Source organism: Streptomyces sp. NPDC017940, from assembly GCF_044328435.1.
Lineage (GTDB): Bacteria > Actinomycetota > Actinomycetes > Streptomycetales > Streptomycetaceae > Streptomyces.
Map to the genome: position 1 here is coordinate 582,627 of NZ_JBIRHJ010000005.1, position 56,406 is coordinate 639,032.

49 protein-coding genes and 1 pseudogene (2 of these 50 running past the window's edge) are annotated in these 56,406 nt (G+C 72.8%); 23 read left to right on the top strand and 27 right to left on the bottom strand.

Translation table 11 applies throughout. From position 1 onward, the window contains the following. From ACH4DX_RS20675 to ACH4DX_RS20685, 3 genes are all read right to left on the bottom strand, one after another. Nucleotides 1-438, bottom strand: the 5' portion of a protein-coding gene (locus ACH4DX_RS20675) for an NUDIX domain-containing protein (protein WP_398122987.1). The gene continues 30 nt to the left of window position 1, outside the view; the window shows 438 of its 468 coding nt (coding positions 1-438); the start codon lies at nt 436-438; its stop codon lies beyond the left edge, outside the window. Between the two features lie 205 nt (nt 439-643). Beyond that, nucleotides 644-3,652, bottom strand: a complete 3,009-nt coding sequence (locus ACH4DX_RS20680; RefSeq protein ID WP_398156169.1) for a family 16 glycoside hydrolase — start codon at nt 3,650-3,652, stop codon at nt 644-646. Between the two features lie 245 nt (nt 3,653-3,897). After that, on the bottom strand, nt 3,898-5,151 hold the full coding sequence (locus ACH4DX_RS20685) for an aromatic ring-hydroxylating dioxygenase subunit alpha (RefSeq protein WP_398156170.1): 1,254 nt from the start codon (nt 5,149-5,151) through the stop codon (nt 3,898-3,900). 505 nt (nt 5,152-5,656) lie between these two features. On the opposite strand from ACH4DX_RS20685, the gene ACH4DX_RS20690 reads away from it, so the two are divergent. The 6 genes from ACH4DX_RS20690 to ACH4DX_RS20715 all read left to right on the top strand — a co-directional run bounded on the left by ACH4DX_RS20690 (nt 5,657) and on the right by ACH4DX_RS20715 (nt 13,248). Then, on the top strand, nt 5,657-7,168 hold the full coding sequence (locus ACH4DX_RS20690; RefSeq protein ID WP_398156171.1) for a glycoside hydrolase family 3 protein: 1,512 nt from the start codon (nt 5,657-5,659) through the stop codon (nt 7,166-7,168). Between the two features lie 700 nt (nt 7,169-7,868). Then, nucleotides 7,869-8,891 carry a phytanoyl-CoA dioxygenase family protein gene (locus ACH4DX_RS20695; RefSeq protein WP_398122991.1) on the top strand — a complete coding sequence of 341 codons (1,023 nt, stop codon included), beginning with the start codon at nt 7,869-7,871 and terminating at the stop codon, nt 8,889-8,891. A gap of 20 nt (nt 8,892-8,911) precedes the next feature. Continuing rightward, on the top strand, nt 8,912-10,222 hold the full coding sequence (locus ACH4DX_RS20700; RefSeq protein ID WP_398156172.1) for a DUF6271 family protein: 1,311 nt from the start codon (nt 8,912-8,914) through the stop codon (nt 10,220-10,222). An 18-nt stretch (nt 10,223-10,240) separates the two neighbouring features. Continuing rightward, the gene (locus ACH4DX_RS20705; protein ID WP_398156173.1) at nt 10,241-11,482 is read left to right on the top strand and encodes a type III PLP-dependent enzyme; all 1,242 of its coding nucleotides are present in this window, start codon (nt 10,241-10,243) and stop codon (nt 11,480-11,482) included. Further along, nucleotides 11,483-12,013, top strand: coding sequence for a GNAT family N-acetyltransferase (locus tag ACH4DX_RS20710; protein WP_398156174.1), 531 nt, complete (start codon nt 11,483-11,485; stop codon nt 12,011-12,013). A 14-nt stretch (nt 12,014-12,027) separates the two neighbouring features. Next, on the top strand, nt 12,028-13,248 hold the full coding sequence (locus tag ACH4DX_RS20715) for an MFS transporter (protein WP_398156175.1): 1,221 nt from the start codon (nt 12,028-12,030) through the stop codon (nt 13,246-13,248). Nucleotides 13,249-13,281: 33 nt separating this feature from the next. Here ACH4DX_RS20715 and ACH4DX_RS20720 read toward each other — a convergent pair whose 3' ends face one another. Next, complete coding sequence (locus ACH4DX_RS20720) at nt 13,282-14,703, bottom strand: S41 family peptidase (protein WP_398156176.1); 1,422 nt, start codon at nt 14,701-14,703, stop codon at nt 13,282-13,284. 259 nt (nt 14,704-14,962) lie between these two features. Between ACH4DX_RS20720 and ACH4DX_RS20725 the strand changes: the two genes are divergently transcribed. Continuing rightward, on the top strand, nt 14,963-16,876 hold the full coding sequence (locus tag ACH4DX_RS20725) for a sigma-70 family RNA polymerase sigma factor (protein ID WP_398156177.1): 1,914 nt from the start codon (nt 14,963-14,965) through the stop codon (nt 16,874-16,876). Between the two features lie 287 nt (nt 16,877-17,163). Here ACH4DX_RS20725 and ACH4DX_RS20730 read toward each other — a convergent pair whose 3' ends face one another. Next, the gene (locus tag ACH4DX_RS20730; RefSeq protein ID WP_398156178.1) at nt 17,164-17,733 is read right to left on the bottom strand and encodes a DinB family protein; all 570 of its coding nucleotides are present in this window, start codon (nt 17,731-17,733) and stop codon (nt 17,164-17,166) included. 266 nt (nt 17,734-17,999) lie between these two features. Here ACH4DX_RS20730 and ACH4DX_RS20735 point away from each other — a divergent pair, with 266 nt between their 5' ends. The 3 genes from ACH4DX_RS20735 (at nt 18,000) to ACH4DX_RS20745 (ending at nt 19,390) form a co-directional block, all read left to right on the top strand. Next, the gene (locus tag ACH4DX_RS20735; protein WP_398122999.1) at nt 18,000-18,413 is read left to right on the top strand and encodes an ATP-binding protein; all 414 of its coding nucleotides are present in this window, start codon (nt 18,000-18,002) and stop codon (nt 18,411-18,413) included. A 253-nt stretch (nt 18,414-18,666) separates the two neighbouring features. After that, nucleotides 18,667-19,023, top strand: a complete 357-nt coding sequence (locus ACH4DX_RS20740; protein WP_398123000.1) for an STAS domain-containing protein — start codon at nt 18,667-18,669, stop codon at nt 19,021-19,023. Then, nucleotides 19,016-19,390 (top strand): ANTAR domain-containing protein, encoded by a 375-nt coding sequence (locus ACH4DX_RS20745; RefSeq protein ID WP_398123001.1) that lies wholly within the window; start codon nt 19,016-19,018, stop codon nt 19,388-19,390. Before ACH4DX_RS20740 ends, ACH4DX_RS20745 begins: the two co-directional genes overlap by 8 nt. Nucleotides 19,391-19,610: 220 nt before the next feature. Here ACH4DX_RS20745 and ACH4DX_RS20750 read toward each other — a convergent pair whose 3' ends face one another. The 6 genes from ACH4DX_RS20750 to ACH4DX_RS20775 form a co-directional block, all read right to left on the bottom strand. After that, a complete protein-coding gene (locus ACH4DX_RS20750; RefSeq protein WP_398156179.1) occupies nt 19,611-21,026 on the bottom strand; it encodes a PP2C family protein-serine/threonine phosphatase in 1,416 nt (471 codons plus the stop codon). Then, on the bottom strand, nt 21,023-22,045 hold the full coding sequence (locus ACH4DX_RS20755) for a SpoIIE family protein phosphatase (RefSeq protein WP_398156180.1): 1,023 nt from the start codon (nt 22,043-22,045) through the stop codon (nt 21,023-21,025). Before ACH4DX_RS20755 ends, ACH4DX_RS20750 begins: the two co-directional genes overlap by 4 nt. After that, nucleotides 22,042-22,524, bottom strand: coding sequence for an anti-sigma regulatory factor (locus ACH4DX_RS20760; RefSeq protein WP_398123004.1), 483 nt, complete (start codon nt 22,522-22,524; stop codon nt 22,042-22,044). Before ACH4DX_RS20760 ends, ACH4DX_RS20755 begins: the two co-directional genes overlap by 4 nt. Further along, nucleotides 22,521-22,919: an STAS domain-containing protein gene (locus ACH4DX_RS20765; protein WP_398123005.1), complete on the bottom strand. Its 399-nt coding sequence runs from the start codon at nt 22,917-22,919 to the stop codon at nt 22,521-22,523. The genes ACH4DX_RS20760 and ACH4DX_RS20765 overlap by 4 nt, the downstream gene beginning before the upstream one ends. Then, the gene (locus ACH4DX_RS20770; protein WP_398123024.1) at nt 22,916-23,746 is read right to left on the bottom strand and encodes an STAS domain-containing protein; all 831 of its coding nucleotides are present in this window, start codon (nt 23,744-23,746) and stop codon (nt 22,916-22,918) included. Before ACH4DX_RS20770 ends, ACH4DX_RS20765 begins: the two co-directional genes overlap by 4 nt. Before the next feature lie 378 nt (nt 23,747-24,124). Beyond that, a complete protein-coding gene (locus ACH4DX_RS20775) occupies nt 24,125-24,646 on the bottom strand; it encodes a MarR family winged helix-turn-helix transcriptional regulator (protein ID WP_398123006.1) in 522 nt (173 codons plus the stop codon). A gap of 92 nt (nt 24,647-24,738) precedes the next feature. Here ACH4DX_RS20775 and ACH4DX_RS20780 point away from each other — a divergent pair, with 92 nt between their 5' ends. After that, nucleotides 24,739-25,914: a PP2C family protein-serine/threonine phosphatase gene (locus tag ACH4DX_RS20780; RefSeq protein ID WP_398156181.1), complete on the top strand. Its 1,176-nt coding sequence runs from the start codon at nt 24,739-24,741 to the stop codon at nt 25,912-25,914. A gap of 240 nt (nt 25,915-26,154) precedes the next feature. Here ACH4DX_RS20780 and ACH4DX_RS20785 read toward each other — a convergent pair whose 3' ends face one another. From ACH4DX_RS20785 to ACH4DX_RS20810, 6 genes are all read right to left on the bottom strand, one after another. After that, entirely contained in the window at nt 26,155-27,015 is an 861-nt protein-coding gene (locus tag ACH4DX_RS20785; protein ID WP_398123025.1) for an RNA polymerase sigma factor SigF, read from the bottom strand. Between the two features lie 115 nt (nt 27,016-27,130). Beyond that, nucleotides 27,131-28,609, bottom strand: coding sequence for a serine-threonine protein kinase (locus ACH4DX_RS20790; protein ID WP_398156182.1), 1,479 nt, complete (start codon nt 28,607-28,609; stop codon nt 27,131-27,133). Between the two features lie 149 nt (nt 28,610-28,758). After that, the gene (locus tag ACH4DX_RS20795; RefSeq protein ID WP_398156183.1) at nt 28,759-30,207 is read right to left on the bottom strand and encodes a B12-binding domain-containing protein; all 1,449 of its coding nucleotides are present in this window, start codon (nt 30,205-30,207) and stop codon (nt 28,759-28,761) included. A 70-nt stretch (nt 30,208-30,277) separates the two neighbouring features. After that, complete coding sequence (locus ACH4DX_RS20800; protein ID WP_398156184.1) at nt 30,278-30,766, bottom strand: ATP-binding protein; 489 nt, start codon at nt 30,764-30,766, stop codon at nt 30,278-30,280. Further along, nucleotides 30,763-31,113, bottom strand: coding sequence for an STAS domain-containing protein (locus tag ACH4DX_RS20805; RefSeq protein WP_398156185.1), 351 nt, complete (start codon nt 31,111-31,113; stop codon nt 30,763-30,765). Before ACH4DX_RS20805 ends, ACH4DX_RS20800 begins: the two co-directional genes overlap by 4 nt. A 102-nt stretch (nt 31,114-31,215) precedes the next feature. After that, complete coding sequence (locus ACH4DX_RS20810; protein ID WP_398156186.1) at nt 31,216-32,916, bottom strand: PP2C family protein-serine/threonine phosphatase; 1,701 nt, start codon at nt 32,914-32,916, stop codon at nt 31,216-31,218. A 374-nt stretch (nt 32,917-33,290) separates the two neighbouring features. Between ACH4DX_RS20810 and ACH4DX_RS20815 the strand changes: the two genes are divergently transcribed. The 4 genes from ACH4DX_RS20815 to ACH4DX_RS20830 all read left to right on the top strand — a co-directional run bounded on the left by ACH4DX_RS20815 (nt 33,291) and on the right by ACH4DX_RS20830 (nt 36,717). Beyond that, nucleotides 33,291-34,049: a calcium-binding protein gene (locus ACH4DX_RS20815; RefSeq protein WP_398156187.1), complete on the top strand. Its 759-nt coding sequence runs from the start codon at nt 33,291-33,293 to the stop codon at nt 34,047-34,049. A 495-nt stretch (nt 34,050-34,544) separates the two neighbouring features. Next, nucleotides 34,545-35,291 carry a chitinase gene (locus ACH4DX_RS20820; protein ID WP_398123313.1) on the top strand — a complete coding sequence of 249 codons (747 nt, stop codon included), beginning with the start codon at nt 34,545-34,547 and terminating at the stop codon, nt 35,289-35,291. 458 nt (nt 35,292-35,749) lie between these two features. Further along, complete coding sequence (locus ACH4DX_RS20825; protein WP_398156188.1) at nt 35,750-36,265, top strand: luciferase family protein; 516 nt, start codon at nt 35,750-35,752, stop codon at nt 36,263-36,265. A gap of 224 nt (nt 36,266-36,489) precedes the next feature. Further along, on the top strand, nt 36,490-36,717 hold the full coding sequence (locus tag ACH4DX_RS20830) for a hypothetical protein (RefSeq protein WP_398123311.1): 228 nt from the start codon (nt 36,490-36,492) through the stop codon (nt 36,715-36,717). A 46-nt stretch (nt 36,718-36,763) separates the two neighbouring features. On the opposite strand, the gene ACH4DX_RS20835 is transcribed toward ACH4DX_RS20830, so the two are convergent. From ACH4DX_RS20835 to ACH4DX_RS20860, 6 genes are all read right to left on the bottom strand, one after another. After that, nucleotides 36,764-37,669 (bottom strand): glycoside hydrolase family 16 protein, encoded by a 906-nt coding sequence (locus tag ACH4DX_RS20835; RefSeq protein WP_398156189.1) that lies wholly within the window; start codon nt 37,667-37,669, stop codon nt 36,764-36,766. 341 nt (nt 37,670-38,010) lie between these two features. Continuing rightward, nucleotides 38,011-38,895, bottom strand: coding sequence for a carbohydrate-binding protein (locus tag ACH4DX_RS20840; RefSeq protein ID WP_398123309.1), 885 nt, complete (start codon nt 38,893-38,895; stop codon nt 38,011-38,013). Between the two features lie 40 nt (nt 38,896-38,935). Next, nucleotides 38,936-39,910, bottom strand: a complete 975-nt coding sequence (locus ACH4DX_RS20845; RefSeq protein ID WP_398123308.1) for an AraC family transcriptional regulator — start codon at nt 39,908-39,910, stop codon at nt 38,936-38,938. Between the two features lie 481 nt (nt 39,911-40,391). After that, nucleotides 40,392-40,844, bottom strand: a complete 453-nt coding sequence (locus ACH4DX_RS20850) for an NUDIX domain-containing protein (RefSeq protein WP_398156190.1) — start codon at nt 40,842-40,844, stop codon at nt 40,392-40,394. Nucleotides 40,845-41,494: 650 nt separating this feature from the next. Continuing rightward, entirely contained in the window at nt 41,495-42,178 is a 684-nt protein-coding gene (locus tag ACH4DX_RS20855; protein WP_398123306.1) for a transcriptional regulator, read from the bottom strand. A 424-nt stretch (nt 42,179-42,602) separates the two neighbouring features. Further along, nucleotides 42,603-43,163, bottom strand: coding sequence for a TetR/AcrR family transcriptional regulator (locus tag ACH4DX_RS20860; protein WP_398156237.1), 561 nt, complete (start codon nt 43,161-43,163; stop codon nt 42,603-42,605). Between the two features lie 193 nt (nt 43,164-43,356). Between ACH4DX_RS20860 and ACH4DX_RS20865 the strand changes: the two genes are divergently transcribed. Then, entirely contained in the window at nt 43,357-44,259 is a 903-nt protein-coding gene (locus ACH4DX_RS20865) for an NAD(P)-dependent oxidoreductase (RefSeq protein WP_398156191.1), read from the top strand. 69 nt (nt 44,260-44,328) lie between these two features. Here ACH4DX_RS20865 and ACH4DX_RS20870 read toward each other — a convergent pair whose 3' ends face one another. Continuing rightward, a complete protein-coding gene (locus tag ACH4DX_RS20870) occupies nt 44,329-45,816 on the bottom strand; it encodes an MFS transporter (RefSeq protein WP_398156192.1) in 1,488 nt (495 codons plus the stop codon). 114 nt (nt 45,817-45,930) lie between these two features. Here ACH4DX_RS20870 and ACH4DX_RS20875 point away from each other — a divergent pair, with 114 nt between their 5' ends. Further along, on the top strand, nt 45,931-46,368 hold the full coding sequence (locus ACH4DX_RS20875) for a MarR family winged helix-turn-helix transcriptional regulator (protein ID WP_398156193.1): 438 nt from the start codon (nt 45,931-45,933) through the stop codon (nt 46,366-46,368). Between the two features lie 288 nt (nt 46,369-46,656). Continuing rightward, nucleotides 46,657-48,201: a bifunctional phosphatase PAP2/diacylglycerol kinase family protein gene (locus ACH4DX_RS20880; protein WP_398156194.1), complete on the top strand. Its 1,545-nt coding sequence runs from the start codon at nt 46,657-46,659 to the stop codon at nt 48,199-48,201. Here ACH4DX_RS20880 and ACH4DX_RS20885 read toward each other — a convergent pair. Further along, the gene (locus ACH4DX_RS20885; protein ID WP_398156195.1) at nt 48,182-49,906 is read right to left on the bottom strand and encodes an aminotransferase class I/II-fold pyridoxal phosphate-dependent enzyme; all 1,725 of its coding nucleotides are present in this window, start codon (nt 49,904-49,906) and stop codon (nt 48,182-48,184) included. The genes ACH4DX_RS20880 and ACH4DX_RS20885 overlap by 20 nt on opposite strands. Nucleotides 49,907-49,934: 28 nt before the next feature. On the opposite strand from ACH4DX_RS20885, the gene ACH4DX_RS20890 reads away from it, so the two are divergent. The 3 genes from ACH4DX_RS20890 (at nt 49,935) to ACH4DX_RS20900 (ending at nt 52,478) form a co-directional block, all read left to right on the top strand. Beyond that, nucleotides 49,935-50,534, top strand: coding sequence for a LysE family translocator (locus tag ACH4DX_RS20890; RefSeq protein ID WP_398123300.1), 600 nt, complete (start codon nt 49,935-49,937; stop codon nt 50,532-50,534). A gap of 127 nt (nt 50,535-50,661) precedes the next feature. After that, nucleotides 50,662-51,360, top strand: coding sequence for a B3/4 domain-containing protein (locus ACH4DX_RS20895; RefSeq protein ID WP_398123299.1), 699 nt, complete (start codon nt 50,662-50,664; stop codon nt 51,358-51,360). A 407-nt stretch (nt 51,361-51,767) separates the two neighbouring features. Then, the gene (locus tag ACH4DX_RS20900) at nt 51,768-52,478 is read left to right on the top strand and encodes a LysE family transporter (protein WP_398156238.1); all 711 of its coding nucleotides are present in this window, start codon (nt 51,768-51,770) and stop codon (nt 52,476-52,478) included. Nucleotides 52,479-52,563: 85 nt separating this feature from the next. Here ACH4DX_RS20900 and ACH4DX_RS20905 read toward each other — a convergent pair whose 3' ends face one another. After that, entirely contained in the window at nt 52,564-53,622 is a 1,059-nt protein-coding gene (locus ACH4DX_RS20905) for a cation diffusion facilitator family transporter (RefSeq protein WP_398156196.1), read from the bottom strand. 422 nt (nt 53,623-54,044) lie between these two features. On the opposite strand from ACH4DX_RS20905, the gene ACH4DX_RS20910 reads away from it, so the two are divergent. Together ACH4DX_RS20910 and ACH4DX_RS20915 are read left to right on the top strand one after the other, a co-directional pair. Continuing rightward, entirely contained in the window at nt 54,045-54,911 is an 867-nt protein-coding gene (locus ACH4DX_RS20910) for a GntR family transcriptional regulator (protein ID WP_398156197.1), read from the top strand. A gap of 11 nt (nt 54,912-54,922) precedes the next feature. Beyond that, a pseudogene (locus ACH4DX_RS20915) lies at nt 54,923-55,173 on the top strand (N-acetyltransferase); the annotation flags it as partial. A gap of 45 nt (nt 55,174-55,218) precedes the next feature. Here the strand turns inward: ACH4DX_RS20915 and ACH4DX_RS20920 are convergent. Beyond that, nucleotides 55,219-56,406 carry the 3' portion of a helix-turn-helix domain-containing protein gene (locus tag ACH4DX_RS20920; protein ID WP_398156239.1) on the bottom strand. 162 nt of this gene lie beyond the right edge of the window, so the window shows 1,188 of its 1,350 coding nt (coding positions 163-1,350); its start codon lies beyond the right edge, outside the window; the stop codon is at nt 55,219-55,221.

Sequence of the window (56,406 nt, forward strand, 5' to 3'; positions counted from 1 at the left end):
CAGGAAGACCCGCTGGCCCGCGACGAGCTTGTCGGCAGCCCGGTCGAGGGGCAGCCAGGCCACCCGGTCGAGTTCGGGAAACTCCTGGAAGCGGCCGGAGCCGCGCGGCCACTCCAACCGGAAGGTGCCGGGCACCACGGTCGCCGGGTCGAGGTCGGCCTCGACGGCCCACACGGCCACCGTCTTGCCGCCCGCCTGCCGTACGTCGCCCAACGGCAGATAGGGGCCCGCGGGGGCCGCCCTGCCGAGTTCCTCCTCGAACTCCCGCACCGCGGCGGCCAGCGGTTCCTCCTCCCCGCCGTGCTCACCCTTGGGGATCGACCAGGCCGCGTGGTCGCGGCGGGCCCAGAACGGTCCGCCCATGTGGCCGATGAGCACCTCGACGGCCGGGCCCGGGTTGCGGAACAGGAGCAGTCCGGCGCTGCGGCGGCCGGTCATGACAGCGAGGGGCGTGAGGGCTGCATGCCGTCGGACCCTACGCGCCCGGCGGCGCGGGAGGACGGGACGCGCCCGCTGCGGCGCGTCCCGCCCGGCCTCCCGACGGCCGTCGAGTGACGGTCGACGGACGTCGAGGAGGTTGACGGACGTCGAGAAGGTCGACGGCGTCGAGTGCGAGTCGGGGTCGAGTGCGGGTGGTCGAGGTCTACAGGGGCTGGATCGAGATGTTGCGGTACCGGACCGCGTTGCGGTGGTCCTGCAACCGGATGGCCCCGGCCGCCGGGCTCTCCGCGTCTCCCCCTCCCGTCGGCCCGTCGATCGCCACGTCGTCGTGGACCTTCACGCCGTTCCACACCACCGTGACGCGCGCGTCCTGTGTCTTCGTGCCACCGTCGTCGAAGCGGGCGGCGCGGAAGGTGATGTCGTACGTCTGCCAGGTCTCGGGCGGCTTGGCCGCGTTCTTGTCGGGTGCCCTCTTCGTGTAGACCGCGCCGGCCTCGTTGTCGGCGGGTGTGCTGTCGCCGTACGAGTCCAGGATCTGGATCTCGTACCGCTCCTGGAGGTAGACCCCGCTGTTCGCGCGGTCCTGCCCGGTCACGTCCGGCGGGAGCTTCGGCAGCCGGAACTCGACGTGCAGCTTGAAGTCCTGGTAGGCCTCCTTGGTGCGGATGTCGCCGCAGCAGACTTCCATGGCGCGGTCGCCGACCAGCGGCCACTGGGGAGTGCGTCCGTCGGTGTGCTGCCACGGTGAGCGGTCGGTGCCGTCGAAGAGGGTGGTTGTGTCGCCCCGCGGGTGGACGGCGAGCAGGTCGAGGTTGACGTGTCCGGTGTCGCCGTCGCCATGGCGGTAGGTGATGGTGTTGGCGCCGGCGCGCAGTTCGATCCGTTCGGCGCGGGTGGACCACCTGTCCCAGGTGCCGGTGCTCGGGAGTCTCGTCTGCCGCACCTCGCGGCCGTTGACGTGGACGGTCAGCGTCTTGGTCCCCGCGGCCGGATGGGGGCCGTTGGCGTAGCGCAGGCCGACGTCGTAGGTGCCACCCTTCTTGACCGTGACGTCGAAGGTGGTGGCGGCGCCCTTGGTGCCGTACCCGTCGACGAAGCCGCGCCCCGAGTAGGCGGAGTGGTTGTCGTTGGTGCCGGCGCCGCCTTCGAGCCGGGACTCCTCCGCCTCGTACAACGTCTGCTGTGCGGGGCCGGCGCCGGGGATGCGGTTCAGGGTGTACCACGCCTCGGTGCTCCACAGTTCCTTGCCGCCCTCGGCGGTGAAGGGGCGGGGCGAGCGCAGATGGACGACGCGTCCGGGCTTGAGGCCCGGGATGTCCAGGGTGACCTTCCTTCGGTCCGCGGCGAGCGTCGCCGCGCGTACCGGCAGTGTCTCCTCGTCCACCTTGGGGCCGCCGTAGGCAGCGGTCGGCACATAGCGCCACTGGGTGACGCGGTAGCGCGCGGCGAGCTTGTCGGCCGTCGCCCGGGAGACCGGCTTGGTGTACTCCAGCTCGAAGCCGGTCCTCGTGGCGCGCATGGTCTTGATGTCGAAGGCGTCGTCGGCCGCCGGTGTGAGCTTCTGGAGGCCGTGCTTCAGCTTGCCGGGCTGCCCCCAGTTGCCGCCGGCACCGAGGCCGCCTGCGTACAGGGCACCGTCGGGGCCCGTGCTGAGCCGGTTGACCCCGGCTTCGAGGCCCTGGGTGAAGCGGAAGACCGCGCCCTGGTACTCACCGCCGACCTTCTCCAGGGACGCTCGCTGGACTCCGCCGTACGTCACGTCACCGATGAGCATCTGCCCGGCGAAGGTGCCTTCCTTCAGGAGCAGCGGGGTGCTCGGTGAGTTGCCGATCTCGTTCTGCGGCAGCCACAGCACGGGCTGGGTGACGGGCCTGTCGTCGAACGGCCCGTCGGGGTTGGTGTGGTGGTTGAAGAAGCGGCCCTGTTTGACGTGCAGGAGTTTGGACGACGGCAGCCAGCCGCCCTGGTTGTCGGTGGCGAAGAGATCGCCGCCCGGTCCCCAGCCGATGCCGTTGGGGGTGCGCAGGCCGCCCGCCACGTAGGTGACGTCGCCGGTCTCGCGGTCGACCTTGACGGTGGTGCCGCGGTTCTTCGCGGGCTGCGGGTCGGTGGTGGCGCCGCCGTAGTCGATGGCGACGGACAGGTTCAGGTAGAAGTAGCCGTCGCGGTAGAGCAGGCCGAAGGCGAATTCGTGGAAGTTCTTGCCGAACGGCCAGGTCGCGACGGTCTCGTAGGCGTCGGTGACGTCGTCGCCGTCGGTGTCCTTCAGGCGGGTCAGCTCGTGCTTCTGCGAGACGTACAGCGAACCGTCGACGTACTTCAGGCCCATCGGTTCCTTCAGGCCGTCGGCGACCTTCTCGGTGGTCACCTTGTCGGGTCCCGTACCCCCGGTGACGTGGTCCAGGAGGTGGACCTCGCCCTCGGTGTTGTCGGTGCCGCCCCAGGTGGACACGGCGAGGCGGCCGTCGGGCAGCCAGTCCATCGCGGTGACCTGCGGTTCGAAGCCCTTCGGCCTGAGGTCGGTGAGCCGGTAGTCGGGGTGCACGCCGTTCAGCGGCAGGCCGTCGCCCGGTGACTCCGTGGAGTTGGCGCACTCCTTGCGGCCCGGGGCCGTGACCCGTACGACACCGGCGTCGGTGCTCAGGACCGAGTTCGGCACGACGGTGAAGTCGCTCGCGCCCGGCGGCCGCCAGGAGAGCGTGACCTGCTGCTCACCGCCCGCCTCGAAGTGCTCGATCAGCAGGGCGTGATGGCCCGCGGTCAGCTCGGCCGTGCCGTCCTTGGGTGTCGGGCCGTGCAGGCCGTCGTGCTCGATGACCCGCTGGTTGCCGATGACCAGTCGGGAGCCGTCGTCACTGGTGAGGCGGAAGGCGTAGGTGCCGTCCTCGGGAACCTGGATGTTGCCGATGGTCTGCGAGACGAAGTTGTCGGCGTGGCCCCCGAAGTCCCCGGGTTCCTTCCAGTCGACGTTCTGCTTCAGCTGGTCGGTGTTCGGCGTCTGCCCGGCCTTCAGTTCGCACAGCGTCTTGAGCGGCTGCTGCACGTCGTAGACGCGCTGCGTCACGCCGGGCTCCTGGGGCGGGAGTTCGACGAAGGGGCTCGGCTCCTCATCGGCGCCGGCCGGGGCCGCCCAGGCTGTCCCGGCGAGGAAGGAGGCGACCACCAGGAAGCTCAGACGGGCGCGGAGTCTTCGGTACGGCCGTGCGCTCATTGCTGCTCCCGGCGAGTACGGAGGCGATGATGGCGGAAGTACTGGCGTGGCGCGTGCGGTGGCTCGGGGCGGGACGCTAGCCAGCTTTCGCCGCGGCGGGAACCCCTTGCGCGACAAGGAACACGACTTTTTCTCGCGTCAGGACAAAGCGTGTACGCGAGCCGGGGTCGGCGGGGGCGCTGCCCACACCCGGGATGTGCCGCCACGTCCCCTCCCGCGCGAGGTCCTCGTTGCCGCGCCGCGGATCAGGGCGCCGCCGGGGCGTCCCCCGCGAGGCGCTCCGCCAGATACCGCTGGAACTGCCACAGCGGGCGCTCCAGATGGGAGAAGCGGCCGCCCGACGGGGCGGGGTCGGTGGCGAGGCCGCGCTGGACACCGCGGATGGCCACCAGGTCCTCCGCCTGGATCACCTTGAACTGCTCCTTGGAGGCCGCTACATACCCGTCGAAGCCGGGGTTCCGCTTGGCTTCGGCCGGGACCAGGACCGTGACGAGCGCGTCGTGCGTGTCCGGCCCCGTGGGCACCCAGCGCACGAAGGTCACGCTGTCGGGCAGCAGCGCGAGGACCATGTTCGGGAACACGCCCGCGACGGTCATCCCCGAGAGCTGGCGCATGCCGAGCCCAGGGATGGGCGTGCCCACCAGGCCCGCGCCCACCAGGTCCGTGCCCGCCAGGTCCGTGCCGTCCGGGTCCGTGCCGTCGGAATCCGTGCCGTCCGGGTCCTGTGGGAGCTCCATGCCGGACGCGAAGGGCGTGTACATGCTGAACCCGCGCCCCTCGCACTCGTCCACGACGGTGTCCTTGCCGGGCAGGATCCGATCGAGGGTGTTCGCGTGCGAGCCCATGTGGTGGTAGTTCTCCGAGCCGTTCTCGAACGCCACCTTCCAGTTCGCGGGGACGCCGTCCCAGCGCTCGGTGTACGCGACGACCAGGTCCGCGATGCGGTAGGGCGCGAGGGTGGCGTCCAGGTCGGCGAGCTGGGGGCCGAGCGGCGGCGCGTCCGGGTCGGCGCTCACCATGATCAGGCCCTGCCACACCTCCAGGCGGTACCGGGGCAGTCTGCACGCGGTGCGGTCGAACTCGACCTGGTTCATCAGGGGGGCGCCTGCGAGGCGGCCCGCGAACTCGCCGTTCAGGCGGTAGGTCCAGGTGTGGTACGGACAGGTCAGCCGCTTGAGCGAACCCTGGTCGGGGGTCGTCTCCGGCGGCAGGACGTCCATGAAGCGGTGCCTGCACACCCGGGACAGGGCGTGCAGGTCGCCGTTCTCGTCGCGCGTGATGACCAGCGGGGCGCCGAGGACGTCCGTGCGCAGATAGTCGCCGGGCCCCGCGACCTGGTCGACGTGGCCGACGCATACCCAGTCGCTGCCGAAGATGCGCTCCCCTTCAAGGCGGTGGAAGTCCGCACTGGTGTAGGCGCGGGCAGGGAGCGTCTCGCCGAGCTCCAGGGGCAGCGCGGCGAGCCGGGCCAGTTCGCCGAGCAGGGAGGGGAGCCCCATGGGTCCCACGGGTGCCCCAGGTCCCGCAGGCCCAGCAGGCCCAGCAGGCTCCGCAGATTTCCCAGGTCCCCCAGGTCCCCCAGGCCCGGCAGGCCCGGCAGGCCCCGCAGGTGAGGAGGGTCGCCGGGTGGGCCGGGAGGAGAGTCCGTCGTGCAGCATGGTGCCACCGCCTTCAGTCCGGGATCTCCTTCCATGCTCCGGCGCGGGCCGCCGACGAGGATCGACAGACTGGACGACATTCGGGTACACCCTTCGGCTTAGTCGGCGATCCGAATGGATGACGGCGCGCTCCCCCACCACGCCCAAGACTGGAGAGGGATCCCCGCAGGGCTCCCCCGCCCAGACCATCGAACACCCCTCGCGTGCAGCACATTTGTCCGCACATCCCCCTACAACGACTCCTTGACACCGTTGATTGGTATAGGCCAATATCCGGCTCGTTCCCCCGCTTCCACCGCGGCCGGCCGGGCCGCCGTTCCCGCACCCCGCTCTACGGAGGTCCCTCATGGCAAGCGACAGCGACCCGCGTCTGACCCGGCTGGCCAACTCCGTGCTCCAGCCGGGGTTCGTGGGCACCACCGCGCCGGACTGGGTGCGCCGCCGGATCGCCGACGGGCTCGCCTCCGTCGTGCTCTTCGGGCGCAACATCGAGAGCGCCGAGCAGGTCGCCGCGCTCACCGCCTCCCTGCGCGCCGAGAACCCCGACCTGATCGTCGCCATCGACGAGGAGGCCGGTGACGTCACCCGCATCGGCGCCCGCACCGGCGCCTCCTGGCCCGGCAACCTCGCCCTCGGCGCCATCGACGACACCGACCTCACCGAACAGGTCGCCCGCGACATCGGCCACCAGCTGCGCGCGATCGGCGTTTCGCTGGACTTCGCGCCCAGCGCCGACGTGAACTCCAACGCGATGAACCCGGTCATCGGCGTCCGCTCCTTCGGCGCGCTCACCGACGTCGTCGCCCGCCACACCGCCGCCTGGATCCGCGGTCTGCAATCGGCCGGGGTGGCCGCCTGCGCCAAGCACTTCCCGGGCCACGGCGACACCGACGTCGACTCCCACCACGGCCTGCCGCGGTTCACGGCCGACGCCGAGGAGATCGTCCGTACGGCCCTTCCGCCGTTCACGTCCGCAATGGACGCGGGTGTACGCGCCGTCATGACCGCGCACATGCTCGTGCCCGCGTACGACGAGGAGCTGCCCGCCACCCTCAGCGGCCCGGTCGTCAACGGCCTGCTGCGCGACCGGCTCGGCTTCACCGGCCTCGTCGTCACCGACGGCATCGAGATGAGCGCCGTGAGCGGCCCCTACGGCATCGGCGGCGCCACCGTGCGGGCGGTCGCCGCCGGAGTGGACGCCGTGTGCGTCGGCGGTGAGAGCGCCGAGGAGTCCACGACCGTCGACCTCGCCGACGCCCTCGTGCGCGCGGTGCTCGAAGGGACGCTGCCCGAGGAGCGGCTCGCCGAGGCCGCGGCCCGGGTGAGCGAGTTCGCCACCTGGTCGAGCGGCCTGGCACGGGCGGCCGAGCCGGAGGCGAAGCCGTCCGACATCGGCCTGGTCGCGGCCCGCCGCGCCGTCCGCGTCCACCGCGGCGGCACCGGCGCCGCGCTGCCGCTCGCGGCCGACCCGCACGTCGTCGAGCTCTCCCCGACCATGAGCCTCGCCGTGGACGGCGCCACCCCGTGGGGCGTCGGCGAGCCACTGCGCGCCCTGCGCCCGGGCACGACCTCCGTGCGCCTGTCCGAGGCCGAGCTGAGAGACCAGGACGACCTCCTCGACCGGCTCGCGCTGGCACCGGCGACCGGCAGGGACCTGGTCGTCGTCGTCCGTGACGCGGCCCGGCACCCCTGGATGTCCGAGGCGCTCGCCGGACTGGTGCGGCGCCGTCCCGACGCCTTCGTGGTGGAGATGGGCGTGCCCGCGGGCGAGCAGATCGGCGCGGTGCACCTGACGACGTACGGGGCCACGAGGGTGTCGGGCATCGCGGTCGCCGAGGTCCTCGTCGGCACCGTCTGAAGGGTCGCACCGGTGCGGCGCGGGCGAGCGGCCCGCCCCGCACCCCCCGGAACCGGCCGACGACACACCGTACCCACGGGCGCGCAGAGCCCAACGCGCCCCCATCGGGCGGGGGTTGACTTCAGCCCAGGTCTAGGCCATCTTGAGGGAAAACCGCACCTGGTCTAGTCCATTACGGGAGAGCGGCGCCGGCGTCAGGAACCGGCGTGGGCCCCCGGCAGGACGTCGACCGGTCGGCACCGTGCGTCCTCCGGAGCCCTTCGCAGGAGGCGGCGCCGAGCACCAGGTCGAGCACTAGGAGGTAGCACCACCGGCTCTGTCGACACCGAGATCCACGGCGTCCCGCGCCGACGCCGCCCCGGGCCCGTGCCACCGGCACGACCGTAGCCCCGTGGCCCGCGTCGGCCACGCCCCCGCACCCACGCAGACCCCGGATCCACCGGGGCATGTCGACATCCCGCACGCCCCCCGTGACCGGACGGCCCCGTCCCGTCGCGGCGAGCGGCACCCGGCCCTTGACCGGCCCGGCGGGCAGAGCGGCCCCCGGACCGCGACGACGGCAGCGCTCCCGCCGTACTCGTCGCCGCCTCCCCGTGAGGCCTCCCCCCATGCGCCGAACCGTGCAGCCGCGGTCTCCCCCGCCCTCTCGCCGCATCCACACGTACCCCTTCACCGCGACACCAGCCATGGAGGACCCCGCATGTCCACCCACGAGTTCCTGCACCGCGCCGCCTCCGACCGGCCCTATTTCAGCTCGGACGGCGAGTCGTACCTCGCGCAGTTCCCGCTCAGGGAGATCGTGAAGTCCCGCCCGCTGCGCGTCCTGAGCGAGGAGCAGTTCACCTTCTGGCAGACCTACGGCTATGTGGTGGTGGAGGAAGCGATACCCGCCCCGGCCGCCCGGAGCCTGCTCGACTTCACCTGGGACTTCCAGGGACTCGACCGGTCCCGGCCCGACACCTGGTACGAGGAGCGGGAGTTCCGCACGGACCTGGAGCGCGACCTCTACATCTACGGCTTCGTGGAGGCGTACCACCACCAGCTGATGTGGGACAGCCGGCAGACGCAGCGGGTGTACGACGCCTTCGTCGACGTGTGGGACTGCGAAGAGCTGTGGGTGACCCTCGACCGGCTCAACCTCAACCCGCCGAACGTCAAGAACCGTGACCGTGCGCTGATCGCCCCCACCGAAGAGGGCTTCGACATCGAGCTGCACTGGGACGTCGACTCCACCCGCGAGGTGCTTCCGCAGCGCGTACAGGGCATCATCGCGCTCCACGACACCCGCGCGGAGCTGGGCGGATTCCAGTGCTCGCCGGAGCTGTTCCGCCAGTTCGACCGCTGGAGGCTGGACCAGCCCGCGGGCCGCGACCCGGTGCGCCCGGGCACCGACCGGGCCGAGTTCCCCGTGGTGCGCCCCGAGCTGAGGGCGGGCGACCTCCTCATCTGGAACGGCATGCTGGCCCACGGCGTCGCCCCGAACACCTCCGACGACGGTGTCCGCGCCGTGCAGTACCTCTCCATGATGCCGGCGCTCGAGGAGCACCACGCGCTGCGCAAGTCCCGGATCGAGTCCTGGCGCAGCCTGTCCACGCCCGACTGGAACGCGACGCTCGTCGGCGACGCCACGCGGCACGAGTCCGAGCGCTACGGCAGAGCCGAACTCAGCGGGCTCGGCGAGAAACTCCTCGGCCTCAGCTCCTGGCACCCGGACAACGCCTAGTGGGGAAGCGAAGACACGCCATGCGCAAGATCTGCCTGACCCTGCCCACCAACAGGGCCTGCGCCCCGATGGTCACGGCCCTGCTCCAAGAAGCCCAGTACGCGGTACGCGCCTTCGCCGTCGAGGTACACGTGCTGATCCTGGACTCCTCGGCGCCCGGGGCCTTCGCCGAGCACGCCCGCGCGGCCGGGGCGGCGCACGGCGCGCCGCACCTCGTCGTCCACCACCTCGACGAGGACGCCCAGCGCGCCTTCCTGCGGGAGGCGATCCGCGGGTCCGGCCTCCTGAAGCCGGACCTGCTGCTCGATCTGATGCTGCCCGACGCCGTGTCGTACGGGGCCTGCACCAACCGTGCCTTCCTCGTCGCCGCCGCCCTCGGCTGCGAGTCGGTCCACCGCAGGGACTCCGACAGCACCTACCAGGTCCTGGACGGGCAGCCCGTGTACCCCGTCCACCACGAGCTGACGTCCCTCGGCAAGCGCGCGGCCGAGGCGGCCGACGGTGTCGCCGCGAGCACGCTGGAGGCACACCACGCGGACAAGCCGGTGGTCCTCGTCGGCTCGTCGTTCATCGGCGAACTGTCGGTGGACATCGGTGAGATGTACGCCATCGACCGCGAGGTCTTCCGCGACGTCGTCGGCCTGTGGGCGCCCTTCGACTGGACGGACGAACAGAAGCGGGAACTGGTCGACGAGTCCTTCCGCGGCGCCGGGCACGAACCGTTCACCGCGGACGAGGCGCTCCTCACCCTCGTCGACCCCATGCGCGTCGACATGTGCAACGTCAGCTTCCACCAGGTCCACGAGCGGGTGCCGCTGCCCCCGGCCACCGACACCATCGGCAGCGACTACTTCCTGCTGCACCTGGTGTACGACGCCACGCTGCCCGGCGTGCTGCACAACCGCAACATCGTGAACTTCTACACGGGCGAGCGCAGGACCGACGCCGGGTTCGTCGCCTACCAGAACCGGTTCGTGAAGTTCTTCCTCTCCATGCTGTACCTGAACTTCGTCTACCGCGGGATGACGGCCGCGGGCCCCGGCCTGCTCGACGACGACCACCAGGTGCGCGTGGAGCGCGTGGCCGCACTCGTGCGCGAGAGCACCCTCCTGGACACGGCGGAGAACACCGAGCGCCTTCGCGTCCTCGACCGCTCCTACCGGAGACTCGGCGGCAAGTACGCCGCCTTCGCCGACTCCCTCGCGCCCCGGCGACGCCGCCTGCTCGACGAGGCACGCCAGGACATGGAGGACTTCGCCCTGCTCATCGAAGCCTGGGCGGCCCTCGTCGAGGCCGCGCGCGCCACGCCCCTCAGCCGACTGCACGCGTAGCGGAACGGGTCAGCCACCATGTACGACACGACCACGCCCCAGTTGCGTGCGGCCCTCGCGGCCGCCACGGAGGACCTGCTCGTCTACGACCTTCCCGGCATCGCGGACCGCCACGACTCCCTGGTGCGCGAACTGCCCGGGGCCGCCGTCCGGTTCGCGATGAAGGCCTGCCCCGTCGACGAGGTCCTCACCTGTCTGGCTGGGCGGGGCGCCGGGTTCGACGCGGCGAGCCCGCACGAGATCGCCCAGGCCCTCGCGACCGGCACTCCGGCCGACAGGATCCACTACGGCAACACCATCAAGTCCGACCGGCAGATCACCGAGGCCCATCTCCTCGGCATCAGGGACTTCGCGACCGACAGCGTGGAGGACGTCCGGGCGATCGCGGAGTTCGCCCCCGGCTCCCGTGTGTTCTGCCGGCTCTCCACCGACGGCGACGGCGCGCTGTGGGGCCTCAGCCACAAGTTCGGCTGCTCCCCCGCCGACGCGCTGCGCGTCATGGAGGAGGCACGCGCGGCGGGTCTGACCCCGTCGGGTCTTTCGGTGCACGTCGGCTCGCAGCAGATGACGGCCGAGGCCTGGTCGGACGCGTGCGACCGGATGGCCGACGTGCTCGATGCCCTGCGGCGGCGCGGCATCGCCCTGGACCACATCAACCTGGGCGGCGGGCTACCCGCCCTCGGCTACCGCGACCGGCTCGGCACGCCCCTCGAACCACCCCTGGACAAGATCTTCGCCGTGATCAGGGAGGGCATGCAGCGGTTGCGCGCCGTCGCCGGGAGGCCGCTGGACTTCGTCATCGAGCCCGGCCGCTATCTGGTGGCCGACCACGGCGCGGTGCGCGCGCACGTGTCCCGCCTCACCGCCCGCGGGCAGCTCGACGGCGAGCGCCAGTACTGGCTGTACCTGAGCTGCGGCAAGTTCAACGGCCTGTACGAGATGGACGCCCTCCAGTACACGCTGGTGTTCCCCGGCCACCGGGGCGGCGACTTCGTCCCGGCCGTCGTCGCGGGACCGACCTGCGACAGCGACGACGCGTACAGCCACGAGGGCAGCCCGGTCCAGGTCCCGAGGACGGTGGCGTCCGGCGACCCCGTGTGGATCCTGTCGTGCGGTGCCTACGCCACGAGTTACACCACCCAGGGCTTCAACGGCTTCGGCCCGCTGCCCTACACCTGGATACGCGAGGACCCCGGCGTCCACGAAGACCGTGCGGACAGTGCCGCCCCGCCCGCAACCGTCCCGGGAGGATCGCGCTAGATGGTCCACGACGTACGCATCCGGCACATCGCCGAGGGCGACTGGGGCGGCATCACGGAGTTGGAGGCAGCGGTGTACACCGACCTCGGTCTCTCCGAGGGCCGCGCGGCACTGGAGTCGCGGGCCCGTGCCTCACCGAGCACCTGCTTCGTGCTCGACCGCGCAGGGGAGCCCGCGGGCTATCTGCTCGCCCTGCCCTATCCGCCGTTCCAGTCGCCGGATCTGGCGCGGGCCGAGGAGACGGCAGCGGCGGGCGCCGCCCCCGTCCCCTCGGCGAACCTGCATCTGCACGACCTCGTCGTCGCCGAGGACCACCGCGGCCACGGGCTCGCCCGGCGGCTCCTGCGCCACCTCGCCTCGACCGCACGGGCGCAGACGTACGAACAGATCTCCCTGGTCGCCGTCGCCGGGAGCGAGACCTTCTGGACGGCACAGGGATACCGGGCCCATCGGGAGATACCGCTCCCGGGGAGTTACGGCACCGACGCGGTGTACATGTCCGCGGCCGTGCCGGAAGGACGACGAGGCTGAAGAGACTGATGAAGATGTTGCTCGTTCGCGATGAGTTCCGCCGCGCACAACTGGCCATCGCGGCGCTGTTCTGCGTCCTGGGTTTCCAGTACGCGACGTGGGCGGCGCGGCTGCCCGCGCTCAAGTCCAAGCTCGACCTCTCCGAGGCCGAGCTCGGGCTGCTCCTGATGGCCTGCGGCGTGGGCGCGGCGGCCTCCTTCCCGCTGGTCGCAGCGCTCAGCAGACGCTGGGGATCACAGCGCCTCGCGCTCCTTTCGGCGCTGTTCCTCGGGGTGCTCCTGCTCGCCCTGGCCGCCGCGCCGAACTATCCGGTGGCGCTCGCCGTCATGTGCGCCGACGGCCTGGGCGTCGGGTGTCTGAACGTGGCCATGAACGCGCAGGGCGCCGCCCTCGAGTCCCGGCACAGGCGCACCGCCATGTCGCAGCTGCACGCCACGTTCAGCGCCGGATCGCTGGGGGCGGCGCTGCTCGCCTCCGGGATGAGCGCGCTCAGCCATTCGGTGGCGCTGCACTTCGGCGTCGCCGCCGTGCTCGTCATCCTGCTGACGCTGTACGCGCAGCCCTCGTTGCTCCCCGAGGAGCAGCCCGCCGGGCCGCCCCCGGGCGAGACCGCCGACGGCGCCGCGGGCGGAGCCGAGGGCGGGGCGGCGGCGAAGAAGCGGCGCACCTGGACCGTCCCCTCCCGGGTCACCTTGTGGATGGGCGGCGCGATGGTCTTCGGCACCGTCGCGGAGGGCGCCATGAACGACTGGTCGGCGCTGTACATGAAGGAGGTCGCCGACGCGTCAGCGCGCCTCGCGCCCCTGGGGATCGCCGTCGTGTCGGTCATGATGGTCCTCGCCCGGCTCTTCGCCGACGGCTGGCGCACCCGCTGGGGCGACGCCCGCGTCGTGCGCGTGGGCAGCGTCCTGGCCGCGGTGGGCCTCGCGTTCGCGCTCCTCGCGGGGGGTGTCGTGCCCGCCCTGATCGGCTTCGCCTGCATGGGCCTCGGCATCGCCGCCGTGACTCCGTGCGTGTACGTGGCGGCGGCACGGCAGGGCCCGGACGCCCTCGCGCTCGTCGCGGCCATGGGCACGACGGGCCTCCTCGCCGGTCCCCCGGTGATCGGTTTCATCGCCGCCGGGAGCAGCCTGGTCTGGGGCATGGCGGCGGTGGCGGTCTCGGCGTCCCTGGTGTCCGTGTGCGCGTCCCGGATCCGCTGGACGGCGACCGCGGTGACGGAGGCCAAGGTCTGAGACGACGCGCACGGCGGGCCCGGCCCGCGCGGGTTACCGCTCGCCGTCCGCGAGGGCCCATCGATCGCGTCCCAGGACCCGCAGGGCCCGGTCGAAGGTCGAGTCCCTGTGGTGCTCGAACTCCTCGTCGGTGAAGACGGGTTCGCTCAGGTGCGGGGGGATTCCCGGGCCGTCGAAGGTGGTTCCCGACCGGGTCAGGAACTCCTCGTTCGGCAGCCAGGCCGCCATGCCGTTGGGCAGTCTGCGCACCAGGACGTCGGAGAAGACGCCCTGGGTGTGCTGTCCGACACGCACGGTGGTGCCGGGCCTGTCGATCAGCGACTGGGTGAACGTCTCCCCCGCGCTCACCGTCGAGCCGCCGGTGAGAACGGCGACGGGGCCGGTATAGCGGGGCCCGTGGGCGGGGGTGACGCGTGCGGGCTGGGGGCGGGTGTGTCCGGTGGGGTCGGCGGGGTCGTTGCGGGCCCGCTTGGAGTACGCGACGTAGCCGGTGTCGGTGAGGCGCCCCGCGAGGCGCAGCCCGAGGGCGTCGGAGCCGCCGCCGTTGATCCGCAGGTCGATGACCAGTCCGTGCAGGCGCCGGGTGCGCTCCTCGGTGAAGACGGTGGCCAGGGCCCGGTCGAGCTCGGCGAGGTGCGCGCTGAAGGGGGCGGCCGGGCCCGCGTACCCGCTGAATCCGGAGACCCGCAGGTACCCCTGGCCGCCGGGCAGGTCGGCGTAGGTGATCCGTCCCTCGGCGAAGTCCGTCACGTTCTCAGCGCCCTTCAGGTCGCGTCGGAGTACCAGCTCCTTCACCCGGGCGTCGAGTTCCGGCGAGGGCACCGCGGTCCCCGTCCGGGGCCGGGCGAAGCGCCGGTCGCCGTCCTGCACCATGACGTGCGCGTCCTCGAGCGGCGCGACCATCTCTGAGAACAGCGCGAACAGTTCCTCGCGGGTGGTGTCGGCGTGCACCTTCGGCCGGTACCGGTCGCGCACGGCGTGCCAGTCGACGCCCCGGGCGGCGAAGAACGGGTAGTTCTCCTCGAACGACTGCCAGAAGACGTCGAAGGAGGCCACGGGGCCCCGCGGCGCCGGACGGGTGCAGGCGGCGGGGAGCCTGTCGATCCGTCGCAGCTCCTGGTGGCCGACGGAGCTGTCCGTGCGCAGCGTCGCCCGGTCGCGCCCGTGCGCCCTCCGTACCGTTAGCACGGAGCCGTCCAGGGTGTACCGGCCGGGGCCCGTCCGCCGCGCCGTCTCGCCCTTCACGCAGCTCACCGACGTGGTCTGGTACTCCTGAAGCGTTCCGTGCCGAACCGCCCAGACCGTGCCGTATCCGTCCGTACGCCACAAGCCGTGAATTCCCGACTCCGCCGCACGCGTTACCGGTGCTGCCTGCGCGGGAGCCGCCGCTGTCGCTGCGACGGCGGCCCCCGCCGTGAGCGTCAGAGCCGTCACCACGGCCGTCGCCGTTCTCATGTGCTGCCTTTCGTCGCCGGTGTCCGTACCTGGTCGCAGGCCGGACCAGGTCGGTGCCCCGACCCGCGTCCACGATGGCGCACGCCGTGCCGCGCGCCCATCCGGCTGCCCCGAGCCCCACGGTGGGGACAGCCCCCGAGGGCCCGGAAAACGTGACCCGGCTCTCAATGCCCTCGTCGAGGTTTCTGTTATCCCGCCGCGGCGCGCAGGATCTCCCAAACAGCGGGGGTCACACGGACACCAGGACAGGAGAAGCGTTGTGGAGCACGATCGGCGCAAGCGCGAGCAGGTCGACGGCGCCGAGCTGGCCGCTCTGGTCGCCGCCGCGCGGACGGGCGACGCACAGGCGCGGCACGACCTCGCGGCCTCCTTCCTGCCGCTCGTGTACAACATCGTCGGCCGTGCCCTCGGGGGGCACGCGGACGTCGACGACACCGTGCAGGAAGTGATGGTGCGGATGCTCCGCGGGCTCCCGGGCCTGCGGGACCCCGCGTCGTTCCGGTCCTGGCTCGTGGCCATCGCGATGAACGAGACCCGCCGCCTCCAGCAGCCGACGCCGGTGGACAGCGGCCTCCAGGACGCGTACGACGTTCCGGATCCCGGCAGCGACTTCACCGACGTCACCATCCTGCGGCTCGGCCTGTCCGGCGAGCGCAAGGAGGTCGCGCAGGCGACCCGCTGGATGGACGACGACTACCGGGAACTGCTCGCCCTGTGGTGGCTGGAGGCGGCCGGGGAACTCTCGCGGGCCGAGGTCGCCGCGGCCCTCGGCCTCACCGCCGAGCACACGGCCGTACGTATCCAGCGCATGAAGGCGCAACTGGTGTCCGCCCGCACCGTGGTGCGCGCCCTCGCGGTGACACCGCGCTGCCCCGGCCTCACGGAGCTGACCGCGTCCTGGGACGGCGGGCCCTCCGCGCTGTGGCGCAAGCGGCTGGCGCGCCACACCCGCGCGTGCGCCGCGTGTACGGGGCACGGCGCACGCCTCACTCCCGCCGAGGGACTGTTGGCGGGCCTCGCACTCGTACCGCCGCTGGCCGCGGGCAGCTTCCTCGTGGCCGACCCGGCCGTGACCGTCCCGACAGCCCACGCGCAACCCGTCCAGCACGCCGAGCCCGTCCAGCACGACGAGCCCGCCGAGCCCGCCGAGCCCGCCGAGCACACGGTCCACCTTCAGCACACGGACCGCTTGCAGCACACAGACCGCATCCAGCACGCCGAACACCCGCAGTACCGCCATCCGACCGACGACACCGAGGCGATCCCCCACACCATGAACCCACAGGATCCGATGGACCCGCAGGCCGCCCAGCAGCACTGGACGTCCGACGACGTCACGGCCATCTCCCCGCCCGGCACCGGCTCCCGCGGTTCGCGCGCCGAGCTGCGGCAGGGACGGCGCACGTCGCGGCGCCGCAAGCAGGCGGTCGCGGCCGGCGCAGGCATAGCGGCGATAGCCACCCTCACCGCCGTCATGCAGCTCGGCACGGACGGCTCCGAGTCCCCCGACAAGAGCACGGCCGCCGCCCTGAGGACGGACGAGCCCGCCCCGGCCGACTCGGAGCCGTCGCGCACGCCGGAGACGAAGCGGTCCCCCTCCGCGTCCCCGTCGAAGACGAAGGCGAAGCCCAAGACGAAGACGGAGGCGAAGTCGGCCGAGCCGAAGAAGTCCGCCGAGGCGGAGCGGAAGCCGCGGGGCACGACGAAGACCGGGCCCAAGAAGCCGAAGCCGCCCTCCGCGCCCCCGAAGACGCGCCGCCCGAGCGCCACGCCGGCGCCACCGGCACCCTCCGGCTCGACCGCGCAGCAGGTCCTGCGGCTCGTCAACGACGAACGCCGCGAGGCCGGGTGCCGTCCGCTCACCTACAACAGCAAACTCGCCACGGCAGCCCAGCGGCACTCCGCGGACATGAGGGCGCGCGGCTACTTCGACCACACCTCCCCCGACGGCACCGACCCGGGCAAGCGCATCACGGCCGCCGGGTACCGGTGGAGCACGTACGGCGAGAACATCGCCCGCGGCCAGCAGGGCGCCGCCTCCGTCATGACCTCCTGGATGAACAGCGAGGGCCATCGCGCGAACATCCTCAACTGCTCGTTCAAGGAGCTGGGCGTGGGCATCGAGCGGGGCTCCGGCGGCCCGTGGTGGACCCAGAACTTCGGCGCCCGCTGACCGCCGCGGAAAGGGGCGCCGAAGGGGGCACCCAAGGCGGCACCGGGGGACGGTGACAGGGCACGGGGCGGGGCGTAGAAGCCTTGCGCCCGATCACGTTGGGTCTGTCCCTCGGCGCCGGGACCCGCTTCTGGACGGCGATCAACGATCAGCGGCCAACCCCTGGAACTGATCGCGGGACCCACCGCGGGACAGCACTCCTGAACCTGCGTCCCGTCCCCACCCCGGGCAGCTCCGGTCCGCCGCCCCCCCCAGCGGCGGACCGGAGCACGGCGACCCGGCCGCCGTCACTGGCCCACCCGTCCGTCGACGCACTCGCGCAGCAGATCGGCGTGCCCGCAGTGCCGGGCGTACTCCTCGATCCTGTGCACCATGAGCTCCCGGACCGAGGTCCTGTCCTTCCCCAGTCGCTCGCCCAGGTCCGGGTGCTCGGCCAGCGCGGCGTCGGTCGCGGCCTGCTCGCGTGCCAGATCGGCGTACGCGGCGTCGACCACGGCCTGATCGGCGACCGCGCCGTGGAAGTCCGCGTCCTTCGGGCCGTACAGCTTCGGTTCCGGATCGCCCTCGTGGATCCAGTTGCGCCAGTCCCGCTCCACCTCGACGAGGTGCCGCACCAGGCCGAGCAGCGACATCGTCGACGGCGGGACCGAGCGGCGGGCCAGCTGCTCCGCGTCCAGGCCCTCGCACTTCATCAGCAGGGTGAGGCGGTAGCCGTCGAGGAAGTCGAGCAGCGTCGGGAGCTCACCGTCCGGACCGGCGCCGTCACTGTCGCGGGGGTCGTCGTCCGGGTCCGCCCACATGTCGGGGTGGACGGTCGATCGGGTCCATCGCGCGGGGTGATCACTCATGCGTGCCATGTTCGTCCGCGCGGGCCCGGCCCCGCCACCGCTTTATCCGTCCGGCCAGTGCTGTCCGCGGCCCGGCCTGTGCTGTACGCGGCCCGCGCCCCGGCACCCGCGGTCCTCACCGGGGCCGTGACCTGGAACTGTAGGGTGGGCTCCCTGCCTGGTCAGGGGCTTGTTGGCGGGAGGCAGGCGGTGCCACTCGGGTGACACCCGCGTACAGGTCGTTGTTCGGGGCAGGCGATTGATGTCCAAGAGCCTCAAAACGACGGGAGGTTGCCATGGTGCATCCCCCAGAGGAGCAGCGGGTGTTCCGCGAATGGAAGCAGGAGGGACCGACATCGGCGGCGCAGGCCCGTGCGATGGCGGAAGACTTCATGGCAGTCGTCGGATACGGGGACGAGAAGCAGCGCGAGGCGGTGCTGCTCGTCGTGTCGGAGTTGGTGACCAACGCGCTGCGGCACGCCCGCGGCGTGACCGCGTTCCGCCTCAGCCATGACGCACACGGCCTCACCGTGTCGGTGCGGGACGCCGAGGACCGGCCGCCCAAGGAGCAGCCGCTCGACCCCGGGCGGCCCGGCGGTTTCGGCATGCACCTGGTTCGCAGTCTCACGGGTGGCGTGGAGGTGCTGCGGCGCCCCGGCGGCAAGAGCGTCCGGGCGACCGTCCCACGCCCCCTCGTCGGCAGCCTGTGAAGGCCCCGTACGTACGCAGAAAGCCCAGCCCGGAGAACGGCGAAAGCCCGGAGAGACCTCCCTGGGGCGTCGAGACCCTCAGAGGCGTCGGTCTCCCAGAAGCATCGGCACTCCCAGAGGCATCGGCCTGTGACGAAGCCGACACATCCGCGCCTGCGGAACGCAGGTAAAAATCGCGGTACGGGGCAGGTGTCGTCCCAGTGCAGCACGGACAGGCCGAGTCGGGCGATGACCGCCCAGAGGGAGTGCGCGTATGGACGGTCGCTTCTCGGTCGTCGCCGTCGCCCCGGACCCCGGGGCGACGCGGAGCATATGGCGCCTCCAGGGTGAGCTCGACCTCGCAGGCGTACCCCGGCTCACCGAGACCGCGGGCAGCGGGCTCGGCACCGGCGGGCGTACCGTCGTCCTCGACTGCCGTGACATCACGTTCTGCGACTCCAGCGGCCTCAACGTCCTGCTGAGACTGCGCGAACAGGCCTCCCGGTCGGGGGCCCGTCTCGTCATCGCCCGGCCCTCCGAGACCGTCCGGCACCTGCTGCGGCTGACCCACACCGACTCGGTGTTCGACATCGCGGACGCCGTCACGGAAGCACCCGTCCGCCATGGTTGACCAGCGCTCGGACCCCGAGCCACGGATATCGGTCACCGAGAGCGCGACGGCGGCCGAGCGTAAAGTGGCGGCCAAGGAGCAGGAGATATCCGAGCTCCGCGCGGAGGTCGGCCAGCTCAAGCACGCGGTGCGCGCCCACGCCACCGTCGACCAGGCCATCGGCGCGCTCGCCGCGATCTCCAACATCCGCCCCGAACAGGCGTGGGACGTCCTGACGGAAGTCTCCCAGCACACGAACACCAAGCTCCGGCTCGTCGCCGAGCAGGTCGTCGAGTGGACCTGCGACGGCGAGCTGAGCGACGACGTACGCCGGGCACTGCGACGGAGCCTCGCCCGTCAGGAGCCGTGCGCGGCCCCGAGCAGCTGAAGCCGCGACCGGAGATCCGCCGGGCCGCATCCGGTGACCGCGCCCCGGCGGCGCCCCTGTGTCCCTGACACCCCCGGTACCCCTGGTACCCCTGTTCCCGCGGGCGACCGCGGGAACAGGGGGAGAGCTCACTGCCGAACCCTCCCGGGAGCAGATCGGTCGCGAACCCTCTGCGGCACCGGGTTTCCAGATTGCGCAGGTCTATCCTGTCTACTCCTGTCTATTCATTTCTCCCCTGATGTGCCGTGCCGGCGCCCTCCGCCGTGCCCGTCCTGCGTACCGCGAGGGCCAGGGTGTCGTCGGCGTGCAGTATCACCGCGTGCATCTCCTTGGCGATCTCCCCGGTCAGCCGCGTCGCGGACAGGCCCGCGTGGCGGCGCGCGGCCGCCCTGAGCCTGGCCTCGCCCTCCAGGGGATCCCTGCGGCTCTCGGTGAGGCCGTCGGTGTACAGCAGCAGGAGGTCACCGGGTTCGAGGCGTGTCCTGCGGACCTCCTCGCTGCCGGGCAGGGGGAAGCCGATGCCCCGGCCCGGGGTGTCGAGGAACGCGGTATCGCCGTCGCGGCGGACGAGCAGTGCCGGCGGGTGGCTGCCGTTGGCGAGGTGGACGTCGCCGGTCGCGGGGTCCACGCGGGCCAGCAGGACGGTCGCCATGATGTCCGGGTCGAACGGTGTGAGGGCCGCGTTCGCACGGGCCACGATCGACTTCAGGGCGTGGCCCTCGAGGGCGAGGGTGCGCACGGCATGGGTCACGGTCAGCGCGCTGCGGGTGCTGCGGACGCCGTGGCCGAGGGCGTCGACGACCGTGATGTGGACGGTGCCGTCGGGCAGGACGAACCAGTCGTAGAGGTCACCGCCGGTGGGGGCCTCGGTGTCGGCGGGGGCGTAGTGCACGCCGAGTTCGACGCCGGCCACGTCGAGGACCGGCGGCCGCAGCGCGTCCTCCAGTTCCCGCAGGACCCGGCCGTGGGCGCGGCGCAGCTCCTGGTCGCGCTCGTCGAGCTGGACGTAGAGGGCGAGCACACCGTTGTTGGTCTCGGAGAGCTCGTGCTTCAGGAGGCGGTGTTCCGCCTTGAGCGCGTCGATCTGCGCGAGGGCGACGCCCAGTTCCTTCAGGAGCATCTCGCTCTCGTCCGTGGGGTCCGAGGGCTCCGTCGTCGCCGCCGCGGCGGACCGCCCGGGTCGCACGGCGCGCCCGTCCTGCGCGGAACGGGGGTGCGGCGCGCGGCCGACCGCCGCTCCCCTTCGGCCGGTCCCTTCCGGCCGGGCGGCCCCTTCTGCCCGGTCGGTCGGCTCGGACCGGTCGTTCCGGTCGGCCAGGGCCAGGGGGATCCGCCACGTGACCGTACGCGGTGACGTGCTGTGGGCAGCGAGCGGCAGCTCGCCCGCCGCGGGGGCGTCGGCGTCGCAGTCGGGCCGGTCGAGCGTGACGACGAGCACGCTCCGCTGTCCGTCGGCGCACCGCTCCCTGCTGGCGCTGAGGGCTACCGTCCGATCGGCGCCGATGGCCGGTTCGGCGACGATGGTGGCGGCGAGCGCGAGCCGGGCCCGTACCTCCGTGTCGACGTGGTGGTCGGCGGCGAGCATGCGCACGGCCTGTCTGAGCGCGGGCAGCGTCCGCAGGTCGGTGGCGGTCATCGGGGCCTCTGCAAGGGTTGTTTGACGACGAGGACGGTCGCGTCGTCGCGGGAGCGGCGGTGTCCGTGGACGAGGGCGGTGGCAAGCAGGGGCGGCGGCAGCCGCAGCACGAAGGGGTCGGGGGCCCGCGCCCACCGTGCGTCGACGCCGTCGGTGTGCAGCACGGCCGTGGCGCCGGGGGGCGCGGCGATGCGGCGGACCTGCGGCGTCGGCATGTTCCAGCCGACGACGCCCGGCTGGCCGCTGAGCTGGGGTCCGACCTCGTCGGCGGACAGCAGGACCGCGCGTACGTTGCCCACACCGCAGTAGAGGACGTCGCCGTCGTGCAGCCGCAGCACCCCGACAGCGGCGCCCCTGGAGTGGCGCAGGGCGCGGTTCGTGGCGCCGAGCAGGGCGGGCAGCTCGGCGTCGGGTGTCCGGTGGAAGCAGCGCAGGGCGAGCTGGGCGGCTTCCTGCGCCTGCGCCCCGTGGCCGAGGCCGTCGACAACGAAGGCGGTCAGGCCGTTCTCGCCCGTGGCGGTGGCGGAGGCGTCGCCGCAGTGTTCCTCGCCCTCGGCGGGCAGCCGCAGCGAGCCGACGGGCCGGGCGGCGGCGGGATCGGACAGGAGCCGGGCGCAGACGAGGGTGCCGTGGTGCTGCCTGGTGCGGATGGTGAACGAGGTCGCGATGCGGCTGACGGCGCCGAGGCCCGCGCCGAGCGAGTTGGTGGTGGTGTAGCCGTCGGCCAGGCACCGCTCCAGTTCGCCCATGCCGGGGCCGCGGTCGGCGGCGAGGATCTCGATGCCCTCACCCGGGGTGAGCGGCTGGAGGTAGAGGCTGCCGCCGCTGGCGTGTTTGGCGATGTTGCTGGCGAGTTCGGAGGCGACGACGGCGGCACGGTCGGGCATGGCACCGGGCAGCCCGCACCGCCGGGCGAGGGTACGGGCCGTGGCGGCGGCGAGGTGCACGGCGCTGAAGTGGTCGATGGGGACGGCCCTGGTGGGCTCCGCGAGAGGGGCGCCCGACGGGTCGTGGGTCATGGGGCGCGCCTGTTGTTCCAGCGGGTGGCGGTGACGACGGTGCCGCGCCCGGCGGCGGAGCTGAGCGTGAACTCGTCCATGAGGCGGCGGGCGCCGCCCAGACCGTGGCCGAGGCCCGCCCCGGTGGTGAACCCGTCGGTGAAGGCCTTCTCGATGTCGTCGATGCCGGGCCCGTCGTCCTCGACGGTCAGCCGGACGCCGGTGGTGCCGAGCCTGCGGACGATGTCGAGGGTGAGGGTGCCGCCGCCCCCGTGGACGTAGGCGTTGCGGGCCAGTTCGCTCGCGGCGGTGACGACGCGGGTCTGGTCGACGATGCCGAATCCGGCGTGCAGGGTCGCGGCCCGCACCGCGTGCCGGATGCTGAGCAGATCCTCCTCGCTGGCCACCGGGTGGGTGCTGGAGTCCGTGGCGTGATGCGCCGGCGCGACCTCGTCGGCGCGCTGCGGCGCCCGCGTCGTGCCTGCGTGGGATCGGGTCATCGCGCCTCCCCGGCACGCGCGGGGGCGGTCCTGTGCCAGCCGAGTGCGGTCAGGCCCTGCTCGGCGCTGAGGGCCGTCTCCACGCCGGACAGCTCGATGCCGAGCTCGACCAGCGTGATGGCGACGGGCGGCCGCATGCCCGCCACGATGACACGGGCACCCAGCAGCCGCGCCGTCGTGGTGAGGTGCGTCAGCATGCGGGCCACGAAGGAGTCGATCAGCTCGAGGCGGGAGATGTCGATCAGTACGCCGCGGGCGCCCGTGGAGCTGATGGTCTCGGTCAGCTCCTCGGTGAACGCCATCGCCGACTTGTCGTCGAGCTCGTTCAACAGGCCGCTGACCAGGACGTCCCCGAGCTGGAGGATCGGGACACCGGCGGCGGGGCGGCCGTTCACCGGCCGTCAGCTCCGTCGGGGCCCGGCGCATCGGTGATCTTGATGGCGGCGGCGAGGGCGTCGGCCAGGGTCGCACGGGTCAGGATCGTGGACAGGTCGATGCCGAGCTGGGCGATGGTCTGCGCGATGGGCGGCCGGATGCCGCTGATGACGCAGTCGGCGCCCATCAGGCGGACCGCCTTCACGGTCTGCATCAGATGCTGTGCCACGGCCGTGTCGACGGTGGGGACACCGGTGATGTCGATGATGGCGACCAGCGCCTCGTCGTCCTGGATGGCCTGGAGCAGGTTCTCCATCACGACCTGGGTGCGCGCGGTGTCCAGGGTGCCGATGAGCGGGACGGCGAGTACCTGGCGCCACAGGCGGACGACGGGCGTGGACATCTCGAGGAGCTGGTGGCTCTGGCGGCGGATGATGGCTTCGCGGCCCTCGACGTACACCTCGAAGGAGAGCGCGCCCGCGACGTCCAGGAGCTGGTTGATCAGGACGGCGGCGGCGAGCAGTTCGTCGCTCTCCCGGGTGGTGCCGCGCACGGACTCCAGCAGCGCCTGCTTCAGGGCGAGGACCGCGAGCGAGGTCACGGTCGGTGAGGCCCCGCCGCGCGCCCGGCGCAGCGAGAGGTCGGTCACGATGCGGTTGAGGTCCCGGTCGCTGTGGGCGAGACGGCGCACGGGCGCGTCGCCCGCGAGGGCCGCCGCGAGGGCGGCGACCAGGGCGTCCGCCTCCTCGTGCAGCTCGCTCTCCGTCAGGTCGCTGCCCAGTACGGCCTGTTCCAGCTGGAGCTGCACCCATCGGTCCGCGATGGCGTCGGCGTTCGCACGCAGCACTTCGGTCACGCGTGCCCGTGCCTCGGAGTCGACGGAGTCGCCGGTAGTCGCGGTGTCGCTGGTAGTCACAGACCAAACCTCTCGCATCCGGAGGTCCGTCCGTACAGACCTCGTGTCCTTGCACTGCCACCGTGGACCGGACCGCCGGGAGGAGCGCGCAGCGCCTCCCGCGGCCGTCCGGGCGTCTTGTTCGGCACCCGACAGTTTCCGCTCGGCAACTGTATCCATACGGCAACAATCCTGCCGTCACCGGCCCCGCGGTCCGCAAGCGCTCCCAGCTCATTGGCACTTACGAGTGGCGCGGGAACGGGCGATCGAGAACACGCGCGTGCGGTGGGTGCGCCGGGACACCGGACGACCCCCGTTCCGCGCGTTCCCTCACGCCGTCCGGGCAGGCCCTTCCGTTTCCCCCGTAACGGGCGATGTATGCATCCGCGTGGTGGGCGTCTTGTCGGCACACTCCCGGAAGCCGCTCAGGCCCTCGACCAGACAGGCGCGCGCGGGGCCCGACATCCCGGCGATCACGGCCGTCAGCGCCTTCTCGCGCCGACTGCGCAGATCGGCGAGGTACGTACGCCCGGGCCCGGTGAGGTGCAGCGTCAACTCCCGGCGGCTGACCCGGCTCTGGGTGCGCTCGACCAGGCCCAGCGCCTGCAACCGGTCGCACAACCTGCTCACCGAGGACGGGGCCGCGCCCAGCAGGCCGCCGAGCGTCCGCAGATTGATGCCGTCCTCGCGCTCCAGGACGTACAGAACCCGGAGCTGCGACGTCGAGACGGGCGCGGGCGGGACGGAGTCCCTGCCGCGCTCCCACAGCACCTCGAGGAGTTCGATCACTTCACGAGCCGCGGATGCGGCATCCTGGGGACGCCGCTGCGAGGATCCCGGGTTCACGCCCATGTCTCCACTCTCCGTATCGGCCTGGCCGGGCCTCGCAGTCCGGACGGGGGGTTGCTCCCTTTCATCCTCGTACTAGAGAAAGCCGGTGGGCAGTGGACAGATACGCGGCAGTCGGGCGCGCGTTGCGCGACGCGGCTTCTCACGAACTTCCGCAGGCGGCCCGCAAGGCGCTGAGCGAGCACTTCACCGCGACGCAGGTCGAACTCCTGATGGCCGACTACGCGATGACCATACTCCAACCGGTCCCCGCTCTCCCCTACACCACGGAACGGATTCCCGTCCACGCCAGCGCACCGGGGCGCGCGTTCGGCGCGCAGGAGCCCTATGCCGAGGACGGCGTGGCAGGCGACACCGGCGCGGTCGTCGTGCATCTGCCGGTCACCGTGCGGGGCGACCGCCTCGGTGTGCTCTCGGTCACCCTGCCCGCGGAGGTGTACTCGCCGCGGACGCTGCGGGAACTCACGCTGATCGCGGAGGCGCTCGGGCACGAGATCGTGGTCGCCGAACGCGACACGGACCTGTATGTGCAGGCCCGGCGCGTGGAGCGGCTCACCCTCGCCGCGGAGATGCAGTGGCAGCTCCTGCCGGGCCGCTCCTGCTCGCGCCGCGAGTACGATCTCGGCGGCCACCTGGAGCCCGCGTACGCCGTCTTCGGCGACAACTTCGACTGGTCGACGTCGGCCGACCACCTCACCCTCACCGTCTCCAACGGCATGGGCCAGGGCATCTCGGCGGCGCTGCTCACCAGTCTGACGGTGCACGCCCTGCGCAACGCCCGCCGTGCCGGCCTCGGCCTCGCCGACCAGGCGTGCCTCGCGGACCAGGCCGTCTACGGGCAGTACCGGGGCACCGCGCACGTCTCGGCCCTGCTGCTCCGCTTCGATCTGGCGACCGGCGAGGTGGGGGTCATCGAGGCGGGCTCGCCGAAGGTGTGGCGGCTGCGCTCGGGCAGGGTGGAGCAGATCAAGGACCTGGAGGCGCAGCTGCCGCTCGGCATGTTCGAGGACTCCCTCTACACCGAGCAGCCCTTCCGGGTCCTGCCGGGCGACCGGCTGCTGTTCGTCAGCGACGGGGTGTACGACGTGACCTCGCCCGCGGGAGAGCTCTACAGCGACCGCGAGCTGGCCAGGGCCCTGACGAACACCCGGCTGCTCCCGCCCGCGGAGGTGCCGCGCGCCGTGCTCGGGGAGCTCGCCGGACACCGCGGTGAGGTGCGGGCCGAGGACGACGCGACGGTGGTGTGCCTCGACTGGCACGGACGGCCGTGACGGCCGGGGCAGACGTGACGACCGTGGCGGACGGGACGGACGTGACGGACCGGGCGGCCGTGACGGACCGGGCGGCCGTCGCGGACGGGACGGCGTAGCAGTCCGGAAGGCCATGACGGTCTTGGTGAGCCATGGCGGCCTCGGCGGCCGCGGCCGACATGCCGCAGGCCCGGACCGTGCGGTCCGGGCCTGCGGCGAGAAGGGTGCGGATGTCGGCGGCACCCGCGAGTGGCGGGGCGGTCAGACGCCGGCGGGCATCAGGCCCGCGCGCAGGCGTCCGAGGATGCGCTTCAGGAGCCGGGACACCTGCATCTGGGAGACGCCGAGCTTCTCGCCGATCTCGGCCTGCGTCAGCTCCTCGACGAACCGCATGTGAATGATCTCGCGGTCGCGGTCGGAGAGTTCTCCGATGAGGGGCGCGAGGCTGTTGAAGTCCTCGACGAGTTCGTAGGCGGCGTCCTCAGCCCCGATGAAGTCGGCGAGGGCGGCCTCGCCCTCGTCGCTGCCGCCGCCCATGGCCAGGGCCGCGTTGAGGGAGGCGGAGGTGTAGCCGTTGGAGGCCTTGCGGGCCTCGATGACCTCTTCCTCGGACAGCGACATCAGCTCGGCGAGCTCGGCGGTCGTCGGGTCCCGGTCGAGGCGGGTCGCCAGTTCCTCGGTCGCCTTGGCGAGCTCGATCCGGGCCTCCTGGAGACGGCGCGGCACGTGCACGGCCCAGGAGGTGTCGCGGAAGAACCGCTTGATCTCCCCGACGATGTACGGCACGGCGAAGGTGGCGAACTCGACCTCGCGGGACAGGTCGAACCGGTCGATCGCCTTGATCAGGCCGATCGTGCCGACCTGGACGATGTCCTCCATCTCGTCGCCGCGGCCGCGGTAGCGCGACGCCGCGTAGCGGACGAGGGAGAGATTCATCTCGATCAGGGTGTTGCGTACGTACTGATAGTCGTGCGTGCCCTCTTCGAGGACGGCGAGCCGGTCGAAGAACTGCTTCGAGAGGACGCGTGCGTTGTGCGGCTCCACGCTCGACGGTGCTTCGATCAGCGGCAGCTCCCCCTCCGTGCAGGTCTGTGCCTTCGCCGACTGGACCTCGGACACCATCGCGGCAGCCACGCCATCCACCCCTCTCTTGACGACGCCCCCTGACACGTACAGGGGACTCGACACGCGTTTGCCCTGGCTTCCCATTCTCACACCTACTGATCCGAAACTTTTCTCAGGGCCGATCCGAGGCCCTCCGTTCCTCCCCCGTGATGCGCCCCGCCGCCAGCACGAGGCGGGCCACATCGTGGTGGAAGACGTCCTCGTGCGCGCCCAGGGGAGGCGCACCGTCGCGGACGACGGCGGAGGTGTCGACGTTGACGCAGCCCGAGCGGGGCAGCGCGTCCTCGACGAGGGCGTCGGCGAGGGTGAGCGTCGGGCACCCCTCGACGCCCTGCGCCCCGTCGTACCCGAGCGCCCCCCAGACCCGGCCGACGCCCCCCTCGGGGGGCGACTCGCCGATCAGGCGGGAGGCCAGCGGGAACAGCAGCCCCAGTTCCAGGTCGTAGTGCGAGTAACCGCACACCACCGGTCCGGCGACGCTCTCCACCACCTCCGCGAGCGCGCCGCCCCCGCGCAACTGCTGCGGCTGGTGCCCGGCGAAGGCGAAGTGCGAGAAGGCGGCCTGGAGCAGTGTCAGGGAGCCGACCCGGTGCGCGCCGTCCTTGAGGCCCCGGGCCGCGTACGCGACGAGGCGGGCGCCCGCGCCATGGCCGACGAGGTGGATCCGGGCGTCCGGCAGCTCGTCCGCGATCCGGCGGAGCGCGGGCGCGAGCCCCCTCTCCCCGATCAGTCCGGCGTGCCGTCTGATCGCGTACGACACTGCCTGGCACAGCAGCTGGTACGCGCCGTCCCACAGCCGGTCGGGGGCTTCTCCGACCTCGGACGAGCCGAAGGGCCGGGTTCGCGGCCCGAGGGGTTCCGACCGCGCCAGCCAGTCGGTCGGGGCGTCCGGCGGCCGTGGTCCCGCCGTCTCCGACTCCGTCAGCGTCCCGGACTTCGACACCGTGGGCGCCTCGGCGCCGGTGCTCGGCTGCTCGATGCGCTCCGGCCGCCGGGCGGTCCGTTCGGCTTCCTCACCGGCTTGTTCCAGGGCGTGGGCGAACCCCTCACAGACGTGCGTGGCGCTGTCGAAGAGCATCGCGGGGTCGGACTGGGGCAGCAGCCCGTCGCCGGTGTCCATGGCGTAGGCGTTCACGTCCGAGTGCAGCGGCGCCTCGACGAGACGGCGCAGCATCATGCCCACGTCGTCGACCGCGCCGAAGCGGACCGGCCGCTCGTCCAGGAGGGCGCGCAGGTCCGCGACGAGCTGCTCCGCGCCGGGGAACGTGCGGTTGAGGGCGGCCTCGGTGGCGTCGGTGAGGCGGGGCTCCGGCGGGAACCGCATGCCCGGCCAGTGCACGCTCACGAAGCCGAGGCCCTCGTGGTCGCTCACGTCGGCGAACAGGGAGCGGAAGCGGTCGTCGGTCCCTGCCGCGGTGTCCTCGTCGTTGTGTCCGGTGTGCGCGAGGACCACGAGGTCACGGACGCCCGCGGCGCGTGCCTCCGCCGCGATCCGCGCGCACTGCTTCCCGTCCCCCTCGCCGCCCTCCGCGTCGAACGTGAGCACCCAGTACGCCTGGTCGCTCGCCCGGGCTTCCCTGGAACTGCGCATGCGCTCCCCCGAACCGGTCACGGGCACTGTGCACGCAGCATCCTCGGTCCGGGCGGCGGTGGCTAGAGGGGCGCACGCGTTCGTGGGCGCGCTCCGGCGCACGACGGCGTGCCCGTCCTGACGCGCCCACTCCCCCAACCTGGGCGTCCTCACTCCCCCGGCCCGCCCGTCCGCAGGAGCTCGGCCGCCCGGCGGATCATGGCGGTGGCGCGCGGGAGGTCGCGCACCTCGCTGCGCAGGACGTCCAGGGCGTGCAGCAGGGACTCCGTCGGTATGTGGCGGGCGGTGAGGACGGCGCCGGTCCAGGACGTGGCGGTGGCGAAGAGTCCGGAGTCGTCGACGTAGAGGGCGGCGGCGAGGAAGGCGACGAGGTGGGCGACGTCCTCGGCGGTGGGCTGGTGCTGCGGCCCGGTGTGCTCCCGCAGGGCGGGGCAGCGGGCCTCGAGACCCTCCAGGGTCGCCCCCACCAGTTGCCCGGACGCCCGGCTGACCAGGGTGTACTCCTGGTCGAGCAGGTGCTTGAGCGGTGCGTCCGCCGACGGGGCCGCGGGGCGCGGCGGCGGGCCCCCGGCGAGCCTGGCGGCCGCCGAGCGGGCGTCGGCGGCCCAGAGGTCGGCGCCGAGCAGCTCGGCGTGCCGCCCGCCAGGACCGAAGGCGGCGCCGCCCGCGCACGCGGGGACGCCCACGGCCCGGCACGCGGAGATCGCCGCGTGCGCGGCGGGCAACCGGGTCGCGAGCGAGGCCGAGAGGGCCACCACGTCCGCGCCGGTGCGGTGCAGGTGGGCGACGAGGTGGGGGGTGGGGACCTGGGCGCCGAGGAAGTCGACGTGCCAGCCGCGCAGCGAGAGGACCTCGGCGAGGAGACGGGCCGGAAGGGCGTGCCACTCGCCGTCGACGCAGGCGACGGTGACGCGCGGCCGGGCCGGGCCGCCGGGCCGCGGGCGCGATCCGTCGGGGTACGGACGTGAGCCGCCGTGCGGGCCGTCGGGGTACGGGTGCGATCCGCCGCGCGAGTCGTCCGGGCACGGAGGTGATGCATCGGGGTACGGACGTGAGCCGCCGTGCGGGCCGTCTGCGTACGGATGCGAGCCCTCGGCGTACGGACGTGACCCGCCGCGCGGGCCGTCTGCGTACGGATGCGAGCCCTCGGCGTACGGACGTGACCCGCCGCGCGGGCCGTCTGCGTACGGATGCGAGCCCTCGGCGTACGGGGGTGCGTCCGCGGGAGAGCGCTGCGGGCGTGCGGTCTCGTGCGGGGAGGAGGGCTCCGGTGCGGCCACTGGGATCCCGGCAGAGCGCGGGGCGGGAGCGGGGGGCTGGGCGCCGGGGCGTGACAGTGCCGCGACGACGCGTTCGTTGATGGCGGTGGCCGCGTGTTCCTGGGCGACGGTCATGCGGTTGTCCGCCCACTCCTGGCCGACGCGGCGCTGCACGGCGCCGATCACGTCCAGGAGTACGGTCTCGGTGTCGAGGCCCGCTCGCAGCGCGGCGAAGGCGGTCCGGGCGGCGGACGGCTCGTCGCCGGTCACCACCGCGTCCCACAGTTCGTCGGCCCAGGGGCCCGCCCGGTCCTCGGGTGCGGTGGCCGTCGGTGCCATCCGGTGTACCTCCAGGGTGGGGACTGTGTGCCGGGGCGGCGCGCCTCCGGCTTCGCGGCCGGTCGCCGCTTCAGCGGGGCGCCTTCCAGGTGACGCGTACGGTCTTGCCGCCGGTGTACACATACACATCGAGCGTCGTCGTCAGTGAGGCGGCGAGCAGCATGCCCATGCCCCCGGTGCCGCCCTCGGTGTCGGGGACGCGCGGCGCCGGGGGCCGCGCGCTGGCGTCGTCGATGTCCGCGACCAGGCCGTCGTCGTGGCCGTGCATCCTGAGCCGCCACCAGCCCGTGGCGTGCCGGAAGGCGTTGGTGCACAGCTCCGACACGACGAGCGCGACGTCGGCGGCGTCCACGGCGGGACAGCGCAGGGCCGCGTAGGCGCGGGCCGCCCGGCGGGCCACGCCGATGCCGGAGTCCGTCGCCTCCACGACCAGGAGCGCGGGCCGGTCCCCGGCCACGGGCCGCCACCTCCCCCGGACCGCCCCTCGGGCACACATCGAGCAGGCCTCGGTGACACCGTGGGCCGCGTCGCGCGCGGCCACGTCCGGGGAGTGCGTCATGGCGCGCACGCCTCCTCCAGGGAGCCGCAGACCTGGAAGTGCCCGAGGGTCCCGCTGACCCGCAGCAGCTCGTGCAGCTGTTTCGGGATCGGGCCGAGGAGCCGCATGTCGTGTCTGCGGCGGGTCCGGATGAGGATGTTGAGCATCGTGGAGTCCGCGAACTCCAGACGCGTCACGTCCAGTACCAGGCGGAGTCTCAAGGGCCTTGTCTCCAGAGCGAGTTCGATGTCGGGCTCGTACTCGACGTCCATCTCGCCGACGACGGCCACCACGCACACACCACTCCGGTCGTCGACGTGCACCTCCACCGAGCACTGGGCCGCCGCGTCATCCTGCGTCCACTGCATGGGGACAGTGTCGACCCCTCGGGCCCGCTGCGCCCCGGCCATCTCCCCATGGGGGAGGCCTCGAATTCCCGTCCGGCGGTAGGGGTCCTTCCGCTTGTCGGGTCAGGGCTTCAGCGCGGTCTCCGGGGCACGGGGCGCGGCGATGACCATCAGGGCCATGTCGTCGTGGTGCCGTCCGCCGAGCCAGTCGGCGACGAGCATCTGCACGCGTTCGACCATCGCCTCCGGCGGCTTCCCCGCGTACTCCGCGAGGGCGGCGCGCAGCCGTTCCTCGCCGAACCGGCCGGTGCCGAGCGGGCCGCCCTTGGCCTCGGTGACACCGTCGGAGTAGAGCAGGCAGGCGTCCCCGGGCAGCAGCGTGGCGTGGTGGGTGTGCGAGGTCACCTCGGGCAGGGCGCCGACCAGGGTGCCGTGCGTCGGGGCCGCGACGACGCCGCCGTCGAGCCGCACGACGAGGGGCGGCGGATGGCCCGCGCTGGTGAGGCGGAGCGCGACGGTGTCGCCGCGGCGCCTCGCGGAGGCGAGGACGAGGGTGGCGAAGCGGCTGTGCCGGGTGCCGAGCAGGGCGGAGTTCAGTACCCGCAGCAGCCGTCCGTGGTCGGGCTCGACGAGGTGCAGGGCGCGCAGGGTGCTGCGGATCCTGCCGGTGAGGACGGCCGCCTCCAGGCCCTTGCCGCACACGTCACCGAGGACCACATGGGTCTCGCCGCCGTCCTCGGCCGCGGGGCTGATGTCGAAGAAGTCGCCGCCCACGTCGAGTTCGCCGTGCGCGGGACGGTACCCGCCCGCGTACTCGACGCCGTCGACGCGCCGCAGCCCGGGCGGGAGGAGGTCCTGCGCGAGGAGTTCGACCACGGCCGTGTGATCGCCGCGGAGCCTGGCCGTGTCCAGGGCCGCGCCCGCACGCGCGGCGAAGACTCGGACGAAGGCCTCCTCGTCCTCGCTGAAGGGTTCCGCGCCCGCCGCGCGCAGCAGGACCAGGGCACCGACGGACCCACCGCCACCCGGCAGGCACGCGACCATCAGCGCCCCGACACCGCCACCGACCCGGACACCGATGGGCTCCGTAGCCCCCGCGGCCCCCGTCGCCCCCACCACTCCCTCCTCCCCCGCCGCTCCCGAGAACACCGCCGCCCCCGAGATCGCCGACGCCAGCCACCCCGGCAGCGCGCCCGGGTCCAGCCAACGCGAGGGAACGGGCGGAAACCCCTCCAGTGCCTCCGCGAGGCCCGGTACCTCAGCGGCGTCACCGGCGAGCCGCCCGTGCGTGACCTCCCCGTCGCGCACGGCGGCGGCGAAGGGCAGGCCCGTGCCCCGGGCCACGCCGACGACCACGGCGGCGTCCGCGAGGTGCCTGGCGGCGAGCAGGGCAGCGTTCGCCCTGCATCCGCGCAGGTCGAGGCAGCCGGACAGCTGGCGTGAGGCATCCGCGAGCAGCCGGGCCCGGTCCCGCTCCGCGCGCAGTGCCCGGCGCACGGAACCCGGCCCCGTCTCGTCGTGCAGCCACCACAGCACGTCGTCCCGCTCACCCGCGGCGGCCTCGGCGCGCACCGCCCGGCCCGCCACACTGCCCGCCGCCGCACGGTCGCGGCGGGCATGGGCCTCCGCCAACCACAGCGGAGCGTGCCGCGCCAGTTCGGTACCGGCCGACACGCCGGGGAAGAGGGCCCGCGCCGCGGGGTTGGCCCACCGGACGCGGCCGTCGGCGCCCGCGAGCAGGAGAGGCCAGGGCGCGGCCTCGAGGGCGGAGCCCACCGCCCGTGTGGTGCGCTGCCCGGACTGGATGCTGGTGGCTCGCCTCACATGCCGGAACACCGTGCTCCCGGCACGGATCCCCTCACCCTCTCGCTGCTCGGACGGTCCTCGCGCCCGCTGCCCGGATTCGGCCCCGCGCGCGTGCGCCGTGCACGCCCGACCATCCTCCTGGCGGCGGACTCGGCACAACCCGCGCACCGGGTTCCGCGGCACTCACCAGGCTCGGCGCCACCGAAACCAACTATCCGGACGACGCGTCGAACCCCTCTTCGAATGCGAGCACACCACCAGGCGAAAGGGTTGTACGCGACGCACGTGGTGATCAACACAACAATGAAGATGCCGTGAAGGCGTAAAGTCATCGCGTTCACATCACTTGCCGGGCAGCACTTCTGACCCGGTGTCATCCCGTGGGGGGATCCATGCACCACCGCACCCGCATCGCCGTGCTCAGCTCGGCCCTGGCCGTGGCCGTGGCGGGCTTCGCCGCCCCCGTCGCCCTCGCCGCCCCGGCCGAGGACGTCACCATCGACAAGGTCATCACGAACGGCGGCAAGCCGGTCGCGCTCGGCACCACCGCAGGGAAGACCTTCAGCGTCTCCGTGACCACGACGGACGACTCGGGCATCAAGAGCGCCGACATCACGCTGTTCGGCCCCAACTCCGCCATGGCCACGCCGAACGGCAACGTGAAGTGCGTGGCGGCCGGTACGACGTCGACGTGCACCGCGAAGTTCACGCTCGACCCGGACACGGACTTCTACGACAACAGCCCGGCCGGCACGTGGTACGTCGACGCCCTGGTGACCGCGAACGACGACGACACAAAGTGGGCCGAGAAGGCCGGCAAGTTCAAGGTGCAGCGCCAGGCCAAGCTCACGGTGAACGCCTCGCCCGAGCCCATCAAGAAGGGCAAGACGCTCACCGTCACCGGCGCGCTGACCCGCGCCAACTGGGAGACGCACAAGTACGCGGGCTACACCAACCAGTCCGTGAAGCTGGAGTTCAAGAAGAAGGGCGCCCCGTCCTACGCCGCCGTCAAGACGGTGAAGAGCGACAACAAGGGCAACCTGAAGACCACGGTCAAGGCCTCCACCGACGGCACCTACCGCTGGGCCTTCGCCGAGAACTCCACGACCACCGGAGTCAACGCGACCGGCGACTTCGTCGACGTACGCTGAAGCACCGGTCCGTGCGCGAACGGAGCAGTACGCGAGCAGGGGCCGAGCCACGCTCAACGGCGCGGGCAGTAGCCCAGTTCGGGCAGTAGCCCGCCTCGGGCGGTAAGCACCTTCGTACGACTTCACACGGCTTCGCACGGTTTCCTACGACGCGGCGCCGGTCGGGCCTTCGGGCCTCGACCGGCGCCGCTTCCGTCTCTGCTCCGTTTCTGCTCCACCTCCGCTTCCGTCTCCGTTCCCGTCTCGACCCCCGCCTGCGCTCCCGGCATCGGACCACAACACCCGCCGCGCCCGGCTCCGTTCGACGCTCTTGACGCGAACACAGCGATCGGTATGGTCTAGTCCAACGAAGCGGAATCTCGTCGGCCGGCGGGCACCCGCGTGCCCACACCCACCGTCCGGCCCGTCACGGCCCGCGCTCCGGCACGCGGACCACCCCCCCCCACCCCGCACCGTCGCACCGCCGATCTTCGGCGTCCCCCCATGGAGTGAGCCATGCGATCTCGCGTACTCGGACTTGTCACCGCCACCGCCTCCGCGGCCGCACTGCTGACCTTCGCCTCACCGGCGTCGGCCGAGAAGTCCGCGAGCCCGGCCGAGCCGGTGTCCGGCAAGGCGGCCGCCGCCTTCGTCGTCAGCGAGGCCCAGTTCAACCAGATGTTCCCGAACCGGAATCGGTTCTACACGTACAGCGGCCTCACGGCGGCACTCGGCGCCTACCCCGGGTTCACCCAGACGGGCAGCGCCACCGTGCGCAAGCAGGAGGCCGCGGCCTTCCTCGCCAACGTCAGCCACGAGACCGGCGGTCTGGTCCACGTCGTGGAGCAGAACACCGCGAACTACCCGCACTACTGCGACCGGACGCAGCCCTACGGCTGTCCCGCGGGACACGACAAGTACTACGGCCGCGGCCCCATCCAGCTGAGCTGGAACTTCAACTACAAGGCGGCGGGCGACGCCCTGGGCATCGACCTGCTGCGCAACCCCGACCTGGTGCAGAACAACTCGGCCGTCGCCTGGAAGACCGGCCTGTGGTACTGGAACACCCAGAAGGGCCCCGGCACCATGACGCCGCACGACGCCATGGTCAACGGCCGCGGCTTCGGTGAGACCATCCGCTCCATCAACGGCAGCCTGGAGTGCAACGGCGGCAACCCGGGCCAGGTCCAGAGCCGCATCACCAAGTACAAGCAGTTCACCCAGGCACTCGGCGTCGCCCCGGGCAACAACCTCAGCTGCTGACGAGGCCGACGGCGACACCCGCACGACACCCGCGAGCACGAGCTGATCGGGCGGGCCGAACAGGGTGTCGCCGTGCGCGTCGACGCCCCGGCGCGTCAGTTCGACGAGCACCGGACAGTCGTCGAACTTCTGTACGTCGACGACCTCGCGCCACGGACAGCTCCCGGCCGCCGGTCACCGCGGGCACGAGTGAGTCCTCGCGGTGGTGCGGGCCCGGCGGTGGATCCCGTCCCGGCCGATCCAAGGACCGAACGGGGCGGGAAGGGAGCCCCCGCCCGGGATCTGTAACCTGCGTCACACGGGCGCCGCGGTGCCCCGACGGGGACATATCGGTCGCGGGGCACGGCTCGACCTGGCATATCGTCATCTGAGATGGGGTGGCCGAGAACCAGGGCGGACACCGATCAATCGGTGAACAGGGGTAGTTGGCCGGGTGAAATCCGCGCGACGATGACCCCATGACCGCGGCACAACGCGCCATGACCGCACTCGCGTCGTGGCCGAACCTGGTAAGCGGCGCTCCTCGGTGCGCTGTCGGACGCTCCTTCGGCATCGCGGGGGCGCCCGAGACCCTGGCCTACGAACTCGTCCACTTCCACTCCGACGCCGCGGCGGACGTGTGCCTGACCCGGGCCGCCGTGGACCGGCTGCGCCCGCAGCTGGCCGGAAGCACGGCGATCCGCATGCGTCCCGGCGCGTCCTGGATCACCGTGCTGCTCGACTGCGACGTCGATGTCGCGCTCCTGCTCACCCTCGTCAGCGTCGGGCTCAAGGCCCACGACGACGCCTGCGCCGCGGCGTTCCGCGCGGACCGCGACAGCGCGTTCGCCGGGCGTCCGGCTCCGCCCTGCGACTGGGAACCGGCCGCCCTGCGCCTCCCGGCGCCGAAGATCCCCGCCCCCGCGGGGCCACCCGCTGCGGAACGCCGCGGCTTCCTCGCCGCGGTCGGGCGGCTGATCCCGCACGGCCACTGAACGTGGGCCGGGGACGGCGACCCCCGGCCCACGGACGGAGCATCGACTTCACGCCATCCGACCCGCCCGCGCCCTCGCGTCGGCCCCCCGCGCGACGCCTCCCAGGTCACCGCACCGGGTGATTCCCCGTTCGTATGATCACCGGTGACCTTTTGATCTGCTCGGTCGTTGGGCCAGGGGAGTGTCATGGGGGACCCCATCGGAGCGAGGTCGAGGAGCGGGCGATGAAGAGCAGTCGGAAACACCGGACCATCCGTACGGCGCTGGCGGCGGCGGTGTGCGCCGCGCCCCTCGCCCTGACGAACGACGTGGCGCACGCCGACGAGACCCACCACAGCGGCTCGCACACCGCGCCGGTCGTGGCCCTGATCAGCACCGGCCAGATCGACGACCCGCTGGAGGACGTCCTCGAGCACACCCTCCTGTTCGGCGACGGATACCGCTGGGGCTGAGCCACTTCCAGCCGCATTACTTCCAGCCGCATCGCGTACGGCGGCATCACTTCCAGCCGTACGCGTACGCCGTGACCCATGTGATCTCCAGCTGCGCGCTGCTGCCCGGGGCGGCCGTCGGGCCCTCCAGGGCGCTCTCGTTCTGCATGACCCAGGACAGGGGGTGGTCCGGCACCTCGCGGGTGTCCTGGCCGACCTGGCGGCCGTCGACGAAGAAGCGGACCTGCCCCGGGGTCCACTCCGTCGACACGGTGTGCCACTCGGTCCAGTCGTCGGCGCCGTGGAACGAACCCTGCTCACCGCCGCCGCACGGATGGTGGAAGGCGCTGAGGGAACCCGTCCACTCGCCCTCGGGGTGGTCCATCTCGCAGCCGCCGCCGTAGTGCAGCCAAGCCGACTTGTAGCCCGGCGACGCATCGGTGACCCTGATGCGAGCGCTGTACTTGCCGTACTTCATCTGCATCACGGCACGCGGTACGACAGCCGCCGCGTGCACGGGCCCGCCGTCGTCGGGACGCCACATCCGGATGCGCATCCGGCCGTCGCCGTTCGCCGCAGGCCCGACGCTCACCGTGTCCTCCGGGTGGTAGACACCCACGACGGAACGGCCCCGGTCGTTGGCGGTGTCGCGCCACCCCGTCGGGTACGCCCACCAGTTGTCGCGGTACGCGCCGCGCAGCCCGGCGCAGTACGCGGCGGACGTGTCGACATGGTGATCGCAGTCGCTGAACGAGCCGAGCGGCACCCGGTCGCCGTCGAAGTCCTCGGCCAGGACCTGCCAGAACGGGCCGCAGTCGCCCCGCGGCAGCGCGGTGGCCGCGGTGCGGCAGGCATCGGCCGAGCGCGGGGCCCCGTCGGCCCGCGGGATGCCGAACAGAACCCCCAGCAAGGTGGCGCCCAGAGCGGCGAACAGTATGGGTCTGCGCGTGCGTGCGGCTGCGTGTGTGCCCATCGCGGTGCCTTCACTCCCGTCCGACGGCGGTGCGGCAAGGTGCACCGAAGGACTGGGCATCCTCCCCGTACGGGAGGCGAGATCGCCATACCTCTGCGGCCCCCGTTGCGGGTGGGATCCGCCCGCAGCGAGGCGTTCCGGCCCGCACACCGGAGCGTTGCAGGCGGCCCGCCTGATCCTCGACACGCGGGAGCGGGCCGCCTCAGCGAGCGGGTGCTTCAGCGAGCGGGCCGCACGGGGCCGGGGCGGACACGGCGGTCCGGGTACGTCCGTCCGGACCGCCGCGCCGCCCCGGGCGCCGGATCAGTGGTGGCCGCGCGGTGGCGCCGGTGCGGTCCGGCTCAGACCGCGCGCCACAACGACGGCGCCGACGACGGTTCCCAGCCGGGCTGGGCCGTGTGCGCCTGGATGCAGACGTAGGCCCTGCCACCGTGCGTGACGCGGTCGCCGGCGTTGTACCCGGTGCCGACGGCCCAGGTGCCGCCCGGCGGCTGGGTCGGCGGGTCGGTGGGCGAGGGCGACTGCGGCACGTTCAGGACGAAGTCGAAGACGGCCTCCTTGGCGTTGCCGACGTCCCGCACGTTCATGAGCAGCCGGGCGTCGAAGATCGGGTCGGTGTTGTTGCGCGGCTCGTTGGGGAAGTACAGCTGCGTGGTGAGGATCGGGCGGCCCGGCGCCTGCACCTTGACGTGCAGGTGGCGGGTGCGGCCCGGATAGAGGCCCGGGAAGATCGTGGTCAGCTTGAAGGCGCCGTTGGCATCGGTGAACTGGTGCCCGCGCAGCCGGAAGCCGGCGTTGTCGTACGCGCCGCGGGCGTCCGCCTGCCAGAAGTCCAGGAGCACCTGGGAGATCGGCTTGCAGGCCAGGCCGAACACGTAGCCCGACACGGTGAGCCGGGTGCCCTGCATGCCGGACTCGATGAGCGAGGAGCGCCGCGGGGAGTTGGGCTTGAAGTACGGGCCCTCCATCTGCGGCGGTGTCGGGTCGTCCCCGTCGTCACAGGACGGGGTGACCTCGAGGGCCTGGCCGGTGCCCGCGCTCGTGCGGGCCAGGGCGGGTACGCCCATCATCGCCACCGGCACCGTGACACCCGCGGCGAGGGCGGCCCTGAGCACCGTCTTGCGGCTCGGTCCGCGGTGCGCCGCGGGGGCGGCCGGGTCCATGGACTCGTCGGCCGGACCGGCGGGCTCGGTGCCGTGTCCGTTGACGTTCGTTTCGCCGTCCATCGCTCCTCCTGGGGGCGGGGGGTGGGGATCGGCTAAGAAGCTATGCGGCGGGCCCGGGGGGAGCGATGGACGCAATGCGGTGGTCGTGGTGAATATCGCCACCGCCGCGGCGGAAGTCGCCGGGGGTGGCACCGGTCTCGCGCCGGAAGAAGCGGCAGAAGTACGCGGGGTCGTTGAACCCCGCCCTGTCCGCGACCTGACGCACCGTCAACTCCGTGCGGACGAGCAGTCGTTTGGCCTCGTTCACGCGGGCCTCGCGGAGCAGCTCGCCGGGGGTGCGGCCCATCGCGGACTTCACCGCCTCGTTCAGATAGCTCACCGAGACCCCGAGGTGTCCTGCGCACTCGCGCACCGACCACGACAGCGTCCCCGGCGCGTTCACCAGGGCCACGAACCGGGTCGCCATCGACGCGGGGCGGGCCGCGGATCCGGGGTCCTGCGCGGGCTGCCGCAGCGAACGGCCCGGCGCGGGCAGGCGCGCGGCGCGGACCACCAGGATGTGGAGCAGCGCCCGCAGGACGCCGCCGAAGCCCTCGGCCCCCGTGCGGTACTCGTGGTCCATCTCGGCCACGAGCCGCGCCGCCCAGGCCGCGTCCCGGTCCGGCAGTTCGAGCCAGGGCCTGCGGCCGAGCCGGCGCAACAGGGCCTGGTCGCTGGGGTGTTCGATCAGGAAGTCGTCCGTGAACACCACGACGCGACCCTCGAGACCCCTGACCCCGTCCCAGTAGTGCACCTGCCCGGGCGCGATGAAGCCCAGGTGGGGCGGGCGCAGGGTGAAGCGGTCCATGTCGACGACGTGGCTGCCGGTGCCGCCCGTGACGTACACGATCTCGTGGAAGGTGTGCCGGTGCGGGAAGGACGCCCGGGACATCGGGCCGATGGTGTCGAAGGTGCCGACGGCGAAGGGCAACGTGTTGGGCATGGGCACCTCAAGTCGGTGGATCGGCAGCCCACCCAGGCCCACTTCGCTGCCGTTCCCAGAACTCGTACCGGGCAAGACCGTCGTCCCGCGCATGCGTAGGCTCCCCTCGCCGACCTCGCTCACGGCGCGCCGCCGATCGGGCGGACACCGTCACCGATTGTCAGGTCCAGACCATTTGATGGCTCAACGATGACATGGAAGCGGAAGGGCACCTATGGGTTCTTTGGCCAAGTTCGGCGGCGAGCGGGGCCGCCCGAGGGGTGGCGGGCGCAGCGCGGTTCGTCCTGTCGACAGGATCTCGCCGTTTGGCATATGCGAAGGACACGTACCGGGAGTTCATGATCGAAAGGCCCGGCGGCGCCGCGCCGGTCCGTGACGCCGGGCGGCGGAGGAGGAGCGCCCGACGGCCAGGAGCCGCCGACCCGCGTGCGCGGTCGGCGGCTCCCGAGGGGTCGTGCGAGTGCGGCGTCGGGACAGGGACCGGTCGGCTCGGATCTCTCCCGTGCTTCTCGTTCGTCACGGCTGTCGTCGCCGCACTCGCACTCCGCTCATTCGGCATGAGCGGTCACACTGTTCATACCTCCACTTCGAGGCACACCAGCCGCTTGTCCTTCCGCGCCGTGAGCGCGGCGTCCCACATGGGCTTGACGAAGGGTGGAATGAGCGACGCGTCGATCCGCTCCGGGGACGCGAAGCGGTACTCCCCCGCGCCGTCCTCCCGCATCGTGATCGCCTGTCGCTGTTCCGCGCTGATCTCCCCGGCATCGAAGATGTAGTAGACACGCGGCATCCAGCCGTCGGAGTCGACCCAGGCGACCACGAGCAGGTCCCCCATCTCGACGTCCAGACCGAGTTCCGCGCGAATCTCCCGGGCGCAGGCGGCGCTCGGGTCCTCTCCCGCCTCGACATGCCCCCCGGGCAGATTCCAGTAGGCCGTGTACATCGGGTTCACCATCAGTACATCGCCGTGCTCATCGGCGATGATGGCCCCGGCCGAGGCGGCGAGGGACGTAGCAGTAGCATCCATGGCATCTTCCTGAATTAGCCCCGTCTTGAGGTGAGCACGGCTCATCAGGATCGGGCGGCTGGGCGAGCGGGGTCCCCACCCCCGCCCAGTGGGAACGAGGACGGGCGTCGCTCGCTCCCGGCAGCGGGACTCCGACCACTGCCTTTCCATGGGCCGCACCACCAAGGAGCGCGTGGTGCCGAGAAATGTCGCCACCTGACCTTCGCTCCTCCCCGCCCCACCCCGGCCCGGTCGCACGGCCGCGATGGTCCTGGCATCACCTGACGAAACGCTCGTTCCATTCGCAGGGGCCGACCAATCCCCCGGGACGCCGCAGCAGTTGGGCGGGCGAGCCCATCTCTGCTGTGGCGCGGCAGCCTCACCGTCCGGGGTATGAGCAGGACCGATGACCGCATGCCGAGTGTCCCCCGCCCCCACGCGGGAACCCGTCAGCAGGTCATACGGACGAATGGAACATCCGGGCAGGTTAACGTTCCGCCGTCAGAGTCGACCTGCCCCCCGGCTCTGGCGTGAGACAGATCCTGATGCACTATCACAGGCGGTGTCAACGATTGAGAACGACGCATGTCATGGGCATAGGGTGCGAATGAACCCACGAACGGCCCGAATCGGTGTCCTTCATGCACCACAACGCGCGTAGCGCACCTCTCTCACGGACGCTCGCGCCCTGCCTCCGAGGCCCCTCCTGAATGCTTTCCCTGGATCACCTTGACCAGCTCGTCGAGCGCCGGGAGCAGGTCCCGCAGGGTGTCGATCTGCGCCCCGTCGGCGGTGCCGCGCAAGGCGACCGAGCACGCGCCCAGCTCCTGGAGCACCGCCCGCGTCGCCAGCTTCGGCAGGTCCTCGTTGACCATCCGGCGCAGATACGCGATCAGTGCCGCGCCCTCGGTGCGCGAGCAGAAGCCCTCCGGAACCCGGAAGAAGACCTCGAGCCGGGCCGCGTGGTCGTGGTTGGCGCCCCGCTCCCCGTTGAGCAGGTTCGACACGTGCTGCGCGGAGATGCCCGTCGCGCGCGAGATCTCCCTGAGCCCGTACGGCTCCCTGCCCGCGAAGGTCTCCTTGAGCCGGGTCCGTTGCAGGAAGCGCAGCCGCTCCTTGAACAGGGCCTTGCGGAAGAGTTCACGTGCGTTCTTCTCCCGCGGTTCCTCCTCCGGGGGTTCACCGGCGAGCAGACCGCGCACGCGTTCGGGTTCGATGCCGGTCGTGTGGGAGATGAGGCCGACGTCGAGCAGGCGGGCGCGCGAGGTGCCGAGCCGGGCGGCGTAGGCGTCGACGTCGTCGAGGAGACGGGCGATCTCGTGTCCGGGCGCCGGTTGGTGGTCGGCTGGGTTCACCTGAAGATCTCCATGGGCCACGGAACTCGTTGGGCGCCCGTAGGGTATCCGCAAGGACCGTCCCCGGCCAGCGTCGTCCTCAATCGTTGACACGAACCCGTCCGTACACTGTTCGGATTCCGGTCGGGTCGCGGCCGGAACGCGGGCCCGGTCGTGGCCGAGAATGACGCTCCGTCAGGACACCGGGCCAAGCCGCGGCGCGCACCCGTCCGTTGGACGACGGCGCGCGCCGGGTTCCGCCGGGTAACACCGCCGGATCGTTACTTTCCCTGCCTCATACTGTCCCCGCGCAGGTCAGCAGGCGCCCGCCGCGCCACGTCGGGCAACGGGGAGCGTGCACGACCTATGAGGGACATCGACGCATGGGCGCGGGTTCCGTGTCCCGTCGGTCGCTGCGGGGGTGCCGGTTCCTTCGGGCGCCCGCTCACCGCTTCCCGACCGCCGCGTCGAGGAGCGGCCCGAGCTCCTGTGACACCGCCGTCAGGGCGCGTACGTCGCGCTCGGCGCGGGCGACGAGCAGGGCGCCCTCCACCGCGCTGATCATCAGGGTCGCGAGCGCGTCCGCGCGGGCGGACGGCACGCCCATGGCCGTGAGCGCCCGGGCCACCGCGGTGGTCCAGGCGGTGAACGCCGCGGCGGCGGCCGTCCGGGTGGTCTCGCTGGTGTCCGCGCAGTCCACGACCGCCGCCGCCACCGGGCAGCCGGAGCCGGCGCCCCGCACCGCGAGGTCGTCCGTCCACTGCCGCACCATCGCGGCGAACAGAGCACTCGGCGTCGGCTCGGGCAGCCCCGCGACGAACCGTGCGACGCGCCGCGCCGCGTACCGGCCCGCCCACTCCACGGCCTCGGTGACCAACTCCTCCTTGCCGCCGGGGAAGTAGTGCTGGAGCGAGCCGCGCGGCGCCCGCGCGTGCGCGACGACGTCCCGCATGCCGGTGGCGCCGACCCCGCTCCCGCGGATCAACTGGGCCGCGCTGAACACCATCCGCTCCCGCGGTCCACGCCCCGACTCCTCGCCTGCCGCCACGTCGTGGCCTCCCTCCGCCGCGGCACGCCCCGTACGCACCCGTGCCGACTCCTGTGCCGTACGCCGTCACCGACGCTACTATGACAGCGGTCATAATCGCGGAGTTGACGGCCCGGTGGAACGGTCGCAACACCCGGCACGGGGGTGCGAGATGGACGTGGGTTTCCTGGGTCTCGGTGTCATGGGGCAGCCGATGGCGCTTTGTCTGGCGCGCTCGGGCGCGGAGTTGACGGTCTGGAACCGCACCGCCGCCAGGTGCGATCCGCTGCGCGCGGCGGGGGCGCGGCAGGCTTCCAGCGTCGACGAGCTCTTCGCGAAGGCCCCCGTCGTCATCCTGATGCTGGCCGACGGCGCCGCGATCGACGCGGCACTCGGCCGGGGCACGCCCGCGTTCGCGGCCCGTGTCTCGGGGTGCACGGTGGTCCCCATGGGGACGACGTCGCCCGACTACTCCCGGGGCCTTCGAGCCGACGTCCGGGCGGCGGGCGGGCGGTACGTGGAGGCGCCGGTGTCGGGGTCGCGGGTGCCCGCCGAGGCGGGGCGCCTGGTGGGGATGCTGGCGGGCGAGCCGGACGACGTGGCCCGGGTGCGGCCCCTGGTGGGCGCCATGTGCCGGGAGACGTTCCTGTGCGGCGAGGTGCCGGGGGCGCTCCTGATGAAGCTGGCGGTGAACCTGTTCCTGATCACCACGGTCACCGGCCTCGCGGAGTCCTTCCACTTCGCCGAGCGGCAGGGCCTGGACACGAAGCTGTTCCTCGACGTGCTCGGCGCAGGCTCGATGGCGAGCGACGTCTCCCGCATGAAGGCGCCCAAGCTGCTGTCCGGCGACTTCGGCGTCCAGGCCGCGGTGCTCGACGTCCTCATGAACAACCGCCTCGTCGCGGACGCGGCGCGGGCGTCCGGCGTGGCCTCGCCGCTCCTCGACGTGTGCCACGCGCTGTTCGCCGACACCGTGCGCCTCGGCCACGGCGACCAGGACATGGTGGCGGTCCTGCGGGCCGTCGAGGCCCGCACCGAGGCACTCGGCACGGTGCCGCCGGGGCCCGGCACGTGATCCGGCGCAGGCCGGGCGCCCCGCGGCCCGGTCACCCGAAGGCGGCCGGGCCGCGGGGCGCCCGGCCGGTCAGACCCCGGCGCGCTCGGGGGTCTCGGACTCCGCGACCTTCTCGAGCACCGGCGTACGCGGACCGTGCGCCGCCTTGAGGCCGAGCAGCGAGACCGCGGCGACGAGGACGAACGCCGCGCCCGCGATGCCGAAGCTCAGGGTGAACTGGCTCTCCTCGGGCAGCGCGGGCATGCCCGCGGGAAGCCGGATGGTCTTCGAGGCGAGGAGCGAGGTGATCACCGCGCTGGCGATGGCGCTGCCGACGGAGCGGGAGATGGAGTTGATGCCGTTGGCGATGCCGGTCTGGTGCGCCGGGACGCCGGCGACGATGAGGGCCGGCATGGCGGCGTACCCGAAGCTGATCGCGAGGCCGACGACCATGCCCGCACCGATCACCGAGGCACTGGTGTCGTGCGCCAGGGTCAGCCAGGCGAAGCCGAGCACACCGAAGCAGGCTCCGGCGGCCAGCGTGCCGCGCGCCCCGATCCGGCGGACCAGGACACCGCCGAACTGGGCGCCCACCAGCGAGACGAGCGTGGTCGGCAGCAGATACACGACCGACGCGTCGAGCACGGAGGCGCCGAAGCCGTACCCGGCCAGGGCCTCGGGCATCTGCACCAGGTAGGAGACACCGATGAACTGGGCGAACATCGCGAAGCCGAGCAGCAGACCGGCCACGTTGGTGAAGAGCACGGGGCGGTGCGTGAACATCTCCATGTCCACCATCGGCTCGCGGACCCGCCGCTCGGTGAGGACCCACACCCCGGCCATGACGACCGCGGCGGCGAAGCTGCCGAGCGTGCGCCCGGAGGTCCAGCCCCACTCGTGGCCCTGCGAGATCGGCAGGAGCAGCAGGACAAGGAGCAGCGCGAGGGTGAGCGCGCCGAGCCAGTCGGTCCGCCCGCCGGTCTTCGTACGCGAGGCGGGGACGACGAGGAGGACACCGGCGAGGGCGACAACGGCGAGGACCACAGCGAGCCAGAAGACCCGGTGGTAGTCCGGGTCCGAGCCCTGGGTGAGGAGCCCCGCGCCGACCAGGGCGAGGCCGCTGCCGAACGCCAGCGTGCCGCTGACCAGGGCCATGGCGCCGTGCAGCTTCTCCGGCCTGACCTCCTCGCGCAGCACGGAGAGCGCGAGGGGGAAGATCGCGGTCGCCGCGCCCTGGAGCACGCGGCCGACGATGAGCCAGGTCAGCGAGGTCGTGGTGGCGGCGAGCACGGAGCCCGCGATCATCACGAGCAGCACCCCGACGAGGGTCGGCTTCTTGCCGTGCTGGTCGCCGAAGCGGCCGAGCAGCGGCGTGAAGACCGCGGCGGACAGCAGTGTCGCCGTGGTCACCCAGCTGACGTTGGCGGTGGTGGCGTCCAGTTCGCTCTGGATGATCCCGAGGATCGGGACGACCAGCGTCTGCATCATCGAGACGACCATGGCGGCGAGCCCGAGCACCAGGACGACCGAGGTCGAACCCGAGGCCCGCGTGGACGCCGTGTGCTGTGCGTGAGACACGGAGAACTCTTTCCCAACTACTTAAGAACCTAGAAGCTTGAAGACTTCAAGTAATATCTTACGGTAGGGGTCGATATTTGAGATGGTCAAGTTTCAGGGCGTAAGGTCGATCACATGACAGGACCCGCAGCCGTCGACACGGGCCGGCTCATGGAGCAGCTCTCGATGGCGCTCGGCGCCTACTACGGCGATTTCACCGCCGCGGCGGGCCGCGAGCACCTCACGGCGAGCCAGGCCAAGACGCTGACCGTGCTGCGGCGCGGGCCCGCGGCGATGCGCGTCCTGGCCGAGACCCTCGCCTGCGACGCCTCGAACATGACGGGCATCATCGACCGCCTGGAGAAGCGCGCCCTGGTCCGCCGCGAGCCGAGCCCCGGCGACCGCCGCGTCAAGAACGTCGTCATCACCCCGGACGGCGAGCGGGCCATCGACACCATCCGCGCGGGCATGCACACCACCCTCGCGGGCCTGGCCACACTCGACGACGGGGACCGGGCGATCCTGCACGCCCTCCTCGACCGCGTCTTCGCGGCACGGCCCGCGTCGGACTGACGGGCCGCGGCCGCGTCAGTCCGGCCGCCCGTGCGACTGGGACGCTGTGTCGGCTGAGCCCGATGGGCAGACGCCGCGGCACCGGAACCGGTGGGCGCCGCGGCCCGGCCGTTCGTCGCGGGCGCCCCCGGCAGCGATGCGGCCGTCGGCGACCGCGGGGGACATCCGGACCCCGTGCGCTTGCCCCGCCGACGAGCGGTCACGATTGCGCGGGGGTGCCGTAGGTGGACCGGACGGACCCCGATCCCCGCGACGCGTCGGTGCCGGGCGAACGCGTATAACAGGGGCATGAGCGATCACTCCCCCGGAGCCCTCCGGCGTCTGCTGCGCACGCTGGACCACACCGCGTTCGACAAGGTCGCGACCCGGTCGTGGCCGGGCGCCGAACCGGTGCTGCCCCGGCTGAGCCGGAGCGCCAACCACGGGCTGCTCTGGTTCGGCATCGCCGCGGGCATGTGGGCGGTCGGCGGCACCCGGGAGCGGCGGGCCGCCGTGCGCGGCGCGGCCTCACTGGCGCTGGCCTCGGCGACCGTCAACACCCTCGGCAAGCGGGCGGTGCGCCGCTCGCGTCCGGCTCTGGACACGGTGCCGGTGATACGGCATCTGACGCGGCAGCCGGTGACCAGTTCCTTCCCGTCCGGGCACGCCGCGTCCGCCGCGGCGTTCACGGTGGGCGCCGCCCTGGAGTCGCGCCGCTGGGGCGCCGCGATCGCGCCCGTCGCTGCGTCGGTCGCCTTCTCCCGCGTCTATACGGGAGTGCACTATCCGAGCGACGTCCTGGTCGGCGCGAGTCTCGGCGCGGGTGCCGCCTTCGCCGTACGCGGTCTCGTCCCCTCGCGGTCCCAGCTGCCGCCCCCGGCCCGGCCGCGGGTCGACGCCCCGGCCCTGCCCGAGGGCGAGGGCCTGTACGTGGTCGTCAACCCTTCCTCGGGAGTGCAGCCGCAACTGGCCGATCCCGTACGACAGTTGAAGATCGCCCTGCCCCGCGCGGAAGTGATCATCTACGAGCCGGACGCGGGACCGCTGCCCGAGGTGATCGCGGAGGCGGCGCGCGACGCGGCGCGCTGCGGCGGCGTCCTCGGCATCTGCGGCGGCGACGGCACCGTGAACGCGGCGGTGGCGCCCGCCCTGGAGTACGACGTGCCGCTGATGGTGCTGCCCGGCGGCACCTTCAACCACTTCGCCGCCGACCTCGGCACGGAGACCATCACCGAGGCCTGCGCGGCCGTCGCGCGCGGCACCGCCGTCCGCGTGGACGTCGGCCGCATCTCCTCAGTCGCCACGCACCGCTCCCCCGCACAGGCGGACGCGGTCGCCGGCTACTTCCTCAACACCTTCAGCCTCGGCTCCTACCCCGAGCTCGTCCGGATGCGGGAGCACTGGTCGCCACGGATCGGCGGCCCCGCCGCCACGGTGCTGTCCGTCGCGCGGATCCTGCGTACGAACGAGCCCCTGCGCGCCGTCGTGAACGGCCGGCGCCGCGCGATGTGGCTGCTGTTCGCGGGCAACGGCGCCTACCGCAACGTGGGCATCGCACCCGTGCGCAGGCACGACCTCGCCGACGGCCTGCTCGACATCCGGATCGCCCACGGCGGCCGCTTCGCCCGCACCCGCCTGCTCGCCACCGCGCTGGCCGGTGGGCTCGCGCGGACCCGCCTGTACGCCTCGGCGCACTCCCGGCGCCTCGTCGTGACGGGGCTGCCCGAGGGGACGCAGATGGCGTACGACGGGGAGGTGCGGGAGGCGCCCGCGGCGCTGCGCGTCGACAAGCTGCTGGAGGCGCTGACGGTGTACCGGCCCCTGGAGGAGCGGCCTACGCTGGACCACCACTGAGCAGGTCGCCGAGGACCGCCACCCCCTCCCGGACCGCTGTGGGCGTGCTCGCCGCGTAGCCGAGCACGAGGCCGGGCCGGCCGGGCCGCTGGGTGTGCCAGGACAGCGGCTGGACCTTGACGCCGCGCTCCAGGGCCGCAGCGGCCAGGGCGGTGTCGTCGTGGCCCTGCGGGAGGGTCACCATCAGGTGCAGGCCCGCGGCGGCTCCGTGGACGACCGCTTGCGGCATCGAGTCCGCGATGGCCGCGATCATGGCGTCGCGCCGGACGCGGTGGCGTTTGCGCAGGAACCGCAGCTGGCGTTCGAGGGCACCGGACTCCATGAGCTGGGCCAGGACCAGTTGGGGCAGCGCCGCGTTGCCGAGGTCGGCGAAGCGCTTGGCGTCGACCAGTGCGTCGTGGTAGCGGCGGGGGGCGAGCAGCCAGCCCACCCGCAGCGCCGGGGCGAGCAGCTTGGACACGCTGCCCGCGTAGGCGACGTGCTCGGTGAGAGTGGCGCGCAGCGCGGGCACCGGCGGCCGGTCGTAGCGGTGCTCGGCGTCGTAGTCGTCCTCGATGATCAGTCCGCCGTCCCGGGCCCAGTCGGCCAGTTCACGGCGTCGGCCGCCGTCCAGGACCACGCCCGTCGGGAACTGGTGGGCGGGGGTGAGCAGCGCGACACGGGCACCGGTGGCGCGCAGCGCGTCGACGCGGACGCCCCGCTCGTCGACGGGCACGGGCGGGAACTGGAGACCGGAGTTGCGCAGATGCTGCCGGATGCCGAGGGAACTGGGGTCCTCCAGGGCGACGCGGGTGACTCCCTCGTCCCTGAGCACCAGGGCGAGCAGTCCGAGGGCCTGTGCGGTGCCCGCGACGACGAGGACCTCGTCGGGGTCGGCGGCGATCCCGCGGTTCAGGGCGAGCCAGCGCGCGACGGCGCGGCGCAGTGCCGGGGTGCCGCGCGGGTCCCCGTACCCGAAGTCCGCGGGCACGAGTCCGGCGAGCACCGTCCGCTCGGCGCGCAGCCAGGCCGTACGGGGGAACGAGGCGAGGTCCGGGAGGCCCGGCGAGAGGTCGATGCGGGCGGGGGCGGCCCGCAGCGCGTCGAAGACGCCCGTGCCGGGCGGCACCGCGAAGAGCGTCCCCGCTCCCGGTGGGCCGGGAGGCCGCAGCACGCCCGACGCTCCCGCCACCCCGGCACCGGCGTCCGGGGCGGCGGGGGCAGCGGGCGCGGCGGGAGGGAGCGGGGTGCCCGGGGGGCCGGGTGCGTGCGGGGTGTGCGGGGAGCGGGGGGCGTGCGAGGTGCCCGGGAGGCCGGGCGCGTGCGGGGTGCGTGGGGAGCCGGGCGCGTGCGGGGTGCGTGGGGAGCCGGGTGCGTGCGGCGCGTCCGGGGCTTCCGACGGTCGGGCGAGGGGTGCCGACAGGACGATCGTTCCCGCCCTGCCGTGCCCGGCGAGGTGGCCGTCCTCCGTGAGGCGTCGGTAGGCCTCCGTCACCACACCGCGGGAGACGCCGAGTTCCGCCGCCAGGACGCGCGTCGCCGGCAGTCTGCTCCCGGCGGGCAGCAGCCCCTCGGCGACCGCGCGCCGGATCTCCCGCGCCAGCCAGTCCGACAGGCCGCCCCGGGGGGCCTCCGCGGGGTTCAGCTGGAGGAAGTCGGACGCGGCCACGGCACGGCCCCGGCGCGTTATGGACCAGTCGGAAGATGATCCATTGGACCTGTTCACGGATCCATTGTGACGCCAGAGTCAAGGCATGGAGTTCCTGCTCACCTCATTCGTGCTCTCCGTGACACCGGGCACCGGAGTGCTGTTCACCGTGGCCGCCGGCCTCTCGCGGGGCACCCGCGCCGGTGTGGTGGCGGCCGTCGGCTGCACCCTCGGCATCGTTCCGCACACGCTGGCCGCGATCACCGGGCTCGCCGCCCTCCTGCACACCAGCGCCCTCGCGTTCCAGACGCTCAAGTACCTGGGCGTCGCCTACCTCCTCCTCATGGCGTGGAAGACGCTGCGCGACACGAGCGCCCTGGCCGCCGAGCAGGACGGTTCGCCCCGCTCCGCCCGTGACGTGATCCTCTCCGCCGTTCTGATCAACCTCCTCAATCCGAAACTGACGCTGTTCTTCCTCGCGTTCCTCCCCCAGTTCGTCGACGACAGCGAGCCCTACGGCTTCCTGCGCATGGCCGAACTCAGCGCGTACTTCATGCTGGTGTCCCTGGTCGTGTTCGTCCTGTACGGGATGTTCGCCGCGGCCGTGCGCGACCACGTCATCGGCCGGCCCCGGGTCATGGCCTGGATGCGGCGCGTCTTCGCGGGCGCCTTCGCCGTGCTCGGCGTCAGACTCGCCCTCCTCTGACGCCGGTTCCGGCCCGCACCCGCGCCCCCTACCGCCGACCGCCTCCTCTCCGGTCCTCTTTGGTCCTCCCGGTCCTCACGGATCCCCCGCTGTTCCCCTCGCCGCTCCCTCACTGATCGGAAACGCCGTGCACTTCCAGCATGCGAACGACCTCTGGCAGGTCTTCCCCCAACTGGTCCCCGGAGTGATCTCCGCCCGGGGCATCACCTGTGACGCGTCGGTCGACAGGCCCGTGGCCGAGTTCGGTGCCACGGCCGCCGAACGCCTCGCCGGGACACCGGAGAGCGCCCTGCCCGAAGTCCAGGCCTGGCGGCGCGCGTTCACCACCATGGGCCTGAAGCCGACGCAGTACCGCTGCGCGTCGGAGTCCCTCCTGCGCCGCTTCCGCAAGGAAGGCTCCCTGCCCCGCATCCACCCCCTGATCGACCTGTGCAACGCCGCGTCCCTCGCGTACGGCATCCCGGTCGGCGTCTTCGACGTCTCCCGCATCGACGGAAACCTCCAGGTCCGGTACGCCGACGGGGACGAGGCCTACGAGACGTTCTCCGGCGAGGTGGAGCGGCCCGCGCCGCGGGAGGTCGTCTTCGCCGACGACCACCGCAGGGCCCACGCCCGGCGCTGGACCAACCGCCAGAGCGGCCACTCGGCCGTCCGCGACACCACGTCGGACGTCCTCGTCGTCGTGGAGGGCCTGCACGAGACCGCCCCGGCGGATGTGCCGAAGCTGATCGGGGCGCTCGCGGAGGAGCTGCGCGCCGTCTGGGGGGTCGACCCCGTGTCGGCGGTCCTCTCCGCGGCGGCGCCGCGCTTCACGTTCACGCGGTGACTCCACGTGCCGCCTCGACGCGCCACCGGACTCGGGGCTCCTCCGGCCAGTCGCCCGTCGCACGGGCGGTTGCCGCGGCTGCGGTCGCAGTCACGGTTGCGGTGAGCAGGGTGCGGCGGGTCGGTGCGGGGGCCCGGTCGCGGGCGGCGGGTCGGTGGGTATGGGGGGACGCGGTCACGGGCGGGCGGCTCGGTGGGTGCCGGGGGTCGCGGGCGGGCGGCTCGGAGGGTGCGGGGAGCGGTAATTCGGTTGCCCGGGCCGGTGTCCGGGCAACACGCTCTGGCCATGCGCTCCCACACCGTTCCCGCCACGCCGCCGTCCGCCACGCCGCCGTCCGCCACCGCCCTCCGTCCGGCGCAGGACGGGCAGCAGTGCGGCCGCCCACGGAGGCCCGTGCTTCCCCGCCGGTGACCGGGCATCTGGTCGCGGGGCTCCTCGCCGGGTACGGCATCGCCGTACCGGTGGGCGCGGTCGCGGCCCATCTGGTGGCGATCACCGCCCGCACCTCGCTGCGGACCGGCGTGTCGGCGGCGCTCGGGGTCGCGACGGCCGACGGTCTGTACGCCCTGGTCGCCACGGCCGCGGGCACGGCGGCCGCGGCCGCCGTCACGCCGCTCGTCGGACCGCTGCGCTATGCCTCCGCAGGTGTCCTCACCGCGCTGGCGGTGCGATCGGCCACGCAGGCCCTCACCCGGCACCGCGGGACGGCGACGACACCCCGAGCCCCGCGCCGCAGTCCGGTCGCGAAACCCCTCCCCCGGCACCGCGTGCCGGGCACGGCGACCGGCCCCGGAGCGGGCGCGTCGCCGGACGCACCGTCCCCCGCCCGCGCCTACACCAGCCTCCTCGGCATCACGCTGCTCAACCCCGCCACCGTCATCTACTTCGCCGCGCCGGTCGTGGGCAACAGGACCGACGTGCAGCCCGGCCTGCTCGGGCAGGCGGTGTTCACCCTGGCCGCCTTCGCCGCGTCCGCCAGCTGGCAACTGCTGCTCGCCGGGGGCGGGGCCCTCCTCGGACACGCCCTCACCGGCCGCCGCGGACAGCTGTGCACGGCCCTGGCGTCCAGCGGCCTCATCGTGGGCCTCGCCGTCCACATGGTGGCGTCGGCGCCCTGAGACGGCGGCTCCGCCGGACCGGCCTGCCACCGGAGCTGCACGTCTGAGGTCCCGGTGGCGGTGCGTCGGAACGCCTGCGGCTCCGTCAGTGCGCGTGCGGCTCGCTGCGGTGCCTCGGGCCGTGGCCGCCCGCGCAGTGGGATGCCGCGGCGCCCGGGCCCGGGTGCGCGGTGGCCGCGGTCGGGTGGGGCGCGTGGTCCTCGTGGTCGATCTGGAGGGTGGTGTGCGTGAGGCCGTACGTCTCGGCGAGGAGGTGGTCGAGGGCGCGGCGTACGGCGTGGCAGTCGCCGCCGGGGTGGACCATGACATGGGCGGACAGGGCGGGTTCGCCGGAGGTGATGGTCCAGATGTGCAGGTCGTGGACCTCCGCGACGTCGGGCGACGCGGCGAGGCGGACGCCTATGGCATCGGGGTCCAGGCCCGCGGGCGCGGCTTCGAGCAGGATGCGGCCCGAGTCGCGGAGCAGCCCGCAGCCCGCCTTGACCATCAGGGCGACGACGAAGAGCGTGGCGATGGTGTCGGCGCGGGCGAAGCCCGTGGTCATGACGACGACACCGGCCACGGCGGTGCCGATGAACGCGTACAGGTCGTTGAGGATGTGCTGGTAGGCCCCCTCCACGTTCAGCGAGGACCGGTTGGCCTTGGACAGGCACCAGGTCGCCCCGAGGTTGACGGCTACGCCGGTGAGCGCGGTGGCCAGGACCATCCAGCCGGTGACCTCCGGCGGGTGCAAGAGCCGCACCACGGCCTCGTAGCCGAGCCAGGCCGCCGCCAGCAGCAGGGTGAGCCCGTTGGCCTGCGCGGACAGTATCTCGACCCGCTTGAGCCCGAAGGTGTACGTGCCCTTGGCGGGCCGTTGGGCCAGTCGCATCGCGATGAGAGCCAGAATGATGGAGAAAGCGTCCGTGAGCATATGGACGGCGTCGGAGAGCAACGCGAGTGACCCGGCCGCGAAGGCAATCACGGTCTCCACCGAAATGAAAACGCCAATCAATACGAGCGCCAGTGAAAGCCAGCGCCGGTCGGCGTCGGCGGACACACCATGGCTGTGTCCGCCGTGGCCGCCTGCCTGGTGGCCATGGTCATGGTGCGGGTGAGCGTGCCCGACGTGCCCCACAGGAATTCCCCCCAGAAATAGCGGCATCGACGCGCGGCAGTCAAGCGCACTTGTGCCGCCGTCCGCAAAGGCTGCATCGGTGACCGTTTTCAATTCCGGAAATGAAGCCCACCGGGACCGCGTCGAAACGGTGGGAATCGACACACGGGAGAAGGGCCGGTTATTGACGTTTGGGAGCGCCGCCGGCGATGGGGTCGGGGTACGGGCATCGTGCCTAGTTGACCAGTTGCGTGAATTGGTCAGATGACCACTGGCCGATGAGGGCAGGTGGCACGACCCGACCGGGCCGTCAGCCCGCCACGCAAACGTGAACAACCCTCAACTCCGCTGCATGCGCGCCCAGTTGGCCGTACACGTGTCCGGATCCTGTGGCTACACTTCGCTTGACCAGCCGGGCGGCGACGCCGCGACGCGGCGGGTCGAGGCGGCGACGCGAACGAGAGGACGGCATGGAGACCGACGCACCGGGGACCGTGCTCAAGCGGGAGCGGGTGCGCGACTACGTCCTGGAACTGATCGAGTCGCGCCGGGCCGGGGACGGCATCCCGTCCGAGCGCGCCCTGTGCGCCCTCCTCGGCGTGTCCCGGCCGACGCTGCGGGCCGCGGTCGACGAACTCGTCGCGGCGGGCCTGCTCGTACGCCAGCACGGCCGCGGCATGTTCGTCGCCCCCGCGAAGATCACCCAGGAACTCGTCTCCGAGCGGGCCACGCTGACGGTCCCCCAGGCCGCGGGCGCCTGGTCGAGCAGGCTCCTGGAGTTCACCACGGTGGCCGCGGGGGCCCGCGTGGGCCGCAGACTGGGGATGTCGCCGTCCGGGCTCATCGTGTACGTGGCGCGGCTGCGGCTCGTCGACGGCACCCCGATGGCCGTCGAGCACCTGCACCTGCGGGCCGACCTCGTGCCGGGCCTGACCGCGGGCGAACTGGAGACCGGCGACCTGTACGCGCATCTGCGCGAGCGGCACGGCGTGCGGGTGCACGAGGCGACGCAGACGATCGAGCCGACCGTCGTCACCCGCTCCGAGGCCCGGCACCTGGACGTGCCCGACCTGTCCCCCGCCCTGCTCTTCGAACGCCTCACCACGGACACCGCGGGCCGCCCCGTGGAATACGTCCACTCCCTGTACCGCGGCGACCGCTACCGCATCGTCTCCCGCCTCACCCTCGGCCCCGCGGCCGCCCCCGACCCCGCGCCCGACCCCTCGGCGGCCCACCATCCCGGCATCCCGCCCGGCGACTTCACCTGCGGCGACCCCGTGACCGCGGCCACCCTGGGCGGCGACGTACAGGACACACCGGACCCCCAGGAGCCGTGAACCGGGGCCGCGTCCACTGGCTCGTCGTCTCGCGGGGCGGCGCGGCGCGGGGGCCGGCCGGGCGTTGCTGGACGAGGCGACGCGGCTGTTCGTCCGGACCCCCGGCAGCGTCGAGGTGGTCACCTTCGGGGCCGACCACCCGGGCGCCGTGGCGAGCGGTGCCCGGGTCTTCTACGAGAACCTCGGGTTCGGCCCCGCCGAGGCCGCGCCGCCCGGTCCGGAGGGCGGCTCACGGCAGGTCTACCGCCGCTTCCTCGGCTGAGCCCGGCCCGCGGTGGGCACGGACCGGCGCGGCGGGCCGTGCGCGTCACATGGGCGGGGGCGCGGGGGCCGGGCCCAGGGTCGTGGTGCCGGGCGCCGCGCGGTGGCCGAGGCCCGTGCGGTAGGCGTCCATGGCGGCCTCCACCCGGCCCGTGCGGCGCAGCAGATCGCCCAGGAGGCGGCACAGGTCCGCCACGTCGCCCGCCGCACTGGAGCGTTCCAGGAGGGACAGGGCGGCGCAGTAGTGCTCCTCGGCGCTGTCGGTGTCGCCGCGTTCCTCGGCGATGAGGCCGAGCAGCCGGTGGGCGCCGCCCGCGTGCACCGCGCCGCGCTCGGCGCCAAGGGCCCCGGTGGCCTCGCCGGAGGTGAGCAGGGGCCGCAGGAGCGCCTCCGCCTCCTCGGCCCTGCCGCGCCGCCGCAGCACGTCGGCCAGTTCGACCTCCACCTGCTCGGTGAAGAGCGCGGCGCGCTTGGAGGCGAGCATGTCGCGGGCCGTGCGCAGCTCGCTCTCGGCGCGCTCCAGATCCCCGTCCTGGGCGCTGACGTAGCCGCGCATCCAGTGGCAGTGGGCCAGTTCGGTGCGGATGTGCAGCTGCCGGTACAGCTCCTGTGCCTTGGCGAGGGAGGCGTCGGCCTCCGCGGTGCGGCCCTCGGCGATCAGGGTGCGGGCGACCCCGCGGTGCATGTGGGCGACGAGGGCGGGATCGCTGACCCTCGGCGCGAGGGCGAGCGCGAGTTCGGCGGCGTGGGCGGCACGTGCGTGCGCTCCCATGTCCATGTACGGGGCGATGGACGCCGTGTACAGGAGCAGCAGGGCGTCGGGGTCGTGCAGGCCCGCGGCGTTCAGCTCGTCGAGGGTGGACTCCAGGAGGTAGCAGGAGTACCGCAGTTCCCCGGTGAGCAGGTGGGCGGTGGCGCGGCCGCGGACGGCGGGGACGCGCCGGGGCAGGGGCTGGTCGGCGAGGAGGCCCTCGACGGCGGCGAAGCAGTCACGGGCGTCGGTGAGTTCGCCGGACTCGAGCAGGCAGTCACCGAGTCCTTGCAGGGCCGCGGCCTGTTCGTCGGTGAGGCCGTGCGCCACGGCCTCCTCGTGCAGGGCGCGGAAGAGCGCGGCGGCGTCCTCGGGGGCGCCGGTGGCGAGGGCCCTGCGTGCGTCGGTCAGACGCAGGCGCAGTTCCGTGGCCAGGCGGGCGGGGCGGCCCGTGACCAGTTCCTCGTGGTCGACGCCGAGCCG

What these genes read in the sequence shown, in the direction of transcription:
- ACH4DX_RS20745 (WP_398123001.1), top strand. Translation starts at nt 19,016, where the DNA reads ATGGTTGACCAGCGCTCGGACCCCGAGCCACGGATATCGGTCACCGAG.
- ACH4DX_RS20785 (WP_398123025.1), bottom strand. Translation starts at nt 27,015, where the DNA reads ATGGTGTCCGAGGTCCAGTCGGCGAAGGCACAGACCTGCACGGAGGGG.
- ACH4DX_RS20800 (WP_398156184.1), bottom strand. Translation starts at nt 30,766, where the DNA reads ATGACGCACTCCCCGGACGTGGCCGCGCGCGACGCGGCCCACGGTGTC.
- ACH4DX_RS20715 (WP_398156175.1), top strand. Translation starts at nt 12,028, where the DNA reads ATGTTGCTCGTTCGCGATGAGTTCCGCCGCGCACAACTGGCCATCGCG.
- ACH4DX_RS20790 (WP_398156182.1), bottom strand. Translation starts at nt 28,609, where the DNA reads ATGCGCAGTTCCAGGGAAGCCCGGGCGAGCGACCAGGCGTACTGGGTG.
- ACH4DX_RS20860 (WP_398156237.1), bottom strand. Translation starts at nt 43,163, where the DNA reads ATGGTGTTCAGCGCGGCCCAGTTGATCCGCGGGAGCGGGGTCGGCGCC.
- ACH4DX_RS20805 (WP_398156185.1), bottom strand. Translation starts at nt 31,113, where the DNA reads ATGCAGTGGACGCAGGATGACGCGGCGGCCCAGTGCTCGGTGGAGGTG.
- ACH4DX_RS20730 (WP_398156178.1), bottom strand. Translation starts at nt 17,733, where the DNA reads ATGGCACGCATGAGTGATCACCCCGCGCGATGGACCCGATCGACCGTC.
- ACH4DX_RS20680 (WP_398156169.1), bottom strand. Translation starts at nt 3,652, where the DNA reads ATGAGCGCACGGCCGTACCGAAGACTCCGCGCCCGTCTGAGCTTCCTG.
- ACH4DX_RS20820 (WP_398123313.1), top strand. Translation starts at nt 34,545, where the DNA reads ATGCGATCTCGCGTACTCGGACTTGTCACCGCCACCGCCTCCGCGGCC.
- ACH4DX_RS20695 (WP_398122991.1), top strand. Translation starts at nt 7,869, where the DNA reads ATGTCCACCCACGAGTTCCTGCACCGCGCCGCCTCCGACCGGCCCTAT.
- ACH4DX_RS20880 (WP_398156194.1), top strand. Translation starts at nt 46,657, where the DNA reads ATGAGCGATCACTCCCCCGGAGCCCTCCGGCGTCTGCTGCGCACGCTG.
- ACH4DX_RS20850 (WP_398156190.1), bottom strand. Translation starts at nt 40,844, where the DNA reads ATGGATGCTACTGCTACGTCCCTCGCCGCCTCGGCCGGGGCCATCATC.
- ACH4DX_RS20740 (WP_398123000.1), top strand. Translation starts at nt 18,667, where the DNA reads ATGGACGGTCGCTTCTCGGTCGTCGCCGTCGCCCCGGACCCCGGGGCG.
- ACH4DX_RS20815 (WP_398156187.1), top strand. Translation starts at nt 33,291, where the DNA reads ATGCACCACCGCACCCGCATCGCCGTGCTCAGCTCGGCCCTGGCCGTG.
- ACH4DX_RS20890 (WP_398123300.1), top strand. Translation starts at nt 49,935, where the DNA reads ATGGAGTTCCTGCTCACCTCATTCGTGCTCTCCGTGACACCGGGCACC.
- ACH4DX_RS20755 (WP_398156180.1), bottom strand. Translation starts at nt 22,045, where the DNA reads ATGACCCACGACCCGTCGGGCGCCCCTCTCGCGGAGCCCACCAGGGCC.
- ACH4DX_RS20865 (WP_398156191.1), top strand. Translation starts at nt 43,357, where the DNA reads ATGGACGTGGGTTTCCTGGGTCTCGGTGTCATGGGGCAGCCGATGGCG.
- ACH4DX_RS20700 (WP_398156172.1), top strand. Translation starts at nt 8,912, where the DNA reads ATGCGCAAGATCTGCCTGACCCTGCCCACCAACAGGGCCTGCGCCCCG.
- ACH4DX_RS20840 (WP_398123309.1), bottom strand. Translation starts at nt 38,895, where the DNA reads ATGGACGGCGAAACGAACGTCAACGGACACGGCACCGAGCCCGCCGGT.
- ACH4DX_RS20775 (WP_398123006.1), bottom strand. Translation starts at nt 24,646, where the DNA reads ATGGGCGTGAACCCGGGATCCTCGCAGCGGCGTCCCCAGGATGCCGCA.
- ACH4DX_RS20710 (WP_398156174.1), top strand. Translation starts at nt 11,483, where the DNA reads ATGGTCCACGACGTACGCATCCGGCACATCGCCGAGGGCGACTGGGGC.
- ACH4DX_RS20845 (WP_398123308.1), bottom strand. Translation starts at nt 39,910, where the DNA reads ATGCGCGGGACGACGGTCTTGCCCGGTACGAGTTCTGGGAACGGCAGC.
- ACH4DX_RS20690 (WP_398156171.1), top strand. Translation starts at nt 5,657, where the DNA reads ATGGCAAGCGACAGCGACCCGCGTCTGACCCGGCTGGCCAACTCCGTG.
- ACH4DX_RS20910 (WP_398156197.1), top strand. Translation starts at nt 54,045, where the DNA reads ATGGAGACCGACGCACCGGGGACCGTGCTCAAGCGGGAGCGGGTGCGC.
- ACH4DX_RS20750 (WP_398156179.1), bottom strand. Translation starts at nt 21,026, where the DNA reads ATGACCGCCACCGACCTGCGGACGCTGCCCGCGCTCAGACAGGCCGTG.
- ACH4DX_RS20835 (WP_398156189.1), bottom strand. Translation starts at nt 37,669, where the DNA reads ATGGGCACACACGCAGCCGCACGCACGCGCAGACCCATACTGTTCGCC.
- ACH4DX_RS20760 (WP_398123004.1), bottom strand. Translation starts at nt 22,524, where the DNA reads ATGACCCGATCCCACGCAGGCACGACGCGGGCGCCGCAGCGCGCCGAC.
- ACH4DX_RS20735 (WP_398122999.1), top strand. Translation starts at nt 18,000, where the DNA reads ATGGTGCATCCCCCAGAGGAGCAGCGGGTGTTCCGCGAATGGAAGCAG.
- ACH4DX_RS20685 (WP_398156170.1), bottom strand. Translation starts at nt 5,151, where the DNA reads ATGGGGCTCCCCTCCCTGCTCGGCGAACTGGCCCGGCTCGCCGCGCTG.
- ACH4DX_RS20705 (WP_398156173.1), top strand. Translation starts at nt 10,241, where the DNA reads ATGTACGACACGACCACGCCCCAGTTGCGTGCGGCCCTCGCGGCCGCC.
- ACH4DX_RS20795 (WP_398156183.1), bottom strand. Translation starts at nt 30,207, where the DNA reads ATGGCACCGACGGCCACCGCACCCGAGGACCGGGCGGGCCCCTGGGCC.
- ACH4DX_RS20905 (WP_398156196.1), bottom strand. Translation starts at nt 53,622, where the DNA reads ATGCCGCTATTTCTGGGGGGAATTCCTGTGGGGCACGTCGGGCACGCT.
- ACH4DX_RS20875 (WP_398156193.1), top strand. Translation starts at nt 45,931, where the DNA reads ATGACAGGACCCGCAGCCGTCGACACGGGCCGGCTCATGGAGCAGCTC.
- ACH4DX_RS20720 (WP_398156176.1), bottom strand. Translation starts at nt 14,703, where the DNA reads ATGAGAACGGCGACGGCCGTGGTGACGGCTCTGACGCTCACGGCGGGG.
- ACH4DX_RS20825 (WP_398156188.1), top strand. Translation starts at nt 35,750, where the DNA reads ATGACCGCGGCACAACGCGCCATGACCGCACTCGCGTCGTGGCCGAAC.
- ACH4DX_RS20830 (WP_398123311.1), top strand. Translation starts at nt 36,490, where the DNA reads ATGAAGAGCAGTCGGAAACACCGGACCATCCGTACGGCGCTGGCGGCG.